This window comes from Proteiniborus sp. (assembly GCF_040308045.1).
GTDB lineage: Bacteria > Bacillota > Clostridia > Tissierellales > Proteiniboraceae > Proteiniborus.
The window spans coordinates 115,344-173,014 of the sequence record NZ_JAWRHZ010000061.1 but is presented as its reverse complement, the minus strand read 5'-3'; the positions used below and the strand labels follow the sequence as shown (position 1 = coordinate 173,014).

Annotated in this window: 49 protein-coding genes, 1 pseudogene and 1 other annotated feature (2 of these 51 cut by a window edge); of the genes and pseudogenes, 34 read left to right on the top strand and 16 right to left on the bottom strand. The window is 33.1% G+C overall.

Annotated elements, in window-relative coordinates; genetic code table 11:
- The 5 genes in view from thiW to thiE are tightly spaced (at most 12 nt apart) and all read left to right on the top strand, a layout consistent with a single transcriptional unit that may run on beyond the window.
- Nucleotides 1–44: the 3' portion of an energy coupling factor transporter S component ThiW gene (gene thiW, locus ABV008_RS13805; RefSeq protein ID WP_352420418.1), read on the top strand. The gene continues 445 nt to the left of window position 1, outside the view; the window shows 44 of its 489 coding nt (coding positions 446–489); its start codon lies off the left edge, out of view; its stop codon occupies nucleotides 42–44.
- 12 nt (nucleotides 45–56) lie between these two features.
- Nucleotides 57–863, top strand: a complete 807-nt coding sequence (thiD, locus tag ABV008_RS13800) for a bifunctional hydroxymethylpyrimidine kinase/phosphomethylpyrimidine kinase (protein WP_352420417.1) — start codon at nucleotides 57–59, stop codon at nucleotides 861–863.
- Nucleotides 856–2,094, top strand: coding sequence for a putative hydroxymethylpyrimidine transporter CytX (gene cytX, locus ABV008_RS13795; RefSeq protein ID WP_352420416.1), 1,239 nt, complete (start codon nucleotides 856–858; stop codon nucleotides 2,092–2,094). The genes thiD and cytX overlap by 8 nt, the downstream gene beginning before the upstream one ends.
- Complete coding sequence (gene thiM, locus ABV008_RS13790; RefSeq protein ID WP_352420415.1) at nucleotides 2,052–2,864, top strand: hydroxyethylthiazole kinase; 813 nt, start codon at nucleotides 2,052–2,054, stop codon at nucleotides 2,862–2,864. Before cytX ends, thiM begins: the two co-directional genes overlap by 43 nt.
- Nucleotides 2,854–3,489, top strand: a complete 636-nt coding sequence (gene thiE, locus ABV008_RS13785; RefSeq protein WP_352420414.1) for a thiamine phosphate synthase — start codon at nucleotides 2,854–2,856, stop codon at nucleotides 3,487–3,489. The genes thiM and thiE overlap by 11 nt, the downstream gene beginning before the upstream one ends.
- 298 nt (nucleotides 3,490–3,787) lie before the next feature.
- On the opposite strand, the gene ABV008_RS13780 is transcribed toward thiE, so the two are convergent.
- Together ABV008_RS13780 and ABV008_RS13775 are read right to left on the bottom strand one after the other, a co-directional pair.
- Nucleotides 3,788–4,966, bottom strand: coding sequence for a cation:proton antiporter (locus tag ABV008_RS13780; RefSeq protein ID WP_352420413.1), 1,179 nt, complete (start codon nucleotides 4,964–4,966; stop codon nucleotides 3,788–3,790).
- A gap of 20 nt (nucleotides 4,967–4,986) precedes the next feature.
- Complete coding sequence (locus ABV008_RS13775; protein ID WP_352420412.1) at nucleotides 4,987–5,325, bottom strand: hypothetical protein; 339 nt, start codon at nucleotides 5,323–5,325, stop codon at nucleotides 4,987–4,989.
- Nucleotides 5,326–5,698: 373 nt separating this feature from the next.
- Here ABV008_RS13775 and ABV008_RS13770 point away from each other — a divergent pair, with 373 nt between their 5' ends.
- Complete coding sequence (locus ABV008_RS13770) at nucleotides 5,699–6,385, top strand: response regulator transcription factor (protein ID WP_352420411.1); 687 nt, start codon at nucleotides 5,699–5,701, stop codon at nucleotides 6,383–6,385.
- Nucleotides 6,360–8,360 (top strand): sensor histidine kinase, encoded by a 2,001-nt coding sequence (locus tag ABV008_RS13765; protein WP_352420410.1) that lies wholly within the window; start codon nucleotides 6,360–6,362, stop codon nucleotides 8,358–8,360. Before ABV008_RS13770 ends, ABV008_RS13765 begins: the two co-directional genes overlap by 26 nt.
- A 6-nt stretch (nucleotides 8,361–8,366) precedes the next feature.
- Here the strand turns inward: ABV008_RS13765 and ABV008_RS13760 are convergent, their stop codons facing one another.
- From ABV008_RS13760 to gcvPA, 6 genes are all read right to left on the bottom strand, one after another.
- Nucleotides 8,367–9,611: a metal-dependent hydrolase family protein gene (locus ABV008_RS13760; RefSeq protein ID WP_352420409.1), complete on the bottom strand. Its 1,245-nt coding sequence runs from the start codon at nucleotides 9,609–9,611 to the stop codon at nucleotides 8,367–8,369.
- Between the two features lie 149 nt (nucleotides 9,612–9,760).
- Nucleotides 9,761–11,188, bottom strand: coding sequence for an APC family permease (locus ABV008_RS13755; RefSeq protein WP_352420408.1), 1,428 nt, complete (start codon nucleotides 11,186–11,188; stop codon nucleotides 9,761–9,763).
- 194 nt (nucleotides 11,189–11,382) lie between these two features.
- Nucleotides 11,383–11,931 (bottom strand): TIGR01440 family protein, encoded by a 549-nt coding sequence (locus tag ABV008_RS13750; protein WP_352420407.1) that lies wholly within the window; start codon nucleotides 11,929–11,931, stop codon nucleotides 11,383–11,385.
- Nucleotides 11,932–12,002: 71 nt separating this feature from the next.
- Nucleotides 12,003–13,118 (bottom strand): ATP-NAD kinase family protein, encoded by a 1,116-nt coding sequence (locus ABV008_RS13745; protein WP_352420406.1) that lies wholly within the window; start codon nucleotides 13,116–13,118, stop codon nucleotides 12,003–12,005.
- 95 nt (nucleotides 13,119–13,213) lie between these two features.
- Nucleotides 13,214–14,770: an aminomethyl-transferring glycine dehydrogenase subunit GcvPB gene (gene gcvPB / locus ABV008_RS13740; RefSeq protein WP_352420405.1), complete on the bottom strand. Its 1,557-nt coding sequence runs from the start codon at nucleotides 14,768–14,770 to the stop codon at nucleotides 13,214–13,216.
- A gap of 45 nt (nucleotides 14,771–14,815) precedes the next feature.
- Nucleotides 14,816–16,204: an aminomethyl-transferring glycine dehydrogenase subunit GcvPA gene (gene gcvPA / locus ABV008_RS13735; RefSeq protein ID WP_352420404.1), complete on the bottom strand. Its 1,389-nt coding sequence runs from the start codon at nucleotides 16,202–16,204 to the stop codon at nucleotides 14,816–14,818.
- A 455-nt stretch (nucleotides 16,205–16,659) separates the two neighbouring features.
- On the opposite strand from gcvPA, the gene ABV008_RS13730 reads away from it, so the two are divergent.
- From ABV008_RS13730 to ABV008_RS13705, 6 genes and pseudogenes are all read left to right on the top strand, one after another.
- A complete protein-coding gene (locus ABV008_RS13730; RefSeq protein WP_352420403.1) occupies nucleotides 16,660–17,637 on the top strand; it encodes a sigma-54 interaction domain-containing protein in 978 nt (325 codons plus the stop codon).
- A gap of 49 nt (nucleotides 17,638–17,686) precedes the next feature.
- Nucleotides 17,687–19,030 (top strand): glutamine synthetase family protein, encoded by a 1,344-nt coding sequence (locus ABV008_RS13725; protein WP_352420402.1) that lies wholly within the window; start codon nucleotides 17,687–17,689, stop codon nucleotides 19,028–19,030.
- A 180-nt stretch (nucleotides 19,031–19,210) separates the two neighbouring features.
- Nucleotides 19,211–19,785: pseudogene (locus ABV008_RS13720) on the top strand (branched-chain amino acid transport system II carrier protein).
- A gap of 210 nt (nucleotides 19,786–19,995) precedes the next feature.
- The gene (gene polC, locus ABV008_RS13715; protein ID WP_352420401.1) at nucleotides 19,996–24,339 is read left to right on the top strand and encodes a DNA polymerase III subunit alpha; all 4,344 of its coding nucleotides are present in this window, start codon (nucleotides 19,996–19,998) and stop codon (nucleotides 24,337–24,339) included.
- Between the two features lie 116 nt (nucleotides 24,340–24,455).
- Entirely contained in the window at nucleotides 24,456–24,737 is a 282-nt protein-coding gene (locus ABV008_RS13710; protein ID WP_352420400.1) for a ribosomal protein L7/L12, read from the top strand.
- A 29-nt stretch (nucleotides 24,738–24,766) separates the two neighbouring features.
- On the top strand, nucleotides 24,767–25,468 hold the full coding sequence (locus tag ABV008_RS13705) for a nickel-dependent hydrogenase large subunit (protein ID WP_352420399.1): 702 nt from the start codon (nucleotides 24,767–24,769) through the stop codon (nucleotides 25,466–25,468).
- Nucleotides 25,469–25,569: 101 nt separating this feature from the next.
- On the opposite strand, the gene ABV008_RS13700 is transcribed toward ABV008_RS13705, so the two are convergent.
- Nucleotides 25,570–26,130: a cupin domain-containing protein gene (locus ABV008_RS13700; RefSeq protein WP_352420398.1), complete on the bottom strand. Its 561-nt coding sequence runs from the start codon at nucleotides 26,128–26,130 to the stop codon at nucleotides 25,570–25,572.
- Nucleotides 26,131–26,310: 180 nt separating this feature from the next.
- On the opposite strand from ABV008_RS13700, the gene ABV008_RS13695 reads away from it, so the two are divergent.
- Entirely contained in the window at nucleotides 26,311–28,329 is a 2,019-nt protein-coding gene (locus ABV008_RS13695) for a thioredoxin domain-containing protein (protein ID WP_352420397.1), read from the top strand.
- 117 nt (nucleotides 28,330–28,446) lie between these two features.
- On the opposite strand, the gene ABV008_RS13690 is transcribed toward ABV008_RS13695, so the two are convergent.
- Nucleotides 28,447–28,803, bottom strand: coding sequence for a hypothetical protein (locus tag ABV008_RS13690; protein WP_352420396.1), 357 nt, complete (start codon nucleotides 28,801–28,803; stop codon nucleotides 28,447–28,449).
- Nucleotides 28,804–28,822: 19 nt separating this feature from the next.
- Nucleotides 28,823–29,290 carry a hypothetical protein gene (locus ABV008_RS13685; RefSeq protein WP_352420395.1) on the bottom strand — a complete coding sequence of 156 codons (468 nt, stop codon included), beginning with the start codon at nucleotides 29,288–29,290 and terminating at the stop codon, nucleotides 28,823–28,825.
- 344 nt (nucleotides 29,291–29,634) lie between these two features.
- Between ABV008_RS13685 and ABV008_RS13680 the strand changes: the two genes are divergently transcribed.
- The 7 genes from ABV008_RS13680 to ABV008_RS13650 all read left to right on the top strand — a co-directional run bounded on the left by ABV008_RS13680 (nucleotide 29,635) and on the right by ABV008_RS13650 (nucleotide 37,270).
- Entirely contained in the window at nucleotides 29,635–30,672 is a 1,038-nt protein-coding gene (locus ABV008_RS13680) for a M42 family metallopeptidase (RefSeq protein WP_352420394.1), read from the top strand.
- A gap of 126 nt (nucleotides 30,673–30,798) precedes the next feature.
- Nucleotides 30,799–32,709 carry an aldehyde ferredoxin oxidoreductase family protein gene (locus ABV008_RS13675; RefSeq protein WP_352420393.1) on the top strand — a complete coding sequence of 637 codons (1,911 nt, stop codon included), beginning with the start codon at nucleotides 30,799–30,801 and terminating at the stop codon, nucleotides 32,707–32,709.
- Nucleotides 32,710–32,870: 161 nt separating this feature from the next.
- Nucleotides 32,871–33,128 (top strand) — a binding site (T-box leader).
- A gap of 81 nt (nucleotides 33,129–33,209) precedes the next feature.
- Nucleotides 33,210–34,028: an amino acid ABC transporter substrate-binding protein gene (locus ABV008_RS13670; RefSeq protein WP_352420392.1), complete on the top strand. Its 819-nt coding sequence runs from the start codon at nucleotides 33,210–33,212 to the stop codon at nucleotides 34,026–34,028.
- A 25-nt stretch (nucleotides 34,029–34,053) separates the two neighbouring features.
- Nucleotides 34,054–34,695, top strand: coding sequence for an amino acid ABC transporter permease (locus tag ABV008_RS13665; protein ID WP_352420391.1), 642 nt, complete (start codon nucleotides 34,054–34,056; stop codon nucleotides 34,693–34,695).
- A 139-nt stretch (nucleotides 34,696–34,834) separates the two neighbouring features.
- Nucleotides 34,835–35,779: an ABC transporter substrate-binding protein gene (locus tag ABV008_RS13660; protein WP_352420390.1), complete on the top strand. Its 945-nt coding sequence runs from the start codon at nucleotides 34,835–34,837 to the stop codon at nucleotides 35,777–35,779.
- On the top strand, nucleotides 35,779–36,507 hold the full coding sequence (locus tag ABV008_RS13655) for an ABC transporter ATP-binding protein (protein WP_352420389.1): 729 nt from the start codon (nucleotides 35,779–35,781) through the stop codon (nucleotides 36,505–36,507). The genes ABV008_RS13660 and ABV008_RS13655 overlap by 1 nt, the downstream gene beginning before the upstream one ends.
- Entirely contained in the window at nucleotides 36,494–37,270 is a 777-nt protein-coding gene (locus tag ABV008_RS13650; protein ID WP_352420388.1) for an ABC transporter permease, read from the top strand. Before ABV008_RS13655 ends, ABV008_RS13650 begins: the two co-directional genes overlap by 14 nt.
- Nucleotides 37,271–37,429: 159 nt before the next feature.
- Here ABV008_RS13650 and ABV008_RS13645 read toward each other — a convergent pair whose 3' ends face one another.
- A complete protein-coding gene (locus ABV008_RS13645; protein WP_352420387.1) occupies nucleotides 37,430–39,364 on the bottom strand; it encodes an OPT family oligopeptide transporter in 1,935 nt (644 codons plus the stop codon).
- 341 nt (nucleotides 39,365–39,705) lie between these two features.
- Between ABV008_RS13645 and recQ the strand changes: the two genes are divergently transcribed.
- The 8 genes from recQ (at nucleotide 39,706) to ABV008_RS13605 (ending at nucleotide 47,047) form a co-directional block, all read left to right on the top strand.
- Nucleotides 39,706–41,907 carry a DNA helicase RecQ gene (recQ, locus tag ABV008_RS13640; RefSeq protein ID WP_352420386.1) on the top strand — a complete coding sequence of 734 codons (2,202 nt, stop codon included), beginning with the start codon at nucleotides 39,706–39,708 and terminating at the stop codon, nucleotides 41,905–41,907.
- A 240-nt stretch (nucleotides 41,908–42,147) separates the two neighbouring features.
- Complete coding sequence (locus tag ABV008_RS13635; RefSeq protein ID WP_352420385.1) at nucleotides 42,148–42,564, top strand: hypothetical protein; 417 nt, start codon at nucleotides 42,148–42,150, stop codon at nucleotides 42,562–42,564.
- A gap of 120 nt (nucleotides 42,565–42,684) precedes the next feature.
- The gene (locus ABV008_RS13630; protein WP_352420384.1) at nucleotides 42,685–42,852 is read left to right on the top strand and encodes a hypothetical protein; all 168 of its coding nucleotides are present in this window, start codon (nucleotides 42,685–42,687) and stop codon (nucleotides 42,850–42,852) included.
- Nucleotides 42,853–42,862: 10 nt separating this feature from the next.
- The gene (locus ABV008_RS13625; RefSeq protein ID WP_352420383.1) at nucleotides 42,863–43,564 is read left to right on the top strand and encodes a Fic/DOC family protein; all 702 of its coding nucleotides are present in this window, start codon (nucleotides 42,863–42,865) and stop codon (nucleotides 43,562–43,564) included.
- Between the two features lie 282 nt (nucleotides 43,565–43,846).
- On the top strand, nucleotides 43,847–44,722 hold the full coding sequence (locus ABV008_RS13620) for an NUDIX domain-containing protein (protein WP_352420382.1): 876 nt from the start codon (nucleotides 43,847–43,849) through the stop codon (nucleotides 44,720–44,722).
- 59 nt (nucleotides 44,723–44,781) lie between these two features.
- Nucleotides 44,782–45,336, top strand: coding sequence for a flavodoxin family protein (locus tag ABV008_RS13615; protein WP_352420381.1), 555 nt, complete (start codon nucleotides 44,782–44,784; stop codon nucleotides 45,334–45,336).
- A 509-nt stretch (nucleotides 45,337–45,845) separates the two neighbouring features.
- Entirely contained in the window at nucleotides 45,846–46,607 is a 762-nt protein-coding gene (locus ABV008_RS13610) for a threonine/serine exporter family protein (RefSeq protein WP_352420380.1), read from the top strand.
- On the top strand, nucleotides 46,604–47,047 hold the full coding sequence (locus ABV008_RS13605) for a threonine/serine exporter family protein (RefSeq protein ID WP_352420379.1): 444 nt from the start codon (nucleotides 46,604–46,606) through the stop codon (nucleotides 47,045–47,047). The genes ABV008_RS13610 and ABV008_RS13605 overlap by 4 nt, the downstream gene beginning before the upstream one ends.
- Nucleotides 47,048–47,275: 228 nt before the next feature.
- Here ABV008_RS13605 and ABV008_RS13600 read toward each other — a convergent pair whose 3' ends face one another.
- Nucleotides 47,276–48,541 carry a M28 family metallopeptidase gene (locus ABV008_RS13600; RefSeq protein WP_352420378.1) on the bottom strand — a complete coding sequence of 422 codons (1,266 nt, stop codon included), beginning with the start codon at nucleotides 48,539–48,541 and terminating at the stop codon, nucleotides 47,276–47,278.
- A gap of 752 nt (nucleotides 48,542–49,293) precedes the next feature.
- Between ABV008_RS13600 and ABV008_RS13595 the strand changes: the two genes are divergently transcribed.
- From ABV008_RS13595 to ABV008_RS13575, 5 genes are all read left to right on the top strand, one after another.
- Nucleotides 49,294–50,649, top strand: coding sequence for a uracil-xanthine permease family protein (locus tag ABV008_RS13595; RefSeq protein WP_352420377.1), 1,356 nt, complete (start codon nucleotides 49,294–49,296; stop codon nucleotides 50,647–50,649).
- A gap of 196 nt (nucleotides 50,650–50,845) precedes the next feature.
- Complete coding sequence (locus tag ABV008_RS13590; RefSeq protein ID WP_352420376.1) at nucleotides 50,846–51,604, top strand: GntR family transcriptional regulator; 759 nt, start codon at nucleotides 50,846–50,848, stop codon at nucleotides 51,602–51,604.
- 42 nt (nucleotides 51,605–51,646) lie between these two features.
- On the top strand, nucleotides 51,647–52,441 hold the full coding sequence (locus ABV008_RS13585) for an FAD binding domain-containing protein (RefSeq protein WP_352420375.1): 795 nt from the start codon (nucleotides 51,647–51,649) through the stop codon (nucleotides 52,439–52,441).
- Nucleotides 52,438–52,887: a (2Fe-2S)-binding protein gene (locus tag ABV008_RS13580; RefSeq protein WP_352420374.1), complete on the top strand. Its 450-nt coding sequence runs from the start codon at nucleotides 52,438–52,440 to the stop codon at nucleotides 52,885–52,887. Before ABV008_RS13585 ends, ABV008_RS13580 begins: the two co-directional genes overlap by 4 nt.
- Nucleotides 52,887–55,211, top strand: coding sequence for a xanthine dehydrogenase family protein molybdopterin-binding subunit (locus ABV008_RS13575; protein WP_352420373.1), 2,325 nt, complete (start codon nucleotides 52,887–52,889; stop codon nucleotides 55,209–55,211). Before ABV008_RS13580 ends, ABV008_RS13575 begins: the two co-directional genes overlap by 1 nt.
- A 24-nt stretch (nucleotides 55,212–55,235) precedes the next feature.
- On the opposite strand, the gene ABV008_RS13570 is transcribed toward ABV008_RS13575, so the two are convergent.
- The 3 genes from ABV008_RS13570 to ABV008_RS13560 all read right to left on the bottom strand — a co-directional run.
- Nucleotides 55,236–57,089 carry a heavy metal translocating P-type ATPase gene (locus ABV008_RS13570; protein WP_352420372.1) on the bottom strand — a complete coding sequence of 618 codons (1,854 nt, stop codon included), beginning with the start codon at nucleotides 57,087–57,089 and terminating at the stop codon, nucleotides 55,236–55,238.
- A 36-nt stretch (nucleotides 57,090–57,125) separates the two neighbouring features.
- Entirely contained in the window at nucleotides 57,126–57,341 is a 216-nt protein-coding gene (locus tag ABV008_RS13565) for a heavy-metal-associated domain-containing protein (protein ID WP_352420371.1), read from the bottom strand.
- A gap of 281 nt (nucleotides 57,342–57,622) precedes the next feature.
- Nucleotides 57,623–57,671, bottom strand: the 3' portion of a protein-coding gene (locus ABV008_RS13560; protein WP_352420370.1) for an ABC-F family ATP-binding cassette domain-containing protein. The gene runs 1,508 nt beyond the window's last position; 49 of the gene's 1,557 nt are visible here — the last part of the coding sequence; its start codon lies beyond the right edge, outside the window — the gene reads right to left on this strand; the stop codon is at nucleotides 57,623–57,625.

The following is a 57,671-nucleotide window of genomic DNA, read 5'->3' as shown; positions in this document are numbered from 1 at the left end:
TAAAAGTATTACTTTCAAGTAAATTATTAAAAAACAATAAATAGGGGTGTTTATATATGAAAAATGTATTAACTATAGCTGGTTCAGATAGTAGTGGTGGAGCTGGAATACAAGCAGATTTAAAAACCTTTTCTGCACATGGGGTTTTTGGAATGAGCGTAATTACTGCCATTACAGCTCAAAACACACAAGGTGTTTTTGGAGTACAGGATATTTCTGTAGATATGATAGAAAAACAGATTGATGCAATATTTGACGATATAAAGGTTCATGCTTTAAAGATAGGTATGGTTTCGCAAATAGAAACTATAAAAGTAATATCAGGTAAATTAAAGCAATATTCTCCTGAAAATATAGTAGTAGATCCTGTTATGATATCAAAAAGTGGATATGATCTGCTTGCACCAGAGGCAAAGGAAACTCTTATAAAAGAGCTTTTACCTTTAGCTACGATAGCTACGCCAAATATTCCTGAAGCTCAGGTTATATCTGGAATGAGCATAAATAGCTTAAAGCAAATGGAAGAGGCAGCAATAAAAATACATTCACTAGGAGCAAAAAATGTTCTTATAAAGGGTGGTCATATGGAAGATGACGCAACTGATGTGTTATATAATGGCGACAAATTTATATATTTCAAATCAGAAAGAATAAACACAAAAAATACCCATGGTACCGGATGCACTTTATCATCGGCAATAGCATCTAATCTTGCTAAGGATTTTACAATTGAAGAATCAGTTGCTAATGCAAAGGATTATATAACTACTGCAATAAAACATTCATTATCCTTAGGAAAAGGCGTTGGACCTACAAATCATTTTTATACATTATATAAAAAGGCTGGTGTAATAAGTGAGTAATTCAGAAAACAATAAATTTTCTCTAATAAGTTTTTTTATGCTTTGGTTTGGTGCATCAATATCTATAGCTGAGATTCTAACTGGAGGATTATTAGCGCCAATTGGATTTAAAAATGGATTAATTGCAATTCTAGCTGGACATCTGATTGGTACGATTATTCTGATGTTAGGCGGAATAATAGGTGCAGAAGAAAAGCTTCCATCTATAATGTCTACTAGAATATCATTTGGATTATATGGTTCATACCTATTTTCTATTCTAAATGTATTGCAGCTTATAGGATGGACTGCAGTAATGATAATATCAGGAGCAAGATCAGTAAACCAGATAACTAAAATACTATGGTCATTTGACAATATGACTGTTTGGAGTCTAGTAATAGGTGGGCTTATATGCTTATGGATAGTAATAGGTAGTAAGGGCTGGAAAAAACTTAATTTTATTGCTGTATCTCTTCTATTTGTATTAACTATAGTATTAAGTACTACGATTTTTAAAAACAACGAATTATTTACTAAAATTCCTGCTGGAGATATGACATTTGGAACTGCAATGGAGCTAAGTGTAATCATGCCTCTTTCCTGGCTACCACTAATTGCCGACTATACAAGACATGCAAAGAAAAAGAAAGATGGGATAATAGGAAGCTTTGCAGGATATTTCATAGGCAGCTACTGGATGTATGCTATAGGTCTTGGAGCTGCAATAGTAGCTGAAAATCCAGATCCAGGTGCTATGATGCTCGCTGCCAATTTAGGAATAGTTGCTCTAGGAATAGTAGTATTGTCTACTGTAACAACAACATTTTTAGATGCTTATTCTGCAGGAGTTACATTTTTAAATATTTTACCGAAGCTTGATGAGAGGAAGATAGCAACTATAATGGGGATTATAGGAACCTTAATTGCAATAGTATTTCCAATTGAGCAATATGAAAACTTTCTATATGCAATAGGCTCCGTATTTGCTCCACTATTTTCTATTCTCCTAACGGATTATTTTATTATAAAGAAGAACAGAAAGCTACAGGAAAATCTTCTTGTCAATTGGGGAGCAACTATTGTATGGATAATTGGAATTATACTATATTATCAATTTATAAAATTTGACTTCATAATGGGAGCCACAGTTCCTGTTATGGTAATAACATCAATAATATACTGTTTAAGCTGGAGGGTGATGCTGGGATGGAAATATTACAAGAAGTCGCAAGACTGCTGCCAAAAATAAGAGGGGTAGAACCGCTAATTCATCACATTACTAATTTTGTCACTATAAATGACTGTGCAAATATAACACTTGCCATAGGTGGCTCGCCTATTATGGCATATGATGAAACAGAGGTAGAGGAGGTTGTATCAATGTCATCCTCTTTGGTATTGAATATAGGTACATTGAGTCTTGATATGGTAAGAACCATGATATTAGCAGGGAAAAAGGCAAATGAACTGAATATACCCGTTATTCTCGATCCTGTAGGGGTTGGAGCAACCAGATTAAGGAGCAAGGCTATAGAAGATATATTATCTAATGTAAAAATTACCGTAATCAAAGGTAATATGTCTGAAATTAAAATTGTTTCTGGATTAGAGGTGGAAATAAGAGGAGTAGACTCTATAGCAGATAATAAAGAAAGTGGAAAAACCGCAAAAGAGTTAGCCTCAAAATTAGGCTGTATAGTTGCTATAACAGGAAAACAGGATGTTTTATCAGATGGAAACAAGGTTTTCTATGTGAACAATGGACATGAAATGTTATCAAAAGTGACTGGAACTGGCTGTATGACATCTTCTTTAATAGCTTCTTATTGTGGTGTTACTAGTGACTATCTGACAGCTGCTTTAGGAGGAGTAGTATCTATGGGCATTGCAGGTGAAATAGCCTTTAATTCATTGAAGGACAATGAAGGGCTAGGAAGCTTTAAAGTAAATTTATTTGATAATATTTATAACTTAAATCCAGATATCATAATGAAAGCAGGTGAGATTAGTGTACAATAAATCAAAGGTTAATTATGCCTTATATCTAGTTACTGATAGGGATGTACTAGGTAATAAAGATTTATGTGAGAGCATAGAACAAGCTATCCTAGGTGGCGTAAGTCTAGTTCAGCTAAGGGAGAAAAATGCTAAAACGAAAGAATTTTATAGCATTGCTTTAAAGGTAAAGGAAGTAACAGACAAATACAGTATTCCACTTATAATCAATGATAGACTAGATATAGCCTTGGCTATAGATGCAGATGGTCTTCATATAGGGGCAGATGACATTCCGGTAAAGATTGCTAGAAATCTACTGGGGCCTGATAAAATATTAGGTGTATCTGCATCAAATATTGATGAAGCCATTGAAGCACAAAGCCAGGATGCTGATTATCTTGGAGTAGGAGCAATGTATCCTACAAAAACAAAAAAAGATACTGAAAGTGTAAGCCTTAAAGAGCTACAGCTAATTAAGTCCTCTGTTCAAATACCAGTAGTAGGTATAGGTGGAATCAATGAATTAAATGCTAAAGAAGTAATGAGTACAGGTGTTGATGGTATTTCTGTTATATCAGCTATATTAGGGAAAGATAATGTCTATGCTGCTGCTAAAAAACTTCACAATATAGTAGAGCAAGGGTAGTCCAAGTGGTTAAGTTACTGTTTCTATGCAATTGTATCAGCAATAGGTTAAATTTATAGATACAGAATTAGTCAAAGCATATTTTATGAACAAAGAAAGCTTTGAAAAATATATTAATGAACAAAATGTTGATGAATACTTGGACTACTTACCCATAAAAAATATTCTGATGAAGAATTAAGAAATATTTTACAAGAAAAAATTAAAGCTAATAAAATAAAAGAAATGCAGATAGAAGAAAGAAATAAAATTATAAGAGCCCTGTATCTTTTCCTTGATATTAAATCAAGCTATGATACTAAACTGTTTTTATTTCTCCTGCTGCAATTAATGCTTTTTTAGTAATTAAAGGACCTAAAAGCTCATATATTACAGTTGCCGCAAGAACGATGGTTCTGATTTCTGCTCCATATGGACTAGGTAAAACATTTTGAGCAACCATAGATAATCCAATTGCAACTCCAGCTTGAGGTATCAGAGTATAACCTAAATACTTTCTTATTGTTTCTGGAGCATCTGATATCCTTGCACCTAAATATGAACCGAAAACTTTTCCCAAAACTCTAAATAACACATAAGCTATGCCGATAATGCCAACATTTCTTAACATAGAAATATCTAACTCGACTCCAGCTATAGTAAAGAATGCAATATATATAGGAGGAGTAAACTTTTCTACTGTAGTAAATACTTTTTTGTTATTTGGAGTTATATTTGTTAAAGTGGCTCCAAACATCATACAAGATAAAAGTGATGAAAGATTAAATCGTATAGAAATAGCTGCTGTAGCAAAAACAATAGCAACAATAACTGATAAAAGCTCATTTTCTCCCCTAATTCTCTTAGAAAAAATAATGAGTAATATCCCCATTAAAAGTCCTAGAGCTAATGCACCGATAATTTCTATTATTGGAAGTAAAATTAGATTAGCTAATGAAACTGACTTTGCATTATCCATTAAAGTTGCTGCTATAGAAGTAGATACACCAAAAGCCATTATACAAACTGCATCATCCATTGCAACAACTGGTAATAGAGTATCTACTAAAGGACCCTTAGCATTATATTGTCTAACTACCATTAAAGTAGCTGCTGGAGCAGTAGCAGAACCTATAGCTCCTATTACAATACTAAAGGAAAATGGTTGTCTAAATAAGAATATCATTGCTAATGTCACAAATAACATTGCCATTAATGATTGTAAAAAAGTTATTAAGACAATTCCTTTACTCATTTTTTTCAGATTTAATAAATTTAACTCACTTCCTATACTATAAGCTATAAAAGCTAAGGCAACTTCCGAAATAATTGGAAATTGACTAACAGTTTCTTTGGGTATTATTCCCAATACAGAGGGCCCAATTATTAAACCCGCTATAAGATATCCAGTTACGTTTGGTAATTTAACCTTATCTAATAATCTTGCCATAATTATTCCTGCAAATAGTATTACGGCTAAATAAAATAGTATGTTCATTTTTAATTACTTCATCCCCTTTATTTAGTTAAACCTTCTACATGATTTACTGGCAATGTAAACATAATCCCTGTACCTTCTTCATTAATGTTACCTACTACTTTTCTTGTACATTCCATTGCAATATGTACTTTTTCATCAGGTAAAACCATGAAGATAGTTTTATTAATTGGTCTATTTTCATTTAATATAGCCTTCAATGAACCAAACAGTGGTATGTCAGAATGTTCATCTGCTAAGGCTCTAACCATACCCATACTATCTATAATAGTTCCACCTCTAATACCATTGTTACTTAACTCCAGTAATAAACTATCTAGTTTTTCAACTTTATTGAGAACTACTACTAATATTTGCAAAATAGCTCACCTCCATTTCTTATACTACTCCAATAGATTAATTTTTTCAACTTTTATTAAAATTTGGTCAAAAATAATAAAGGGAATGTAATAGTTATGTGTCTCGATTTGAAGAGGCAGGCCTAGAAATAGGAGAGAGTATAAAAATACTTACTCCTGAAGGAAAAATGTATATGTGGAAATATTAGGTATTTATGGATATTTATTATTTGATTCATTAATATTGCAGTGGAATATTAACTTTTATTAGAATTAATAAGTTCTTAAGATTTCTGTTAAGTAGATTTTAAGATTTAACTGATAATATAATCCCATGGAAAATCATACAGGGTGTGATATAATTTGAACAGATTAATATATGAGGTGATGTGTTTTGAATATACTAGTTTGTGACGACGATAGGGAAATACTAGAGGCCATAACAATTTATCTGAATAACGAAGGCTATAAAGTGTTTAAGGCATCTAATGGAATAGAAGCTTTGGAAGTAATAGAAGAAAGAGAAATTCATCTTATTATTATGGATATAATGATGCCTAAAATGGACGGACTAAGGGCTACAATGAAAATCAGGGAAGACAAGAATATTCCTGTTATAATGCTCTCTGCTAAGTCTGAGGATACTGACAAAATAATGGGATTGAACATGGGAGCAGATGATTATATAACAAAGCCCTTTAATCCTTTAGAATTAATTGCAAGAGTTAAGTCTCAACTGAGAAGATATACAACTTTAGGCAGTCTCGAAACAAAAACCAATGTATTTAAAACCGGTGGACTTGTAATCGATGATGAAAGCAAACTTGTAACTGTTGATGGGGAAGAAGTAAAACTTACGCCAGTTCAATATAAGATACTAAGACTTTTGACTTCCAATGCAGGAAAGGTATATTCCATAGATGAGATATATGAAAAGGTTTGGGAGGAAATCGCCTTTAATCCAGAAAACACAGTAACAGTTCATATAAGAAGAATTAGAGAAAAAATTGAAATAAATCCAAAAGAGCCAAAATATTTAAAGGTGGTGTGGGGGATTGGATACAAAGTGGAAAAGTTATAGCCACTCTATACTAACAAAAATAATAGTATTTCTAATAGTAATAACATGCTTTACTGGAGCCATATCAGTATTTTTAAATACAGTTAATAGCAATAATTTAGATATAGTTTTTGAAGATAGCTTTTATCATAGTGCAGGATTTGGAGCAGATATACATGATATTACAGAGATACTAACAATGCTTATAGGAACATATAAAGATGAAGAATCTAAAGCAAATGAAACACAATCTAAAGAAGTAGCTATTGATGATGGAAACTTGAAGTTAGAGGAAGAAGAAGGTTTAAAGGAATATAACTCAATTTTACAAAGACTAGAAAAATATAAAGGACTTAAATATTATATAAGCGATGGAAAAAACATACTTACTAATAGTTCTGATACTAAGAAGAATTTCTTTAAAGCCTATCCTTCTTATATAGTAGTAGATAAATCTGAAACAAATATATATCCGAAAGAAATTGCAGAGAACCAGTACCACTATCACTGGTTTATGTCAAACATTAGTAATCTTGAACAGCAGAACACTACTATGTATGTGGCATTTACTGAGGAATTTCTAAATCCTAGAATCGAAGAATGGAATTCAGATAAAGAGCTTGTTACAAATGAGTTATATAAACTAGCGGGTTTCTTGATAGGACTTTTTATATCATTTATATATCTAATAACAATTGTTGGAAGAGAATCCTTTAAGGATAAAGAAGTGCACTTAAATTCATTTGACAGATTATATAACGATTTTAATATAGCAATATGTGCTGCACTTATACTACTATGGTTTGGTTCTATGAATATTATATTTCGTAGAGAGTTTTACCGTCTAATTATTCCAGCTACTTCTTCAATAGCTGTACTAGGATTAATATTTGTCTTGTCTTTAATTAAACACATTAAAAATAAAACGTTAATAAAACATACATTAGTCTATACAGCATTTTATAAGTTCTTTAAATTCATTAAAGATATATTTGATAGCGGAAGTGTAGGGAAGAAGATTATTTTTATAGTAACAGGATATCCAATAGTTGTGGTTCTAGCTATTATTTTCTTTTCTATGATATTAAGAGATGCAATAGTTATCATGGGAGTAACAGCAGCAATAGTAGGGGTTGCAGTATGGTTAGCGCTTAAGAAAGTAAAGGAATTCAATGCAATAAAGGAAGGTGTAAAGCTAGTAAAGGAAGGTCACCTTTATCACACAATAGATATTACAGGGAATGGAGAATTTGGAAAACTTGCTTCTGATATAAACACTATTGCAGATGGATTAAACAAAGCAGTGGATAACGAGCTAAAGAGTGAACGTTTAAAAACTGAGTTAATAACTAATGTTTCTCACGATATAAGAACTCCATTAACTTCAATTATTACTTATGTAGATTTATTAAAGAATGAAAAAGATGAAGAAAAGATAAAAGAATATGTTGAGGTACTAGAACAGAAATCTCATAGACTAAAAACTCTAACCGATGATTTATTTGAAGCGGCTAAAGCTTCTAGTGGAAGCATTTCTGTAAACTATGAGACTATAGATATAGTATCCTTACTAACTCAAGGATTAGGTGAGCTTGATGATAAAATTAAAGAGCAAAAATTAGACTTCATAATAAATCATCCCAAAGACAAAGTATTTATAGAAGCAGATGGGACTCTATTGTGGAGAGTCATAGAAAATCTAATGACTAATATATTTAAATATGCACTAGAGGGGTCAAGGGTATATATAGATATTGAAGAAACAGAGAAAGAAGTAAGTATAATAATGAAAAACATTTCAGCTTATGAGTTGAATATTTCAGCCGATGAATTAATGGAGCGTTTTAAAAGAGGAGATGAATCTAGAAATAGTCCAGGAAGTGGTTTAGGATTATCTATTGCCAAAAGCTTAGTAGAAATTCAAAAAGGAAGCTTTGATATTGAAATTGATGGAGATTTATTTAAGTCAATAATTAAGTTTTATAAAAAAGCTTAGTAAGTACTAAAACTTACTAAGCTTTTTTATAAATTGTCCTTCTTTCATAATTACATCCATATTTTCAACAGATATATTGTGAATATCTAAAAGAGGATTATCTTTAAGAACTATTAAATCAGCAAACTTGCCTTCCTCTAAGGTTCCTGTAATATCATCTATTTTTAACATTTCTGCACCGTTCTTAGTTGCAGCTAATATGACTTCCATTTCTGACAGCCCCGCTTTATTCAATGCGTACATCTCTGTAATGGCATATTTTCCATAGGGAGTCAAGTTGCTACAGAATGAATCTGAGCCTACTGTAATTCGGATACCTTTCTTATTTGCATTTCGTAAATTATCAATTATACGATTTAACTCCTTCTCAGCAGTTGTATTGCCAGGATACTTATCATGAATAGGTCTATAAGGTGGTTCATATACACTAAACCATTCATAGAAAAACTGCAAAGTAGGACAGAAAGTAATATCTTTTTCCTTCATAATATCTAAGCATTCCTCGTTTAATTCTTGCCCATGAATAATGGCAGATACACCAGCTATACATGAGTTTATAGCTCCTTCATATCCTTCAGCATGAGACCATACAGGTAGACCTACCATATTACATTCATCAACTACTGCCTGAATCTCTTCCATAGTATAATGAGCAGCTGCTTTAGTATCATACCGCCAAATTCCTCCTCCTGTAGACCAGATTTTAATAGCATCAGGATTTTCTCGAATTCTTTTTCTAACAGCTTTTCTTAATTCCCAAGGACCATCTACTCTATCTGCCCAAGGATGAGAAGAATTATTTAATTCTAAAGATAAGTTATGAGAGTCTCCATGTCCTGCAGTCCTACAGAAGCCTAGACCAGATGCAATAACTCTAGGGCCAGAAATAATACCTTTTTCAATCATATTCCTAATATGTATACCTGAACGAGAAATTTCTCCAACAGATGTTAATCCATGCTCTAACGCTTCTTTAGCTTGTGCTACGGCAACTATAGTTTTTTGTATATCTGGTTCAAGTACCCAATCTGAATCATCATCACTTAGATTTCCACTAAAATGGAGATGTGCATCTATTAAGCCAGGCATAATTGTTTTGCCAGTTATATCCATCTTTTCTCCGTCAAAATCAGTATCTACAATAGGCCCAGCATACTTAATTTTCTTTCCTTCTACAACAACCATAGAATTTTCTACTACTTCCCCGTTTCCCTTTATCAACAACCCACCAATAAATATGATTTTTTTCATCATATTCCCTCCCTAAACTTTATAATTTCCATATACATTTTAGACCTTTTTCTTCAAATTATCAATGAGTCTTTAATTAGTTTTTAATAACAAAAAGCTTGGTAAGTACTAAAACTTAACAAGCTTTTTTATTTTCTATATTTCTATAATTAAAATTCTTTCTCTCCATCTGGAGTTAACATCCAAACTTTATCCTTAGGCCATTTAAAGAATATCATCCAGATCCAGATTATTGCACCAACGCCTAGATATAATCCTAATCCCTTCCATGCTCCTATGTTTTGACCTAATGTACATAACCAAGCAATTAATAATGCTATAAATAATGCAAACCAACGAAAAGCTTGACCACCTTTTAATTTATAAGGTCTTTCCCACTCAGGATGATACTTAGCCAATCGTATGGAAGAAATCATGGAAATAGCATATGCAACAGCACAGGCAAATGCCATTAATGAGAAGAAATCTTCAAGATAAGACGTAGAACTCATTAATCCAAAAGCAGCTAAACTTAAAACTAATATTAATATATTAGGAAGTATTGGTTGACTATGTTTATTGGTCTTAAAAAATGCCTTAGGCAAGAAGTTTTGTCTTCCCATTGCATACATTAATCTAACTGCAGAAATCCAGAATCCAAGTAAACATGTTCCTATTGGGAATAAAACGCCAACTATACCGAAAAATAATGAATAATAACCCCAACCAAGCTTTTGCATTACCTTAATTGCAACAAATGGTGCGCTTGTGCCTCCTTCAGTAAGAACTTCCCAAGGTCCCATCCCTGCAAGGGCAAAGAAGAAAAACACATATAATGCTCCACAAGTAAGCACAGAACCAAGAATAGCTTTTGACATACTCTTAATTGGGAAGGTACCTTCTTCTACCATCTGAGGTACTGTTTCAAAACCAAAGTATGGTGTTACTAGTAAAGCAGTTCCAATAAGCCATCCTGCCATACCACCTTCTCCAGTTGCACCTCCACCATTCAACGCAGAACGGATAAATGGACTAAAGTTTGAAATACTCCAGTGTCCTGAGAAGAGAAAAAGAAAACCAGTTAGTACTACTCCAATAAGTGATGCAAATAACATAAATGTTTGAATCTTTCCTGCAAGTTCTATTTCCAAAAGGCTAATAATAGTGTATATTACTAGTACTATTATTCCTGTTATAACTATTTGTCCATATGACATGTTTAATTCAAATGCATAGTCAATCCATGAAATAATTCCCATTACAGCTGCAGGTGGAACAGCTATCCATGCAGCCATGATTAACCATGATGACCAAAATCCCGCATGTTTGTTAATCCCAATTGTATTGTATACTAATTCTGCGCCTGTACTTGGCATCATTGCAGAAAGTTCGCAATAGACAAATGCTATTGGCAACACAAACAATGTCATAAGACCAAATGATAAAAATGTAGCTGGTCCTGCGTTTGTAAGAAATACTCCGTCCCAGTATCCAAGAAAAGTTAATATAGCTCCTGTAGCTAGTGCATAAACATAGAGTAAACTTAAACTTCTTTTTAAAACATTTGTATTATCTAATTTTGAATTTGATGATGACATTATTTATTCCCCCTATAAATTAAGTTTTTCATTAAAATACTCATTTACTCCGAGAAATTATTTGCAAAATCTTTCTATTTTGTGTATAATTCATACATAATGCCTCCTGTTATTTAAATACTAGGTTCAGTTGTTTCCTGCAAGAATTACCTGATACCTTTTACTTTAACAGGTGGTATTTCCTTATGTACTATTTATTTTTTATATACAGCTCGCTCTCCACCTATCAATTTTGGCCTTGTGTAAGCACTAGTTAAATGAGCTTCTCCAATTTGTTTGTGAGATAATCTTACAGGTATTGCTACTTCCTTTAAATGCATACCAATAAAAGTATCACCAATATCTAGTCCTGCATGGCCTTTGATTGATTCAACAACTACAGGATTTTTAAATGTAGACATTGCAATTTCACCCATTGATCCTCCAGCTTTAGATTTAGGATAAACTGATACTTTTTCAAGATTATATTGGTTAGCACAGTTTTCTTCTATAACTAATGCCCTATTTAAATGTTCACAGCATTGTATTGCTAAAAATAATTTGTTTTCTTCTATTACAGGTAAAATTCCTTTCATTAAAGCTGTTGCAACCTTAATATTAGAATCTGTGCCGATTCTCTTACCAACAACTTCACTTGTACTGCATCCAATTATAATAATGTTTCCTGGCTTTAGGTGAGCCATATTTATAAGTTCCTTTAGTGATTCGTTGACTGCCCTAGTTATTAAATCATAGTCACCCATAGAATTCTCCTCTCATATATTTGACTAATTGGAGTCTGCAGGCTTGATAAAGCATTGTAATTGATTTGTCACTAAGCTTTTGCTTTATACATGATAAAATCTTCATATCCCACAACAACTCTATAATATCCTTCAAGCATATTGTTTGTCTCATTGTTACCTGTATCAATTAACATGGGACTTCCGAAAATAGTATTTAATTTATTTCTTGATGCAACAACTATGACATTATCTTTCTGAATTTGATTTATCACAGCTGGGCTTAATTGTTGGTTTCCACGGCCGAAGATATATCCTTGTCCCCCAATAATTGTGACAATTATCTTTGCTTTCTTGCCATCTATTATTTTCAATAGTTCTTTTTCTGTTACATCCTTTGCGATGAGTTGCTTTTTATATACTACATCTACACCAAGTAATGTATTATTTAATCCGAGACGCTCCATTATTGAACGAGTGGTAGTACCAGGTCCAATTATGTATATATAGTCATCTAGCATTGTATTTATAATATAATTTGCCATACTAGTTAATGCAGCTTTTTCACCAGCAACCCCACCTGATTTTCTTTTTTGAACAAATTTTTTCTCGAATGGAGCTTTAAGATAGCCATATAATCTTGCTACAACTCTTTCATCACGAAAAGCATCTTCATCAATATCCATGACTTCAACTTCTCTAAGTTCGACTACTTTATCTTGCAGAAAAAGCTTTGCTAACTCACCTGCTCTTTTAGGGTTTTGCCCATAAACAGCAGAATGAATCTTAACACCTGCTGGAATACCAAGTACTGGGATACTCACATTTACTGCATCATAAATATTTCGTGCTGTTCCATCACCGCCTGCAAATAGTATTAAATCTACACCCAATTTCTTCATATCCAGGGCGGCATTTTGAGTATCTTGTGGAGTTGTATTGTTTTGATCTATCAATCCTATAACTGTTGGGTTAAATCCACAATTTCTGGTAACGTTTTCTCCCATCTCACCTGGATAAGTTATTATTTCTATTTGATCTTTTAAAGAAGATAGCTCTTCTAAAGCTTGCTTAGTTCTATTTGATGCTTGTGGTACTGCTCCAAGTTCTCTTGCCTTCATAAGTATTTCTAATCCATCACTTCCTTTAAGACCTACGCTACCTCCCATTCCAGCAACAGGATTTACAATTAATCCTAGTTTTTTCATCGAGAAACTCACCACCTTCTGCAATACTTTTATAATTGTCAGTTGACTTAAATATTTATTTAAGTCAACTGACTTCATATTAGACTATAATTTAATTATCTATGCTTTTTTGTATAAGCTGCCCAAGTAGTTGCCCATTTTTCAGGATCATCTAATGATTCTACATCATTACGTTGGTGTGAGGCTGAATTGTGTGGTGCAGTCTTTATAATTTCAGGATTTGAATAAGCTTCATCTGAAATCCTTTGAAGAACAGCTACATATTCATCTATATCATCTTTAGAATATGTTTCACATGGTTCTAGTGTCATTGGCTCAGGAATTATCCAAGGATGGTGACTTGACCAGAAGCTAGGAACTCCATAATCAACAATTCTTTGGTTAAAATCATCTGAACCAATACCAGTTTCTTCTTGCATTTTCTTAAAGCTGTAACGAATTTGTTCTTGTCTTGTAATGCCATTATTTTGGAATGCACTAGAAATACCACGAATTTGAAGTGCCTTTTTCTCCATGTAATTGTTATTAATTACAGATATATCTGCACATTCACGTAAGCCTTCTGCTCCTAGTGCCATAGTCCAAGCATAAGCTCTTAATATAACACCTGCTACTCCCATGAAATCTCTAACTTTTCCTATTGAATGCTCATCTCCACCGTCTAAATAGTATTTTGAACCATCATATTTTACGAGTGGAACTGGTAAGTATTTAGCTAATTTCTTTGTAGCTCCTAGTGCTCCACAAGCTGGCCCAGAACATCCATGAGGAGCTCCAAATGTCTTATGCACATTAAAATGACACATATCAAATCCTGCTTCTTTTGCTCTTGCTACTCCCAAGAAGGCGTTTGCATTTGCTTGGTCATAGAAGCATAATGCACCTGCTCCGTGAACAAGCTTAACAAATTCATCAACCTTCGGATTAAATATACCAATATCCTCAGGATTAGTCATAAAGATTGCAGCTGTTCTTTCTGATAACGCAGCTTTTAATGCTTCAATATCAGGCATACCATTTTCATCAGGATAAATAGTTATTACTTTAAAACCAGCTGTAGCTGGTGTTGCAGCATCACATGGATGTGAAAATATAGTTGTGATTATTTCATTTCTCTTATCTAATTCACCTTTTTCCTCCCAGTAAGCTCTTACAACAGAAGCTGCTGTAAACACTGCATGGCTTCCACCACCTGGTTGGAATGTAAATTGATCTAGACCTGAAACTTGTTTTACAACGTTTTCAAATTTATAGTATATTTCCAATATTCCCTGTACTGTGTCTTCGCTTTGGCTTGGATGAAGTTCAGCAAAATTTGGTTCAGCTACTAAATCTTCATTAACTCTAGGGTTGTACTTCATAGTACAAGTACCTTCACTAATATCATTGCCTATGTTAGAACCCATAGTTTCTTGTGATAATCTTAAATAATGGGATAGTACATGTTTTTGTGATAGTTCAGGTAATTTAGGTAAATTTTTTCTACGAATACCTGTTGGCAGTTTTCCTGCGACATCACCTACAGATTTAACAATTTCAGAATCTGCTTCTGGAGGAAAAATCCCACGCACATTAGGTGTTGACATTTCAAATATTATAGGTTCATTCCATCTAGCTTGTTGGAATGTTTCTCTTAATCTTACGATACCCATATAAATTCTCCTTTCAAATTATTTATAGTAAACGTCAGTTATGAATTAAGATAATATTTTTTTCAAGGCTGAAATTAATTTATCAATGTCCTCTTTTGTATGGATTTCTGTAATACAATATAAAGCACTTTGTCCTAATTCAGGGAAACTCTTTTCTAGGTTCAAGCCTCCAAATATGCCCATTTCGTTTAATTTTTCATTGATTTCATTTACAGATTTACCTGTTTGATTAAAATCAACGACAAATTCTTTGAAATTAAAACCACTGTGTGCCATTTTTATACCTTTAATCTTTGAAAGCTCTTTCATAGCATAATTTACTCTTTGCATGATGCCTTCTCCAAGCTCTTTCATACCATGAGGTCCCATAAGAGCTAAATAAACTCCTGCTGTAATGCCATATAATGCTGTAGCAGTACCAACAAAGTCTTTAGCTTTTTCTCTTGAAGCATAAGAAGTTCTTTCGTAATATACTTCACCAAAACCATATTCGCCTTCAGTTGTAGTAGTTGTAAGTCCATATAATAGGTTAGGATATTCTGCAACATATTCCTTTTCATCTCTAGATGCAATAAATCCTCCGATTCCGCCACCCCACTGCATATGAATTCCAAGTGGTTGAATTTCTCCACACACAATATCTGCGCCATATTCTGCTGGAGCTTCAAGTACACCTAAAGATGAAGGATCAACACCAACAATAACTTCTGCGTTTACATTATGAACTAGCTTTGATATTTCTGATCCTTGAGTTTCTATAACGCCTAAATAAGTTGGATTTTCGAAATAAACAGCAGCTATTTTATCACTCAATTTTGATTTTAAATCATTTAGATCTATTAAACCTGTTTCTTTGATACTTTTAACCTTTGTAACTTTTACTTCTGGTTTCAAGTAGTTTTTTACAACAGCTAATCTACCCGGACTAATATTTTCCGGTACAATAATTTCTTTTCTCCCAGTTTTTCTAGAAGCCATACGACATGATACTCCTATTGAAGTTGCCCAATCATATGTAGGAGTTCCTGAACAGTCCATGCCCACTAATTCTCCAATCATACTTGCAAATTCAAATAATGCTTGGAATTTACCATGGTCAGAATATGCATCACCTACATATGCTGTTAAAAATTCGTCTCTAGATGCAATAGTGTCGCAAACAGAAGGTACATAATGTTGCCAAGTGCCTCCACCTAGAAAAGATATATTATCCTTGCAATTGCTATTTTTAGCCAATATACCTTCTACATGTTTCCTTAAGGCATATTCAGATTTAATTGGTTTAGGCAAATCCATCTGGCCTTTAAATCGCAGATGATTTGGTATTTCTTTGAAAATATCTTCTACACTAGTCATACCTAATTCGTCTAACATTTGTTTTTTAACATCTGGTTGAGAATTTGCAATATAAGGATGTGAAAATTTGTTACTCATAGTTTACCTCCTCCTTAATTTTCTTGTAATTGTTTTAATAAGACACAAGTCTTTCTAAATGGCTATATTACTACAATCTACCCTCCTTTAGCTATGAATTTTGTATCATATGCCATAATAAATTGCATATATCATGCCTAATTATTCTTAAGGAAAATTATCTTTGATAAATTTCATCTATTTTTCGAAAATATAAAGAAAACGATTTCTTAAAATCCTAGTAAAAGCCAGTTCATATCTATGATAGAAAATTCACAAAAAAAACTTTAAAATATAAATAATAATATTTTTTGCTTAAGTTTTGAAAGTATTGACTAAAATAATATACATATTCATCTGTTTAATGGTTCATTATTTTTCGAATCAGCTATTGTATTTTTATTGCTGTATGCTATAATTCACTTAAACGGTGTATTATATGCAATTTTCATTATTGAATCAGAAGGAGGATATTTATGAACCAATATGGCATATTCTGTAGTTCTGAAATGCAAAAAGTTTATGAACTATCAAAGAAGTTTGCTTCTTTTCCTACAACTGTTTTAATAGAGGGTGAAACAGGAGTTGGTAAAGAAGTCATTGCTAACCTCATTCATAATAGTAGTCCTCGCGCTAATATGCCATTCTTAAAAGTTAATTGTGGCGCAATTCCCGAGTCACTTCTTGATTCTGAGCTTTTTGGCTATGAGCGTGGAGCCTTCACAGGAGCTAATAGTAGAGGCAGTGTAGGCTTATTTGAATCAGCAGATAGAGGCTCTTTGCTACTAGATGAAATTGGTGAACTCTCTCCATTATTACAGGTTAAACTTTTGAGAGTTTTGCAAGAACGTGAAGTAAGGAAGATAGGAAGTAGTTGGTCAAAGCCTATTGATGTAAGAATAATTACATGTACAAACAAAAACTTATGGGATGCTGTCAAATGCGATACTTTTAGGATGGATTTATTCTATAGATTGAGTATAGCAACAGTATCAATTCCCCCATTGCGTCAGAGAAAAGATGATATATTGCCTTTGTTGGAACATTTTTTGCAAGAGTTTAATGAATTATATGGTATGGAAAAATCATTTGATGAAAGTTCATTAAATGTAATTCTCAATCATAAGTTTCCCGGCAACGTTAGAGAACTTAGAAATATTGTGGAAGTATCATATATTACTGCAGAAAAAGATATAATTACTGTTGATGATTTGCCCAAATACCTTGTTGAAGCATTAAATTCATCTTTGAAATTTATTGATTGTGATGTAAGTGAAAATATGCCTTCTTTGCCAAAATTGGTGGAATCATTCGAAAAAGAAATTATATCTAATGCCTTACAGTCAGCTAGCAGCATACGACGTGCTGCTTCTATGCTTGGAATTAGCAATGCGACATTACTACGTAGGATTAAGCTTTATAATCTCGAGGAATTAGCCTACAGTAATAGTTAATGTAATATATTGGTTAATTCTAATATTTTAAATGGAGGGAGGAATTTACATGACCACTAATTATAACAAAGATCAAATATCTCAGTTAATCCATAATAATAATATTAAAACAATTATAGTTTGTGTTAATGATATGTCTAATATTAATCGTTCTAGGTTTGTTTCTATTGAACATTTTATGTCACATGTGATTGATTCTGGTCTAGGTTTATCATCTGCTGCATTTTCTTTTGATACAAAAGGAGAATTAAACGATAAAGTTGGATATGGCTATAGAGGCGGATTTCCAAGTTGGCTTATTAAACCTGATATGTCTACATTCTGTATAATTCCCTATCACCCTAATACAGCAAGGGTTATTGCAGATGTTTATGATCCATCTAGTAAACTTATAGAATTTGCACCACGAAATGTATTAAAAAAGGTAATAGAATTATATGAGAGAGAAGGTATCAAGGTAAAAGGAGCTTTCGAATATGAATTTTTTATATTCAGAAGTAATACAACTGATGGTCTCAATCCGATTTCGAATAGTAAACAATGCTTCTCAGAGGTGCATCAGAAAGAAATTATTGATATTATCGAAGAAATTATGTACAATCTATCTGCCATAGGCGCAGGTCCTGAAATAGCAAATACCGAATATGCTTCAGGACAGTTCGAGATAACAAATTCTCCTTTTTGGGGCGTTGAGATAGCTGATATGGCGTATTATTATAGAACAAGTATAAAAGAAATAGTTCAACAAAAAGATTTAATTGCTTCTTTCATGGCAAAACCAAAGGCTAATCAATGTGGTAGCGGCGCTCACCTACACATATCTCTATATGATAATGAAGGAAACAATCTTTTTGCGGATGATAATGCAGCAGATGGCCTATCAGAAACATGTCACAATTTCATTGGTGGACAAGTCAAGCATGCAAATAGTATGTGTTGCCTAGTTAATCCTACAGTAAATAGTTATAAAAGGTTTGAAGATTATAGATTTGCTCCTACTACAATATCGTGGGGGTATGAACATAGAGGGGCTATGATACGAGTACCTTATAGTAGAAACCAAAATACAAGAATTGAAAATAAACTACCTGGCTCTGATACAGATCCTTATATTACACTAGCTGCAATTTTAGCAGCAGGATTGGATGGTATAAAAAACAAAATAAAGCCTCCTGAACCTTGTAATGGGAATACTACTTATGAAGACATTTATCATAGACTCCCTAACACATTAATAGCTGCATTAAATGAACTAAAAGAAGATACTTTCTTTAAATCTATTTTAGGAGAAGAATTTATTAATAAATATATTCTCCTTAGAGAATGTGAATGGAATAGATACATGAGTCATATTAGTGATTGGGAATTATCTGAATATTTAAATCTAATTTAGTTATAATATACAATTACAATATTTGTTGCACGAAATTCTGCTGATGTGCAACATTTCATTGACTATATTAATCTATTATACAGTGACAAATGTTGTTTTAAAAGGATATTAAGAATGAGATTTGAGAAAAAAGAATAGCAAAAAATTCTGACAAAATTTAAATATTCAAGGAGGATTTTTTTGAACGAAAGACTAAGTTTTCAGCAAAACTTGCTGATAGGCTCATTGTTATTTGGATTATTTTTTGGCGCTGGCAACTTGATTTTTCCAGTACAAATGGGACAAGCAGCTGGAAGTCATATGGTACTAGCCACTATTGGATTTTAATTACAGGTGTAGGATTGCCTATATTGGGAATTGTCGCTTCAGCACTCTCAGAGAGTGAAAACTTACTTGATATGGGAAGGCCAGTTAGTTCAGGATATGCAATTCTATTTACTTGTTTATTATATTTAACGATTGGTCCATTATTTGCTATTCCGCGTACTGCAACGGTTGCATTTGAAGTAGGAATGCGTTCTTTTATTAAAGAAGAACATTTAAAATTGGGATTGTTTATTTTTTCATTCATCTTTTTTGCTTTAACTCTTTATTTTTCACTGCGACCAGGACGGATCTTAGACTTGGTAGGTAAATATCTTACTCCTGTTTTCTTAGTACTTTTATCTATTTTATTAATTGCAACAGATGATAATATGTTAGTCAATCGGAGAAGTATCCTGTTGTTTTATAAATTCGTGACATGCTTTGAGTAATATCTAATAAAAGATATATAAAATAAATATAAGGGAGGTATAAAGGTGCTGTTTATAAAGAAGTACTTTTATACCTCTTTTTCATACATGACAAAACATAAGCCTATCTTATATAATAGTATAAATAACGAACTCTAAAAGCAAATAAATTAATGTCGTTATCCATGAAGATAGTTAACTTAAAGTTTTTGTAAGAAGGGTAAGAGTAAAATGAAAAGAATAAATGAAATTTTTAGTGATTATGAAGCAAGGGGTAACATAAATACGGCCATTGTAGAAGCGGTAGTCTTAAGAAAAAAAACTAAAACCATGGAAATGAAAATCAGCTCTGATAAATATATTGAAATAAGAGAATTTGAACGTTTTAATAAATTTATAAGAGAAAGATTTGCCTTAGAAGATTCTATTGTCACTGTAAAATATGCTAAGGGAACGGATAAAAAGCCTGTAGAGAAGGAACTCAAAAATATAATATTTTCCTTGACAGATAAATATCCTGCCTTAAAAGCAGTGCTGAATAATAGTGAATATGAAGTAGTTGAAGGTACCATAAATTTCAACTTTAAAATTCCGGTATCAGGTTTATTAAAAACCATGAATTATGATAAAAAAATTCATGAGGTTATAAAAAAAATGTACGGAACATCATATAAAATAAATTTCGTAGATAAATTAAGCAGTGAAGAATTAATAAAGCTGCGAGAAGAAACACTTGCATATGAAATGCTGTTTACCCAAGAGGGAGATATTGGAACACCAAGCAATAATGTCCCCAAATTGCCGAAGGAAGCTGGAGAAAATAAACAGGCAATAAAAGCAGAAACCAATGAAAAAAAAGGTGATCCATTCTTAATATTAGGTAGAAGCTCCAAGATTAAGGAACCTATAATAAAAATTACTGATATTATAACGAATGAGGGGAAAATAGCTATAGAGGGTAAAATATCCAATATAGAAGCAAAGGAATTAAGAAGCGGGAAAACATTAATTTCCTTTGATTTATATGATGGCTCAAGCTCTATGACTTGTAAGTCATTCATCAAGCCCGGTGAAGGAGATGAGGTATTATCCAGGCTTAAAAAGGCTAAGGGTATCAGGCTTTCTGGAAATGCAGGCTATAGCAAATTTTCCAGGGAAGTTGAGATTATTGCCAATACTATAGTAGAAACAGAAGGAATGAAGAAGGCTAAGAGACAGGATAAGGCAAAGGTTAAGAGGGTAGAGCTGCACATGCATACACAAATGAGTCAGATGGATGCTATGACCAGTGCTACTGATTTGATTAAAAGAGCCATGAGCTGGGGTATGAAATCCATTGCCATAACGGATCATGGAGTAGTACAAGCCTTTCCTGAGGCCCATAAGCTTTTAGGAAGAGATAATCCTAATATGAAGGTTATATATGGAGTAGAGGCCTATTTGGCACCAGACAAAAAGCCCTCTGTAACAAACCCCAAGGGGCAAAGTATTGATACCACCTATTGTGTACTGGATTTGGAAACTACAGGTTTTTCACCAGTTACTGAAAAAATAACTGAAATAGGAATCATGAAACTTAAAGATGGAAAGGTAATAGATGAATTCAGCTGCTTTGTAAATCCTGAAAAACCTATTCCACCAAGAGTTGTGGAGGTTACCAATATAACCGATGATATGGTAAGGGATGCAGAAACCATAGAGAGGATATTTCCTAAAATGCTGGATTTTATAAAGGGAAGTGTTTTAGTTGCACACAATGCTGAATTTGACATAGGATTTTTAAAACATAATGCAAGGGCACTAGGCTATGATTTCGATTTTACATACCTAGACACCTTGTCCTTAGCACAAGAATTATTTTTTAATTTTAAAACCTATAAATTAGGAAGAATTGCTAAAAACCTTGGCATTAAGGTTGAGGTTGCTCATAGAGCCTTAGATGACGTGGGTACAACTGTTAAGGTGTTTAATATAATGCTTGAAAAGCTAAAGGAAAGAGGAGCGGAATCTCTTGAGGATATAGATAAATATGGTTCTGATGAGGAGGCTAAGAAGGAGGAATATAAAAAGCTTAAAACCTATCATGCAATAATATTTGCAAAGGATTATGTAGGTTTAAAGAATTTATATAAACTAGTATCTTATTCTCATTTAGACTATTTTTATAAAAAACCCCGTATATTAAAGAGTATGTATAAAAAATATTCCGAGGGCTTAATTCTTGGAAGTGCCTGCAGTGAAGGCGAGCTATATCAGGCAATACTCCTAGGAAAATCCGATGAGGAAATTGAATCAATTGCAGAGGAGTACGATTATTTAGAAATACAGCCTCTAGCAAATAATGATTATTTAGTAAGGACAGAGCAGGTACCTAATAGAGAATATCTAAAGGAAATCAATAGAATAATTGTAGCCCTGGGAGAAAAATTAAATAAGCCTGTAGTAGCCACGGGAGATGTTCACTTTATGGATCCTGAGGATGAGATATACAGGCGTATCTTGGAAGCAGGGCAGGGTTTTAAGGATGCAGATAATCAAGCACCTTTATATTTAAGAACCACCGAGGAGATGCTTGAGGAATTCTCTTATTTAGGAGAGGAAAAGGCCTATGAGGTGGTGGTTACAAATACCAATAAGATATCAGATATGTGTCAGCAGATTAGTCCTATTTCACCAGAAAAATGTCCACCCCACATAGATGGCTGTGAGCAGACAATTAAGGATATTGCTTATGGGAAGGCACATGAGCTATACGGAGATCCATTGCCAGAAATTGTTCAGTTAAGACTTGATAAGGAACTGGATTCTATAATAAAAAATGGCTTCTCCGTAATGTACATTATCGCTCAAAAGCTGGTATGGAAATCAAATGAGGATGGCTATCTGGTAGGCTCTAGAGGCTCAGTAGGCTCCTCCTTTGTTGCAAATATGACCGGTATAACAGAAGTTAATTCTCTGCCACCTCATTACAGGTGTCCTAAGTGCAAGTATTCGGACTTTGGGGATTATGGCGTTAAAAACGGCTTTGATTTACCAGATAAGCTGTGTCCGGTTTGTGGGGAAAAGTTGGCTAAGGATGGTATAGACATACCCTTTGAAACTTTTTTAGGATTCAATGGTGATAAGGAGCCGGATATAGATTTAAACTTTTCAGGAGAATATCAGGCGAAGGCCCATAGATATACAGAGGTTATCTTTGGAAAGGGCACAACCTTTAAGGCTGGAACTATAGGTACTATAGCAGAAAAAACAGCCTTCGGCTATGTGAAAAAGTATTTTGAGGAAAAAAATCTTATAGTAAACAAGGCAGAAATCACTAGAATTTCAGCAGGCTGTACAGGTATAAAAAGAACTACAGGGCAGCATCCAGGAGGAATTATAGTAGTGCCAAAGGGCAGGGAAATCTTTGAATTTTGCCCCGTACAGCACCCTGCTGATGATTCAAATTCAGACATTATAACAACACATTTTGACTATCACTCCATTGACCAGAATTTGTTGAAGTTGGATATACTGGGCCACGATGACCCGACAGTCATAAGGATGCTGCAGGATATAACTGGAGTGGATCCTCAAAAGATACCTATGGATGACAAGGAGACCATGTCCATATTTTCATCCACGGAAGCCCTTGGAGTAAAACCTGAACAGATTAATTCCAAGGTAGGAACCTTTGGCATTCCTGAGTTTGGCACTAAGTTTGTAAGAGGAATGCTTTTGGATACAATGCCCACATCCTTCGCAGATTTAATATGTATTTCAGGACTTTCCCATGGTACCGATGTGTGGCTGGGAAATGCTAAGGACTTAATAGATGCGGGAACAGTTACATTAAGTGAGGCAGTATGTACCAGAGATGATATAATGATTTATCTTATTAAAAAGGGTCTGCCTCCAAATACTGCGTTTAAAATCATGGAATTGGTACGTAAAGGAAAGGCTCTAAAGGATCCTGAAAAATGGGGGGAATATGAGGCTTTAATGAGGAAACATGAGGTGCCTGAGTGGTACATAGATTCTTGTAGAAAGATAAAATACATGTTCCCTAAAGCCCATGCTGCAGCCTACGTAATGATGGCCTTCAGAATAGCTTGGTTTAAGGTTCATATACCTAAGGCCTATTACGCAGCATATTTTACTATTAGAGCAAAGGCCTTTGACAGCGAGTTTATGATATTTGGAAAAGAAAAGGTTAAAGAAAAGATGAATGAAATTCAAATGATGGGCAATCAAGTTACCCCTAAGGATAATGATATGTACAATGACTTGGAATTGGTTCTGGAAATGTACGAGAGGGGAATTAAATTCCTGCCTATTGATTTATATAAGTCTCATGCTACCAAATTCCTAGTAGAGGAGGGTGGCTTAAGGCCACCTATAAATAGTATATCCGGCATGGGAACCATTGCAGCAGAAGGTATATTTAGTGCAGCCCAAGAAAAACCCTTCAGCTCCATAGAGGATGTAAGGAAACGTGCCAAGATCGGAAATTCCGGCATAGATTTACTTAAGAAGTTTGGCTGCTTAAAAGGTCTTCCAGAAAGTAATCAAATAAGTTTTTTTGATGCAATCTAATGAGATTTCTATAGGACAAGGGGACGTTTCGAGACCACTGAAAAAATGGTTTCAAAAACTCCCTTTTCCTTACCCTTGTCCTTTTAATTTATTTATCTAGTGATGGAGGTTGAAATATGGAATATATACCTATGGTTTTAATAATTATTATGTTCACTATTTTTAATGTGAATATTAATGTATTACAACGCAATCAAAAACGGATAGAATCAAAATTAAATATAATTATAGAGCATTTTGGACTATCTGAACTATCTGAAGAACATATAAGCGATGAATTAAAAGATGAATTAATAAGACTTGTTGAGGAAAACCAAAAAATCAAGGCAATAAAAAAGTTGAGAGAGGCTACAGGAATGGGGCTAAAAGAAGCAAAGGATTATGTTGATAGTCTATAATAGACACAAGGCGATTTTTAAAAGTCGCCTTGTGTAAGAACCTGGGAACCCTATACGTAAATCCACTTGTATATACTGGTGGCATAACAAATGTATTCAATCTAGATAATATCACTGAAGAAATTGACTATGCCTGGTATAAAGACAGACAAAACTCAGATAAACCTTATGAAGCTAATTCAGAAGCAGATATGAGCAAGCCCGGGGCTTATTCATGGGTCAAGGCTCCAAGATACAATAATCTGCCTTTTGAAACAGGCCCATTGGCAAGGCAGTGGCTTTCTGGTGAATATAGAAATGGAATATCAACCATGGACAGGACCATTGCCAGAGTTTTAGAAGCTAGGAAGATAGCATTAGTTATGAATACACTACTTGAGAATCTTATTCCCGGTGTATCAGTACAAAAGGAGTATTCTATTCCAGAAACAGCTATTGGAAAAGGTTTGATTGATACTACGAGAGGTGCTCTAGGACACTGGTTGAAAATTAAGAATCAGGTTATTTCCTTTTACCAGATCATCACTCCATCTGCTTGGAACCTTTCAACTCGAAGCAGTAATGATATGAAAGGAACTGCTGAGCAAGCACTTATCGGCACACCTGTAAAAGATATTAATAATCCTGTAGAACTAGGCAGAGTCATTCGGTCTTTTGACCCTTGTATCTCTTGTGCAACCCACGTCTACGTTGAAGGAAAGCATATTAATACTATACAGGTGGTGCCGTGAAAAAGAGGGCGTTTTTTTCCACTATTAAAACCAGCTTTTATGATGATTTGATGTTGCCATGGGAAGCTGGCTTTTTCAAGCCTTATTATAGTTTTTTGATATTAGTGTTCGTGGTGTTCTTCAGCATCTTTTTTTGTTTTATGAATCGTACCAAATGGATGCTGAGGTGGTGCATAGATAGAGTATAATTTAAGCGGTTTATTACCTGTATTGATTAAGTTGTGCCATTTACCAGCAGGTATGATGAATGCATAGTCATCATATACTTTTCTTTGAAAGTCAAGCCTATCTTTTCTATCACCCATTTTAACAAGCCCTTGGCCTTTTTCAATACGTACAAATTGATCAAGGTTTGGATGGACTTCCAGACCTATGTCTTCGCCAACATTGATGCTCATTAAGGTAAGCTGTAGATGAGATCCTGTCCATAAAGCAATACGAAAATTATTGTTTTGCTTAGCAGCCTCTTCAATGTTAACTACAAATGGATTTGGTCCATAATCCTTTAATATAATTGGGGTTCCAGTATGGGGCTGACAAGTATAGGGAACATATTGTTTAGGAATCATACTCCATAAACCTGAGTTATACATTAGCATATTGGTATAGTAAGGGCATTGATACATTTTATTATAGTAATACATATTGTTAGCGTTATACATTTTGCTCCTTCCTTTCATAGTTTTATAGTATTATCGTATGTTTATTTTAAGAAGATGTGATTTAATTTACTAGAATAGGTAAATATATGGTCATTTATGATTTTCTTTTTTTATCCTAATATCTTTCATTATTATTGGGTATTATATCCAATAATAATAATAGACAAGGATAGTGATATTATGAATAGATTAGCTAACGAAAAATCTCCATACTTATTGCAACATAAAAACAATCCTGTAAATTGGTATCCATGGGGAGATGAAGCTTTTGAAAAAGCAAAAGCGGAAGACAAACCTATATTTTTATCCATAGGATATTCGACTTGCCATTGGTGCCACGTTATGGAGCGTGAATCTTTTGAAGACAAAGAAGTTGCAGAGGTATTAAATCAAAATTATATAGCTATAAAGGTTGATAGAGAAGAAAGACCAGATATTGACAGCATCTATATGACTTTTTGTCAGGCCCTAACTGGACAGGGAGGATGGCCTTTGACCATATTTATGACTCCAGATAAAAAACCATTTTATGCAGGTACATATTTTCCTAAGAAAAGCAAATATGGCAGACCTGGCTTAATAGAGATGCTTGAAAGAATATCTAAGGCATGGAAAAATAACAGGGAGGAATTTATTAAGTCTAGTGAAGATATCCAAGAAGCAGTAGAAAAATCCTATCTTACACATTCAAAAGATATATTAGATAAAAAAATAACAGATAAAGCATTTAAGAATTTTTCCTATTTATTTGATTCAATATACGGTGGATTTAGAGATGCGCCTAAATTCCCTACACCTCATAATCTATTATTTTTACTGCGATACTGGAAGTCTACAGGAAATGATGATGCTTTATATATAGTAGAGAAGACATTAGAATCAATGTATAAAGGTGGAATATTTGATCATATAGGATTTGGATTTGCTAGGTATTCAGTAGACGAAAAATGGCTTGTTCCTCATTTCGAAAAGATGCTATATGATAATGCCTTATTAGCCATTGCATATACAGAGGCTTATCAAGCTACAGGCAAAGAAATTTACAAAGAAATATCTGAGAAAATCTTTACCTATGTATTAAGGGATATGACTTCAAATGAGGGAGGCTTTTATTCTGCTGAAGATGCAGATTCAGAGGGAGAAGAAGGAAAGTTCTATATCTGGGAAGTAAAAGAAATCGAAAAGATACTAGGAGAAAATGATAGTAGGATTTTCTGTGACAACTATAATATTGTTCCAATAGGGAATTTTGAAGGTAAAAATATTCCGAATTTAATAGGCAAGGATTTACTAGAAATTGAAAATAACATGGACTTGAAAAATGAACTAGACAAAATGAGAATGAAGCTTTTTAAATATAGGGAAGAAAGAGTTCACCCACACAAAGATGACAAGATATTAACATCATGGAACGGACTGATGATTGCAGCATTATCTTATGCTGGTAGAGTGTTTGGCAATATAGGGTATATAGATGCAGCTAAAAAGAGCGTGAGCTTCATTTTTGATAAGCTAATAACTCAAGAAGAGAGACTATTAGCAAGATACCGTGATGGTGAGTCAGCTTATCCAGCATATTTAGATGATTATGCCTTTTTAGTATGGGGGCTTATAGAACTATATCAGGCTACATTTGAAGTTCAATATTTAAAGAAAGCCATAGACTTAAATAGTGATATGATAAGTTTATTTTGGGACGAAAACAATGGTGGCTTGTATCTATATGGAAAGGATAGTGAAAAGCTGATTGTTAGACCTAAAGAAGTATACGATGGAGCCATACCTTCAGGTAATTCAGTAGCAGCATTAAATATGCTCAGACTTTCAAAGATAACTGGAAATGAAGAATTAGAGAATAGGGCAAATCAAATTTTCAATACCTTTGGCGGTAATGTAAGGGAAAATCCAAATTCCTATTCATTTTTAATGATGGCATTTTTGTATGCTAATACAGCTACAAAAGAAATAGTGATTTCAGGTAGAAAAGAAGATGAAGGAACTCAGTCCATGCTATCTAAATATAACAAACACTTTTTACCTTTTTCATCTATTGTACTTAATGAAGGAAATGAAGAATTATTTAAGATAGCTCCATTTATACAAAACCAGCAAATGATAGGCAATAAGGCGACTGCATATATATGTGAGAACTTTGCTTGTCATGAGCCTACTAATGATATAGAAAAAATTTTAGGATGATAATGTGATGTAGTTCTTTGTACCCTCCGAAGATATTATAAACAGTTAGATTTCTGAGAACGAATATATAAAAACCTAAACAGAGGTTTTAAAACCTTTGTTTAGGTTTACAACTAATTAATATTCTTCACAACCGCAGTCATCATCGTCCTTTTTACAGCTTGGTGGCATAGGCATATGCTCTGGATGGAAGAAGAATACTTTTATAACAAAATCCTTACAAGAATCTACTCCAAATAAAAACTGTCCACATTCATCAGTAAATGCAAATGTTATAGGTTTTAATTTACACTTGCTCTCTCTTTCAAATAGTTTGACTACTGCACCTTTTACTGGGCAGCCATCAGGAAACTTTACAACTCCATGTATTGCTGCTCTTTTTTCTTCTTCTAAAAAGATAACAATATCCCTTTCCTCATTTGGCTTTAATTTTCCTTTTCCCGCCAATTCAATTCTTTTTAATTTCCAACCCATGAAAACACCTCCTTATAGTTTATGTATTAGTATAGTCAACAATAATGTCTAATTCATAAAAATCATCATTTAATGGACTAATCGCTTCATTTGGTTTGATTTGAGATACATTTCCTTTGAAATCTGTTAAAGTAATATTAAAAATACTTGCTTCTATTTCAGATTTAGTTCTTGATTTACCTATGTTTTCTGTAAGTGAATCATTCTCTGTTGGATAAGAAAATTTAACAGGCTTAGTGATTTTATATTTTGATATACCTTTTTGCTTTAAATACTCCTCTATAAGATGTAAAAATTCGGCATTACGAGAAACATAGTATTCTATGATGGCTTTTGCTATACTTTCATCGCAGTATTTAAACATCTTATGGACTCTTATTACTGGAATATTGTCTTTTGTTCCATTTGATAAAACTGTATATTTATTGTTAGTATAAACAAGCTTAATATTAAGGCTGGAACATAAAAATTTTAAATAATCCTTCAAGTTATTCTTACCCCCTTATCTCTGATAATATAACATACAAATAAGTTAATTGTGTGACACAAAGTATTAACAAATGTAGATGTGCAAGAACTTGTTTGTTATGATTTTATAAACAATAGTGAAAAGTTGTCAGAAATGTTGTACAATTAATGTAATATATAAGTATTTTTAATTATGAATTTGGCGACATAATCTATCAAATAGGAGTTTGTGTTATAACGTAGTATATGTCGCTACATTAGGAAAAAAGATGATATAAAATTACAAACCATGTTTTTCATGTATTATAAGAGGTATGTACTAGAAAGCTTTTTTATTAATATCATAATTTAGGGGGACAAAAGATGAATATTGACATGAAGTATGTAATAGACACTATGATTAAGTACTTAAATATACCAAGCCCATCAGGCAAGACAACTGAAGCTTTAGATGAAGTAAGAAGACAGTTTGAGGATATGGGCATAAAAACATTTAGAACAAATAAAGGAGCAGTAATAGCAACTATTGAAGGAGAAAATACTAAAGAGCATAAGACCATATCAGCCCATATAGATACTATTGGAGTAATGATAAAGGGAATAAAACCTAATGGAAGATTAAAAATTGTTAGAGTTGCAGGAGGTACATGGACAACCCTAGAAGGTGCAAATGTTTTTGTAGAAACAAGACATGGAAATAAGTACAGAGGAACCATATTACCGGTCTACGCATCAACGCATATATACCCAACTGCCGCAAGAGAGACATTAAGAAACGAAGAAAATATGGAAATTAGACTAGATGAGAGAGTAAAGACTAAAGAAGATGTTATGAAATTAGGAATAAATCCAGGCGATTATGCACATGTAGATCCTTTAACAGAAATAACTGACAATGGTTTTATAAAGTCAAGATACATAGATGATAAATTAGCTGTAGGGATGATTTTTGGAATCTGCAAATACCTAAAGGATAATAATATAAAGCCAAAATACACAATAAACTTTTTTATAAGTAACTATGAAGAAGTTGGCCATGGAGTCTCAGCAGTACCAGAAAGCACAACTGAATTTGTAGCCATAGATATAGGCCCTGTAGGAGGCGAACAAGAATCAGACGAATTCAGTGTGACTATTGCAGCCAAGGATAAGTCAACACCATATGACTATGACCTTAGAAGTAAACTTGTTGAAATATCAGAAAGAAACAATATAGATTATAAAGTTGATGTATATATTAGCTATGGTTCAGATGCCAGCCAAGCTATCAGACAGGGATTTGATTTTAAATTTGCATGTATAGGACCAGGAGTTGATGCTACTCATCACTATGAAAGAACACATATAAAAGCTGTGGAAAACACAATGAAGCTTTTAATTAACTACACTTTAGCAGAATAATCCACATAGAGAATGTACTAACAGAACCACTTAAATATATTGACAAGTGGTTCTTTTTTGTGGAAGATATAATCTTAAGTATAATTAATGTTAGTAGAGGTTATTGCTAATATGAGGAGTGAGTAAATGAGTACTAAATACGGCGGATATATGGGAAAGGTATTAAAGATAGATTTGTCTAACAGAGAAACTAGCCAGTATCCATGGTCAGACAAGGATAGGGAGTTGTTCTTAGGTGGCAAAATCATGGCTGCAAAAATCATATATGACAATGTAAAAAAAGGCACAGAAAGCTTCTCTAAGGACAATTACCTAGTCGTATCAACAGGCCCTTTAACAGGTACGGGTGCACCTGCTTCAAGCAGATTTAATATATCTACCTTATCACCTTTAACAGGACTTTTGACATCTTCTAATTGTGGAGGAGGCTTTGGACTATATTTAAAAAAAGCTGGATATGATGCACTTGTAATTACAGGAAAGTCCGAGACACCCATATGGATTGAAATAACGGAAGAAGAAGTTAAATTCCATGATGCTGCTGACCTATGGGGTAAAACTATATCAGAGGCCCAAGAACTCTTAGGTAAAAACAGAGGCAAGATAGTCATTGGACCAGCTGGAGAAAATCTTGTAAGATATGCTGGAATATTTAGTGAAGAAAGAGCAGCAGGCAGGGGCGGAACAGGGGCAGTAATGGGAAGCAAAAACCTTAAGGCAATAGTAGCATATGGGAATAAAAGACCAGTAATAAATGCTCCAGAAAAGACAAAAGAAATATATAAAAGCTGGGTAAGCATGCTAAGAAACCATCCTTTGACTGGAGAGCAATTGCCTAAATTAGGGACTGCTGGGTTAATTAGCTTAATGCATAATAGAAAGATTTTAGCTACAAGAAATTTTAAACATGGTCAATATAAAGACTTTGAAATGATATCGGGAGAAGTATTAGCTGAAAAGCATTTAGTGAAAAATAAGGGATGCATTACCTGCCCTATACAATGTGGCAGACAGGTAGAAATAGAAGGGAAAAAGATAAAAGGACCAGAACTTGAGACCTTAGTACTGCTGGGTTCTAATATTGAAAATAATGATTTAGAAAAGATTTTGAAATGGAATTATGAGCTTGACGAATTAGGAATGGATACTATTAGCACCGCAGGAACAATAGCCTTTGCAATGGAGCTCAATGAAAAAGGCCTTTGGGACAATGGACTGGAGTTTGGGAAGATAGAAGGACTTTCAAAAATATTCGAAGATATTGCCTATAGAAGAGGTATTGGGGATTTACTTGCTCAGGGCTCCAGATATTTATCAGAGAAATTTGGCGGGTCAGAGTTTGCTATTCATGTAAAAGGAATGGAACTGGCAGCATATGAGCCTAGATCAGCAGTAGGACAAGGCCTTGGATATGCTGTTGCCAATAGAGGTGGGTGCCATCTTAATGCAGGGTATATGGTTTTATTCGAAGGATTGGGACTGTCTATAGATCCATACTCAGAAAAAGGAAAGGCAGAGCTATCCATACTGTCACAAAATATTATGGAAGCAGTTTCAGCAGGAGGAAATTGCTTATTTACTCTGTACTCAATGTTTCCAGAGTTTTTATTAAAGCGTCCAAACAGCAGAATAGCTAGAACAGCTAACAAAGCTTTAACTACGTCAATAACTGGAGGATTAGTTAATTCTATAAATAATGCAAATGAAAAGCTTCTTCCTTTTAATCTATCACTTATTCCTCATACAAAAGCATTGTCTAGTGTTACAGGTATGAATATAAGCTTAGGCAGACTTAAGACAATAGGAGAAAGAGGCTATAACTTAGAAAGAATATTTAACATAAGAATGGGATTAAATTCAAGTCAAGATAGCCTGCCAAAACGTTTAACAGATGAGCCCCAGTCTCAAAATAATAATAAATCCGTTGTGCCTTTAGAAAAATTAAAAACAAAGTACTATAAATCCAGAGGTTGGAGTGAAGATGGCATACCAACAAAGTCAACTCTAAAAAAACTTGGCTTAGAAGGAGAGAGTTAATGGAGAGAATATAGTGAGCAAAAAATTGTTTAAAACAAAACTTAATGACAATGATGAGATACATATTTTATCAGCAGCAGCTGGAGGTTAGATAAAAATAAAAAAACTGTTGACAAAAATACTTTAATGCTTTATCATGATAAAGTATAAGATTAAAAATTATAAAGGCTACGACGAGAAATAGTAGAAATATTTTTTTTTCAGAGAGTCTCCGGTTGGTGAAAGGAGATATTAAAGATATTTTGAACACATCTCTGAGCTATGCATCGAACCCTTAAAGGTAGTAGAATGTTATCGGAGCCCCTGCACCCGTTATAGTGCTAGAGTATAACGAAAGTTTGTTGTACTTGAAGAGGTTGGTATTGTGAGATATCAATGAATTGAGGTGGAACCACGTGAGTAAAACTCTCGTCCTCTAGTATTTACTAGATGACGGGAGTTTTTATTTTTAGCAATGTATAAACTATTTAAAAATCAAAAAAACTAAGGAGATGGATATTATGAAAAAAATTTTTACAAAATTAGTGGTATTGTTTAGTTTATTAATCATTGGAGTTCTTACTGCATCAGGTTGTTCTACTAATGCGTCAAATAGCGATCTAAAAAATGAAGATAGTTTTTCAAAGATTAAAGAAAGAGGTTATATAATTATGGGGCTAGATGATACTTTTGCACCTATGGGCTTCAAAGACGAAAAAGGAGAAATTGTAGGCTTTGATGTAGATTTAGCTAAAGAAGTGTTTAAGAGAGTGGGAATTGAGGTTAAGTTTCAGCCTATAGATTGGACTATGAAGGAGTCTGAGCTTGGAGCAGGTAATATTGATTTAATATGGAATGGATATTCAATAAATGATGAAAGAAAAGAGAAAGTAGCATTTTCTAAGCCTTATTTAGAAAATAAACAGATTATTATAACATTATCAGGCTCAGATATACTTAGTAAAGAGAAGCTTAAAGATAAAAATGTTGCAGCTCAAAATGGCTCAAGTGCTATAGAAGCAATGAACAAAGAACCTGATATAGTTAGCTTATTTAAAGGAGGAGAGCCAGTAGTATTCGATACTAACAACGAGGCTTTAATGGATCTAGAAGCAGGCAGAGTAGATGCATTTGTTGGAGATGAAGTATTGGCTAGGTACTATATTAAGCAAAGAGGAGCTAATAAGTATAATGTTCTTGAAGATAATTTTGGAAAAGAAGAATATGGAATAGGCATGAGAAAACAAGACAAAGAATTGGTTAAACAGGTGGATAAAGCATTGGATGATATGAGACAAGACGGAACCTATGAAAGAATATACGGTAAATGGTTTGAGTAAATCTTAGTTAAAGGAGAAGGTCGAAATGCAACATATTATTACCCTTATATATTCAATGCTTCAAGGTACTGCAGTTACTTTAGAAGTATTTTCAATAACTTTAGTATTTTCTATTATACTAGGAATTATTGTTGCCCTATGCAGATTATCAAAGATAAAATCTTTAAGTAAGGTAACTGGGCTTTACATTTGGATTATGAGAGGAACACCTTTACTCTTACAATTAATATTTGTCTTTTTCGGTCTTCCCTTAATAGGTATAGTACTTGACAGATTTCCTGCTGCAATAATAGCTTTTATACTGAACTATGGAGCATATTTCGGGGAAATATTCAGAGGTGGAATCAAGTCTATAGACATAGGACAATCTGAGGCAGCACAAGCACTAGGTTTTACCCCTAGCCAGGCATTTGTCTGGATAACTTTTCCACAAGCTATAAAAAGAACCTTAGCACCTGTTGCAAATGAAGTAATTACTTTAGTAAAGGATACATCGTTAGTCTATGTAGTAGGCTTAGGTGAACTTTTAAGAGCAGGGAAAATAGCTTCAAACAGAGATGCATCTTTAGTACCTTTAATTGTAGTAGGTATATTTTACTTAATACTAACAGGCATATTATCAAAATTATTCAAGGTTTTTGAAGAGCGATTATCATACTATCAGTAAAGAGAAGATTCTAGTTCATTATGAGAATAATATTTCATTAATTATTTACTTTATAACCAAAACTATCTATGACATTGATTTAACAAACTTTTAGGAATAAAATTATTATGAACTATAAAAACAGAACGGAGGAATACAAATGAATAAATTAAAGAATTTAGTTGTATTTGCTGTTATTGTATCAATGTTGTGGATGGTAGGATGCACTTCAAAAGAAGTTGTAAATGAAGAACCAAAAGGAGAAGAAATCAATACAGAGGAAAACCTAAACTTAAAGGTTGGAGTAATGCCAGCAGTAGACTCAGCTCCTATTTTTGTCGCAGAGAAAAATGGTTATTTCAAAGAACTAGGCTTAGACGTTGAAGTCCAAATATACATGAATGCAATGAACAGGCAGAGTGCTCTTCAAAGTGGAGAGTTAGATGGAGCTATGACAGATGTCATTGCACTAGTTAATAATGTGCAAAATGGATTTGATATAAAAGTTACAACAAGTACTGATGGTAGTTTTCCAATAATAGTTAGTAGAGATTTTGAGGAGAAAAAAGATATTAAAGTGGGAATTATGGAAGTAAGTGTAGTGAACTATCTTTCTGATGAATTTCTTGGTGAAAAATATAACTTGGAAAAGATTTTTATAAACGAGATACCTGCAAGACTAGAAATGATAAATCAAGGGCAAATAGATATGGCAGTACTACCAGAGCCTGTTGCATCTAAAGGTGAACTTATGGGTCTTGAGAAAAGAATTTATGAAAGTAAAGACGAGTTTTCTCCTGAAATCATGGTATTTACAGGAGACTCCATTAAGAATAAAGAAAAGGCTATTCAGTTATTCCATGAAGCATATAATAAAGCTGTAAAGGCTATTCAAACAGATGAAAATATAGCTAGAGATGTACTAGTTGAGAAGCTAGAGCTTAATCCAGAAGTTAAGGATAAGATTGTGTTGCCTAAATATAATATGGCAAGAATTCCAAGTAAAGAGTATATTGAAAAGATAATGAATTGGAATGAAAAAGTGCTAAATAAAAAAACAGATTTAAAATATGAGGACCTTGTCGAAGGGAAGTTTGTAAAATAATGATTGAAATAAAGGATTTACATATAAGCTACGGAGAGGAAGTAGCTCTTCAAAATGTAAATCTTCATATAGAGAAAAACACAACCTGTGCAATTATAGGGCCTTCCGGCTGTGGCAAAACAACTTTATTGTATGCTATGGCAGGCCTTATAAAGTCCAATAAAGGTGAGATATTTATAAATAATCAGAAATTAATTAATGTCCGAAAAAATACAGGAGTTATATTACAAGATTATGGCTTACTTCCTTGGAAAACAGTTTGGGACAATGTTTCATTTACGTTGTTGGCAAGAGATATTAGTAAACATAATGCAAGAAATAAAGTAGAAAATATTCTTAAAGACTTAGGAATTTACGAATATAAGAATAAATATCCAGGCGAATTAAGTGGAGGACAAAAGCAAAGAGTTGCCATTGCAAGAACTTTGGCTCTTGAGCCCGATTTACTACTTATGGATGAGCCTTCATCTGCCCTTGACGCTATGACGAAGGAGCATATACAAAATATAATTTTAAACATCTATCAACAAAAGCCTACTACATTAATTACTATAACTCATAACATAGAAGAGGCAGTTTTCTTAGGACAAAAGATTGTTATTATGGGAAAAGCTGAAATAATTCATATAATGGACAATCCTTACTTTGGTAAAGAAAATCTTCGAGAAAATATTGATTTCTATAGGTTTTGTCTAGAAGTTAGGAAGTGGATAAGTGAAGATATATAACAATTATTGGGAAAAATATTTTAAAACCATTTACGCTAGTTTTATAGTATTAATTATGTGGTATGCCTTACATGTTGCTCTGAATTCTCCAGTTATACCTTCACCTATTGAAACTATTAAGAACTTTATAATTATATTTCCCAAGATACTTGCACCACACTTACTAGTAAGCTTATGGCGTATTACAATAGCAGTATTAGTTTCTTTAATATTAGGTATCATTATTGGCGTATGGATAGGTATGAGTAAAAAGGTTGATGATTTTGCTAGTCCCATTATTTATATACTGTATCCTTTACCCAAAATAGCTTTTTTGCCAGTATTGATGATACTTTTAGGCTTAGGAGATTTACCAAAGATTATTTTAATTATAATCATTATTATATTTCAAATAATTCTTGCAGCTAGAGATGGAGTAAGAGAAATATCTAAGGAGCTATTTTTATCTGTTAAATCCTTAGATTTAACTAAGGCACAAGTATATAGACATTTAATCCTACCTGCTATATTACCCAAGATTTTTACAGCTTTAAGAATTAGCATAGGTGTTAGTATAGCTGTTCTCTTTTTTGCTGAAAATTTCGCTACCACTTATGGCATAGGATACTTTATTATGAATAGTTGGAGCATGGTTAATTATCTTGAAATGTTTAGTGGAATATTATCATTAGGTTTATTAGGTTTTTTACTGTTTAAAATCATAGATATAGGTGAAGATAAGCTTTGCAAGTGGGTCAAGGCAGGAAAGAACGATATGGCATAGTTAAAAAAGGCCACTACTATATTTTTAAAAGAAATATCAAAAAAGGAAGAATAGAAAATATCATTTTGATGATTTAGCTATATTATGTCATTCTGGACGCAGTGAAGAATCTTAGCTTTGGATTCTTCACTTACTCCTAGAATGACATAAGTTTTCCAGCTAATCAGCCTTTTTCCAGAATGAATACCTCATAAGTGAAACTGCAAGAAAAGCAAATAAAACTACAGAGCCATATTTACCTAATATATTGTTGCCAAAAGCCAGCATATCTCCTACAGTTCCTGTGCCCGCGGGAATTACTGCTAATACAGCTAGAGTTATTCCTATAAGACCTTCTCCAGCTATAAGACCTGATGAATATAAAATCCCTCCGTCTACTTTGTCCTTTAACGCTGTTTCATCTTTAGTAGTCCTTTCTAGAAGCCCCCTTAAAATTCCACCAATCATTATTGGCGTACTTAAATGAATAGGAAGATATAATCCTACTGCAAAAGGCAGTATTTGTATACGCAATAGCTCGACTACGAGCCCTATTCCTATACCGATAAATACTAGAACCCAAGGTAAGTTTCCACTCATAACTCCTTCTATAACTAACTTCATCAAGGTTGCTTGAGGAGCGGGTAACTCAGAAGAACCAAAGCCCCATGCATTATTTAATAGTATTAATACAAAACCTATGACTAAACCAGATGATACTACTCCTATTAACTCTCCATATTGTTGTTTTCTAGGAGTTGCTCCAACTATGAATCCTGTTTTTAAGTCCTGAGACATATCTCCTGCCATAGCACTGATGACACATATTACGGCGCCAACAGACAAAGTTCCAATCATTCCTTCAGCTCCTGTAAAACCAGTGGCTTTAAATGCAATACTGGTAATTAATAGAGTGGCTATAGTCATACCCGAAACAGGATTATTAGTACTACCGACTAAACCAACTAATCTAGCTGAAACTGTTGCAAAGAAGAATCCAAATACAGCAATCAAAATGCCTCCTAAAGGACCAACAGGAATTATTGGAGTAAGTCCTATTATTAGAACAATAATTATTACCCCAATAAAAGCAAGTTTTATAGACATATCTTCATCAGTTCTCATGATTCCTTGGTTTTCCAGACCTACCCTAAATCCACTTAAAGCACCTTTAAAGGCACTAAATATTAGAGGAAGGGATTTAATCAAACTAAGTATTCCACCAAAGGCTACTGCACCAGCTCCAATATATCTAATATAATTATCCCAAATATCCCAATAATCTAGCTGCCCTAATGGAACAGTTGATGGATAAATTGGTACTGTTATAAACTGTCCTAAGTGAGTTATCAATGGAATAATAACTAGCCATCCTAATACTGCACCAGCAAGCATATATGCTGCAATTTGAGGCCCCACTATAAATCCTACTCCAAGTAAGGCTGGAAGAGTATCTATACCAATAGCAGCCCCTCTATATCCTCTTATTTCCCATTCAATTTCACTAGGGAAAAGTCTTATTCCATCAGCTAAAAACTTAAACAGAGAGCCAATTCCTAGACCTGCAAATACTGTTTTAGCTTTAGCACCACCTGATTCTCCTGCAATAAGAACTTCTGCACAAGCTGTCCCTTCTGGATAAGGAAGAGTTCCATGCTCTTTTACTATTAATGCTTTTCTTAATGGAATCATTAAGAAGGCTCCTAGTATTCCTCCTAATAGAGCTATAGCTATGATTCTAAGCAAACTTGGCTGAGCCAATCCTAACTCTTGAGACCATATAAATAGTGCAGGCAAAGTAAATATTGCTCCTGCTGCAAGAGATTCTCCTGCTGAACCAATGGTTTGAACCATGTTATTTTCTAGAATAGAATCTCGCTTCATTATACCTCTTATGATACCCATGGAAATTACTGCTGCAGGTATTGAAGCACTTATGGTCATTCCGACCCTTAGTCCAATATAAGCATTGGCAGCTCCAAAAATTATTGACATGAGTATACCAATAATTATAGACGTGGAAGTAAGTTCTGGTATAACCTTATCTGCAGGAATATAAGGTTTAAAATCTCCTTGTGTAGTATTATTTATATTGTTTTTTATCTCTTTACTCATTGTTTACCTCCCTTTAAAGAATAGTAAGAGTACGACTTTTAATAATATCTTGCCCAATTTTGATAGAAATTACTTTGTGAGAAGAATTCGCTATAAATTATGAGAAGAACAGCTCTTAATGTAAGTAGGTCTATGTTATCAGGCATAATCTCAAGTAAGCTGATGGGTGAAATAGATATGGAGACATACAAGAGCAAGTTAGATACAGAAAAATAGCAAAAAGGATTAACTAAAATGATTAACTAAAAGGGCAGAAAGCCTAGACTTTCTGCCCTTTTATTGTTAGGATATATATAAATAGTCAATTGCCAGAAAGCCTTAGATTCTAAGGGGGAAAACAGATGGATATTTATAAAATATTAAAAATGTATTTTGGATATGAAGAGTTCAAAAAAGGCCAAGAAAAGCTGGTTAAGGGGATAATAGATGGTAAGGATGCTCTAGGAATAATGCCTACTGGTGGTGGAAAATCTCTTTGCTATCAATTACCTGCTATTATACTAGATGGAATAACTATAGTTATTTCACCCCTAATATCTCTTATGAAGGATCAGGTAGATTCATTAAATGAAATGGGTATAGCAGGAACTTATATTAACAGTACCCTTGAGCAAAGCGAGCTTATTGTACGATTTAGGAAAATAAGAGAAAATAAATATAAAATAGTGTATGTTGCTCCAGAACGCTTAAATACTGATCTATTTAAGGACTTAATAAAAGATATAAAGATTTCTTTAGTTGCCATTGACGAGGCTCATTGCATAAGCCAGTGGGGACATGATTTTAGACCTAGCTATTTAGAAATACCTACATTTATAGATTCACTAGAAGAAAGACCAGTAGTTGCTGCATTTACAGCAACAGCTACGAAAGAAATAATAGAAGAAATAAAGTATCTAATTAGGCTAAGTAATCCATTAGAATCTATAATTGGATTTGATAGGCCTAATCTATTTTATCAAGTTATAAAGGTAAGTAATAAATTCTCATATTTACTTGACTACCTTAAAAATAATTTCCAGCAGGAATCAGGAATAATATATTGTGCTACGAGGAAAACAGTTGAATCTTTAGCAAAAAAACTTAACCTAGAAGGTATTTCTGCTATAGGATATCATGGCGGAATGGGAGCAGAAGAGCGACAGAATAATCAGGATGATTTTATATTTAACAGATCCAGAATAATTGTAGCAACTAATGCTTTTGGAATGGGAATAGACAAGCCAGATGTTAGATTTGTTATTCATTACAATATGCCTAAAAACATGGAAGCATATTATCAGGAAGCAGGCAGAGCAGGAAGAGACGGAGAAAAAAGTCATTGTATTTTACTATACTCACCATCAGACGTTGTAAAGCAAAAACTCATAATCCAAAATGAGGTTCTGTCACATGAACGTGAAGCAACATTATATAAAAATCTGCAGTATTTAGTTGACTACTGTCATACTAATGACTGTCTAAGAAATTTTATACTAACTTATTTTGGAGAAGAGACAGAAAACAATAATTGTAACAACTGTGGTAACTGTTTAGATAAGTCAGAGATGATGGATGTTACAATAGAAGCACAGAAAATATTATCCTGCATATATAGAACTAATGAAAGATATGGATTGAGTACTGTAATACAAGTGTTGAGAGGTTCAAAAAGTAAAAAAATACTAGATTTTAATCTTGATAAGGTTTCTACGTACGGAATAATGACAGACTATAGTAATAATGCAGTTAGAGAAATTGCAATGACATTAGCATCTAAAGGATATATTCATATAACTGCAGATAAGTTTCCAATTTTAAAGTTAACCTCAAAATCCGGAGAAGTATTAAAAGGGAAAGTAAAGGTTCATCATAAGAGACATCTAATAGAGAGAAAAGACTCAACAAATGAAAAAGAAGGACAAAGAAAAAAAGATGGTAATCAAAATTATGATAATGAGTTATTTGAAAAGCTCAGAGAACTAAGGTATGAGATATCTAAGGAAAAGAAAATTGCCCCGTTTATGATTTTCCATGATTCTACACTAAAAGCAATGGCATCATACTATCCAAGAAATAAAGAAGAATTCCTAACAATAAGTGGTGTAGGTCTAAAAAAACATGAGAGCTATGGAGAAAGCTTTATATCCTTGGTAAATGATTATTGCATTGAAAAGGATTTAAATGTTGATGAGGTTAGAAGTAGAGAAAAGATTCAATTAAGCCCAGGAGAAGCTAGTGTAGACAAAACAAAAAAAGACAAAGCATCAGACAAATACAAAACCACATATAAATATTACCTTGAAGGTTTGTCATTAGCAGAAATAGCTGAGAAAAGAAACCTAGCCATAAACACAATAATCGAGCATCTTAAAAAGTGTGATGAAAACAGAAAATTAATTGATTGGTCTATATTCATTGATGACTCTTCAAAAGAAGAAAAAATATTAAATGCAATAAAAGAAATAGGTCTAGAAAGACTAAAACCAATTAAAGAAGCATTGCCAGAAGAGATAAGCTATGAGGATATTAAGATAGTTATTGCAAAACATGGGTTGGGGTAAAAGAAGGGAAGGCTTTCTTTTTAGTATGATGTGCGTGAACCATACCATAAGTAGGACAAGCTATTTAGGATAAATATTGATGGATAAGGGGTTATCATAGCTATAGCTAAATGATATAATGCATATAAGTAAAATATTGTGAAACAAGAATATATACAAAACATGTGTATAAATTTTATGGGGGTAATAAGGTTTATGGTTAAAAAATAATTTTGTACGATTTTAGTGATAATACTATCTATGTCGATTGTTAGTTGCAACGAAGAAACTGTTAGTACGGATAAAGAAATTTTTGATGTTATTACAAAAGAATTAGATACAGATATTTATGTAGAAATAATTGATACTATTCATCTAGAAGACAAATTGCTGGTTTTTTATATGACTGGTAATGAATATCAAGCACATGAATATGGCTATGCCGAATTTGATGAGAAAAATGATGGATATAAGTTTTTGAGGACTTATGATATGTATGAGCGTGGCATGGACTTAAGAAGTGCACCATATAAAAACGCATATTTGTTTGTTGTTAACAATAAACAATGTAAAAATATTCAAATTTTGCAAAATAAAAGTAAATCTATGGTAGAAGTAGAAGATATTCCATTTGTATATTTCTGGGGGAATGCAATAACATTGAGTATAATTTTTTGAATTCAAGTGGTGAACATCTAAACCCATAACTTTTTAGATAGTGCACAATCTTTATCTTATATGTAGTAAATAATATGATATAATATATTGTATAGAATAATTTCAAAAAAGGTGATATCTATGAAGGATATAGAACAAATAATTAAGGAAGTAAGTGGAACTATGGCTATGGAAGGAATGCATTTGAAAGAAGAAGATAAAGAGAGAATTAGAAAATGCTTATCCGATGAAGTAAGTTTTGAGGAAATGAAGAAAAGAATTATTGAAAAACATACTGTAAGGATATAGGCATGGCATTATGGGTAAGAATTATGATTATAGTTATGAATGGGATATAAAGTATTGTTATCCAAATTCTTTTACATTAAGAAACAAATTTAATATTACGAATAGTGAAGAACTTAGTATAGCAGAAATGGAATATACATCCTTAACCATAACAGAAATAAAGGAGAATCCAATTAAAGGAGATTTCAATTTAAAACATTTACAGGACATACACAGACATATTTTTAGAGATATTTATGATTGGGCTGGGGAATTAAGGACTGTAAATATATCCAAGGGAAATCCATTTTGCAATTGTATATATATTGAGGTAGAGGCAGAAAGAATATTTTCGGAGCTAAGAAAAGAAAATTATTTAATAGGAGTACCTAAATTAAATATATGCGATAAACTTACTTATTATTTAGGGGAAATAAATGCACTACACCCTTTTAGAGAAGGTAATGGTAGAGCTCAAAGAGTGATGATTGAATATTTGGCAAGGGTTGCAGGTTATACTATTGATTTTTCAAATATATCTAATGTGGAAATGATAGAAGCAAGCATTGATGCTTTTAATTGTGATTATGATAAAATGACAAGGATATTTGAGAAGATTACCAAGCCTATTACAAAAGAAGAACGGGAAGATTTTATTGAGAAAATAGCAAATAAAAATAGCTCAGTTATAAAAGCATATAATTCAATAACAGAAAACAAACCACTTGATTAATCCAAGTGGTTTTATAAATTAATAAAGGTTATTTTTAAATTTTAATTAGATATATCTATTGTCAGGTATACCCTATTTATTTTGCTAGTAGAACCGATACGGAACCCTATCATAAGTAGTGGACAAGTTGTCTTGGTTTTATGGTAGAATAGTAGGAAATAACCTTTGTGTTGTTTTAGATGATGTTGAATTGAAGGAAGAAATCGGAAACAAATCATTTTTGAGGTAAGGAAGTTGAAATATATTGAAAACAAGTTCATATTAGGGACAGTTACCTAGGATTTGCTTGAAAAGGTTTTAAATATTTACGAGACAAATGAAGAGTATTTTAAAATTTCAATGAATGGAAAGCCTTCAATAGAATCTGCTATTGAAGATAAAAATGATATACCGCCAGGCTCAAATTTCCAGGACAAATACTATAAAATAATATCTATAAATGGTCAAGATATTGGAATTATAGATTATATAATGAATTATCTAGATGAAGATGCAATATACATAGGATTATTTATGATTAATGGAGATTTTCATAGACAAGGATATGGGAAGGCATTTATTGAGGAGTTCACAGCAAATATGAGGGAAAAAGGGTTAGGTACTAAGTTAATGGATGAAACTATAAATATATTGAAAAATGAAGGATGTAAGCAGGCTTCATTATGGGTTTATGAAACAAATATAGTGTGTGAGAGAGGTACAGCAATGACTCGAAGTGAACAAGCTATTTTTACTAATATGTGTATGATATACAATGAAGATTATATTTTAGTACAGGATAGACAAAATTTAGATTGGCCAGGAGTTACATTTCCTGGAGGACATGTTGAATATGGAGAATCTTTCGTTGAATCTGTTAAGCGAGAAGTTTTTGAAGAAACGGGCCTTATTATTGAAAATCCAATTTTATGCGGGGTAAAGCAATTTCAAACAAAGCAAAATCAGAGATATGTAGTTTTATTTTTTAAGACTAATCAATTTGAAGGAAATTTAAAATCCTCAAAAGAAGGTGATGTGTTTTGGATAGAAAAAGAGAATTTATGTGAGTATAAGCTAGCTCCTGATTTTTTAGATATGTTTAACATTTTTGAGTCTGATAATCTGAGTGAATTCTATTATTATAAGGAACATGGTAAATGGCAGAAGAAATTATTATAAATAAAAACTTTTAGTCATCTAATATATTATTTACATTAACCTTAAGGGGAGGATTATTGGTGAGAAAGGTTAGTTTAGTATCTTTCAGTGCTCGAAAGACAGGAAATTGCTCCTTAATGGCAGATTATATTATTAGTAAATCTTTAAATTATGAAGTGAAGTATATTTCTATAAATGATTTAGATATCCATGAATGTAAGAATTGTAATTATGAGTGTATGAGTGAAAGGTGCATATACCACAATGACGATGCTTATTTGTACTTTCAATCAACAAAAGAAGTTAATAGAATTATTTGGATCGTTCCAATGTATTGTGGAAATCCATCTTCACTTTATTTTAAATTGAATGAACGAAGCCAAGATTTTTGGATGAAAAATGAATCTTATTACAATGAATTTCTAAACAAATTATTTATTATTGGGATTGGTAATATAGATAAAGGTAATCCATTTAGGCAAATTTTTGAATCAATGTATAGTGGTTCTACAGTTTCTAGCCATAGTCATATACTTATTTTAGAAACACATAAGTATGGTCTAAATTCAATAAAAGATTCTCTTATTGCCAACCAAGCAGTAAAGAAACAAATTAATAAATTTCTAAGTTTATAAAATATAAAATCAGCAGGTTTATTATGATATAAATCTGCTGGTTTTATTTACCTGCTTAGTTAGTTTGTTGTTTTATTAGATACATCAACCAACAAATAAGTTTTGCTAGTAGAGTCGATACGGTGAACCGTATCATAAGTAAAGGACAAACTATGCCCTTTATAAAGATATTAAGGGTTATAAAAACTATTATAAATTGTTATTTGTTAGTATAATGTTTATATATATTAATATGTCATATATGTAGAGTTATATTAAGCAACAATAAATTTATATTATATTGAGAAGGCGATAAATATGATAACAATAGAAACTTATAAGAGGAATCCATGTAAGTTATCTGCATTACCTTGTATTTCAGACTTAAACATGACTTTTTAAATATTGAAGAAGTGGTATTGCCATCAGAAATCTCTATCCACTTTTTAATATAGATATGTTCGCTAATATTAGTTATAATATTATTTAGTTTTAATTTATCGAATTTTTAATCGAAGGAGATATTAGTAATGTTAACTGAGGAATTGCTATGCTGTGTATTGGATATTGGAGAGCAAATGTTAATTAGTGGAGCTGAAATAAACAGAGTTGAAGATTCTATCAGACGTATCTGTAAAGCCTATAATGCAAAGCGGATAGATGTCTTCACTATTACATCAAGTATTGTTGTAACCTTACAAAGGGAAGATGGAGGTACTTTTACCCAAACCAGAAGAATTTATAAATACTCTACTAATCTAGATAAAGTGGACAAGCTTAATAGTCTCTCACGGTATATATGTAGTTATACACCTGAAGCTAATTATATAGCTAAGGAATTAGCGGAAATAAAAAAAGGGAAAACTTATGACCTTTCTGTTGAATATATTGTTTATGCAATGATTGCTGGTGTTTTCACTATTTTTTTCGGAGGGAGTCTAAGTGATGCAGTGGTTTCCTCATTAATTGCCATATTTTTAAAGTTATCAATTACTTTAACTCAAAATGTAGACAAAAACATACTGTTTGTTAATATAATCTGTTCTTTTGTGGTTGGTTTATTAGCGATTTTAGCAGTTAGTATAGGAGTTGGCGAAAGCATAGACAAGATTATCATAGGGAACATCATGCTAATGATCCCAGGTATTGCTCTTACGAACTCCATTAGGGATATAATCAAAGGAGATACTATAGCAGGACTATTTAGACTTTGTGAGGCAATTGTTATAGCATTATCAATTGCTATAGGGTTTGGTATTGCATCAATTTTTTTTGGAGGTATGCTTGGATGATTTATACCACTCAAATTATTATGGCTTTATTAGGATCATTGGGGTTCTCAATTCTCTTTAATATAAGAGGGAAGAAATTATGGTATGCTGCTATAGGCGGTATGCTATCATGGGTAATTTATCTGTTTCTTCACCTTTGGCTTAATAATGAGATGTCACGGTTTTTCATATCCTCATTAATAGTGACAATATATTCGGAAGCAATAGCCCGTATAGAGAAAACACCAACTACTACTTTTTTAACCTCTGCCGTTGTACCTTTGATTCCTGGACGCTCACTGTATTATACAATGAGTTATGCTATTAATGGTATGCTTGATAAGTTTGTTAGTAGTGGTATACAGACAGTAGGTCTTTCAGCATCAATAGCAGCTGGTATCATGGCTGGATCTTCCGTGTTCAGAGTGTTTATGGTAATGCAGCGGAAGTTGAAAAGGTAGCAATTTAGAACCAGGGTGGAAATATAAAAAAAAGACCAAAACAAACAACTTATCGAAGAAAATAAATTTAAGGCTATGAAAAGTTTGTTGAGAAGTGACAACATGTTAACTATGTCTTGCCAGGTGTCATTTAAAACAAATAAATTATGTTCATAATTAAAAGCTAAATAAAAATGTTGTAAAGGCTTTCATCAAGGGATGTAAGCCTTTACTGTTTTTTCTGTTCAACTAATCTTCTTTTTTAGATTCTTTATCAAAGTACTTGTCTAATTCCTTTCGCATGTTATCTGGAATTTTTCTTTCAACTGGAAAGACTACTGAGTTTACAATTGATTCGCTGAATTCTTTAGTTATTGTAGTAGTTATTTCTAGAGCTTCAGCACTTAAAAAATCGATAATATCATTACGAGTATGAATGAATGCTCCACCTTGAGGAGCAAAACGGCAGAAGGTAACAGAAGGAATTCCTGTATCAGCAAAGGCTGTGGAATCACTTGAGTATATACTCTGTTCTACCTTAAGTGGGAAACCTTTAATTTTAGCCATGTGATCAATATAATCGACTAAGCTTTGTTCAGCAGTGACTAGGACCTTCTCTCTTCCAAGAATAGAACCTGCAACATCTACATTAATCATTAAAAGATGTTTTTTTAGTTCTTCCTCATGAGTTTGTAAATAGGCTTTGCTACCAAGAAGTCCAACTTCTTCCGAGCCATACCAAACAAATTTTACGGTTCTGATTGGTGGGTTTTCTTTAAAGTGTCTAAGTAGTTCCATTATAATAACTGAACCAGCACCATTGTCATATACACCTGTACTGAAAGGAACACTGTCATAATGAGCACCGAAGGATATTATTTCATCAGGGTACTTAGAACCTTCGATGGTTACAACGACATTATGAGAAGTGAGTTCTATGTCTTCAGCAATTATTTCTACTTTAACCTTAGCAGCTTTGTTTTTAACCATATGGAAGCAGTCCTTCATGCGCATATTTATTGCAGGTATTTTTCCATGTTGAGTATTCTTTTCACGCATTCTAGCTACAGCAATATCAGTTTTATCTTCTTCATCCATGGCAGTACCACACATAGTTATATAACCTGCTATACCAGCTTCTATAAGCTTTTTATATAGCTTGGGATCTGGACGTAAATTTATAAGTACAAATTTACCTTTAAGATCAACTAAATTTGCATCAAGTCCATCTTCTATATATACGAAATCTGTGGTTATTCCACCTTCAGGTATACCAATTGAGCAGTTATATGGTGTAATCTCATATTCTTTTTCATAAGGCTCAACCACCTTTAATGTAGCTTTTTTTATTTTAGAAGTAGGAACTTTAAAATCTTCTAAGTGTCCCGTGCATCCTATTGAAGAAATTTCTTCTACTAGGATGTTTGCAGCCCTTAACTCTTCTTCTGAGCCACTGGTTCGTATAAAACCAATTTTCTTTAAAAGCTCGAATTCTCTTTGACTATTGATTGACATAATGCTAGCCCCCTTAATTATTTACTAATATATAGTATACTAAATTAAAGTAAAATTTGAAATAATAATGCAGACATATTAACTTCCTGCACTCCAGTAATGCTTCACTCCGATTTTATTTCTATTTTGTGTAAAATATATAACTGTTAATATTATACAATAAATTTCTATCTAACAATTTGATTGCTATAAATCTATTGTATAAATGTGCTAATAATTTATGCCTATTAAAGCTATATTTTTAAAAATAAATGTTCCTAGACTAATAGTAAAGAAAAACAATGAGAAAAATTGTTAATCATTAACAAAAGGATATTTAGTAATTATGTAGAAATACTTATTAGCTTATCAGATATGTTGACAACTATCTATGTAAATCATGATGAATCACAACATGAAATTCGTGTAATTTGTTGATAACTTAAAAAACCCTTTAAACCCTTATAAAAGACTAAGCCTCTATTCAGGGAGGTGTTTAACTCTCTCTGAATACAGCGTTTAGTAAATATCCTCTTAATGCGTGCACTAAAGGTTACATCAAACCTAAAATTTATTGTTATTAGGTAAACACAAGTTTATCAAATAACAAACAATATAAAAAGAAGATTGGAGGGAGTGGTATATATTAAAAAATAGACTTACTAAAGAAGAGAAGTTTTATAGCTTATAAAAACGTTTTCGGGATAAGTGTTTTGTCTTAAATAGGTATTATAACTTTAGTTTCAGAAAAAGTCTATTTTGGGAGGGGTAGTATGTTAAAAGCATTTTCTTCAAAAGGAAAGGAAGTAAGTAGATCCAAATACGATTTAGATGGAGTACCACCACTAAGTGAATCTATACCACTAGGACTACAGCACATTTTTGCAATGTTTGCTAGCAACATTGCTGTGCCTATGATTGTTGCAGGGATAGCAGGGATACAGGGAGCAGATTTAACAATTATGGTACAGTGTGCTATGTTTATTGCAGGTATAGCTACTCTTAATCAATGTTATCCTATAGGAAGAGTAGGAGGAAGACTACCTGTAGTTATGGGTACAAGTTTTGGCTTTCTTCCAACCAATATTGCTATAGCTAAAGGATATGGAATTTCAGGACTACTAGGTGCTACATTTGTTGGCGGATTATTTGGTACAGTACTAGGATTTTTCTTAAAGCCTCTGAGAAGATTTTTTCCATCACTAGTAACTGGTACTGTTGTACTTACTATTGGTTTATCTTTACTTCCAACTGGTATTACATCAATGGCAGGTGGCAATGGTTCTCCAACTTTTGGCTCACCTAAGAACTGGATAGTTGGGTTAATTGTTTTATTTATAGTTTTAGCATTAAATCAATTCACTAAAGGATTTACTAAAACATCATCAATTTTAATTGGAATTATTGTTGGATATATAATAGCTATACCACTAGGCATGGTAGACCTTTCACCAGTAAAGGCAGCAAGCTGGTTTGCTTTACCTAAACCATTGCACTTCCCAATGGTGTTTAAATGGGGAGCAATTGCACCTATGATGATAATGTTTATAGTAACTACAGTTGAAACTGTAGGAGACGTATCAGCAATAACAATGGGTGGTGCTGGTAGAGAAGCAACAGACAGGGAATTATCAGGTTCAATTATAAACAATGGATTAAGTAGTACCTTTGCAGCAGTGTTTAACGGACTGCCAACTACTTCTTTTAGTCAAAATGTTGGAATGATAGCTTTCACAAAGATAATGAGTAGATTTGTAGTAGCTATAGGAGCTATTTTCCTTATTATTGCAGGTTTAATCCCTAAACTTGGAGCACTAGTATCTACTATACCAGCAAGTGTTATCGGAGGTGCTTCACTTGTAATATTCTCCCAAATAACTCTTACAGGTATAGGAATGCTAACTTCAAAACCATTAACAGATAGAGATAAAGTAATTATAGGGTTATCACTTGCATTTGGGATAGGATTAACTCAAGTTCCAGGAGCAATGGAAAACTTCCCAGAATTTCTTAAGCTAATCTTTGGTGGTTCTGGTATAGTAATAGCTTGTTTAGTTGCTATGATTTTAAACATAGCGATTCCTCAAAAGGAAGATAATGAAGAAGTAGCTACTTCTGAAGCAAAATAGCCTATGTATTTTGGGGAATGGATATTTATATTCATTCCCAAATCAATTTTATTTCAATGTTTTTGAACCTAAGAAAGTTTAGATATAATTAATAAAATTTGTTTGATATTATATAAATGATACAAAAGAAAGTACTGATAATTTTATAAAAATATTTGATTAATAATTTAGCAATTTATAATATGAGGTGTATAAAATGAGCAAAATTAATATTCCAAAGGTTCAGAAGCAAACGGCTGTTCAACAAGCCATAGAGTATTTAAGAAATTATATTTTGACTAACAAAAATTACGAAATTACAAAGCTGCCATCTGAAGCTCAGCTTGCTAGTGAAATGGGAATAAGTAGACTAACTATAAGAGAAGCCTTGACAGTGTTAGAAAGCGAGGGGCTTATCACTAGAAGTCAGGGAAGCAGCACGATAATCACTACCTTTGCAAGAAAACTATCAGAGGGAATAGATTACGCAGGAGAGCTTGGAAGATTCATTGAAGAGAGTGGATACAAATCTGCAGTAGATATTATTTCATATTCATGGGAAAACTGCAGCAATGAATATTCTAAAAAGCTGAATATAGAACCAGAGGATAAGATTCTAACAGTAAAGAAGAGATTTTTAGCTAGTGGTGACCCAGCAGCATACTGTATAAACAGAGTACCAAAAAAATATTTACCTAATAACAACATAAATGAGGAAGACTTAGGAAAATCCATGTTTGACTTTGTTGAAGATAGTTGCAACTGTCAATTTAGTCATGACTTTATGGAAATAATACCTTGTTTAGTTACTAAGGAGATTGCTAGTGTTTTGAATCTTGAAGAAAATTCTCCTATTTTACGAGTTGATGTAACTAAATATTCAATTGAAGGCTATCCTGTAATGTACAATACTGAATATTATGTAGATAAGCTTATTAGATTTACTGCATGTAGGACTATGCCTTATATTAAATAGTAAAAGTATAGATTTTGATAAATAGATGGGAGAGTGGTGTGTTTGATAACTTTTGGAGAATATATTAAACCCAAAAGCATAGAAGAAGCATACGAAAGCTTTAAACTTAAGAAAAACGCCACCATAATAGGCGGAGGCTGTTATATTAGATTAGGAAATAGAAGGATTGGGCTGGCTATTGATTTATGTGATGCTGGCCTTAATTATATAAATGAAACTGATGACACTATAGAAATAGGTGCAATGACTACTTTTAGAGAACTAGAAACTAATAATCTATTAGCAAGCCATTTTGGCACTATGATATCTGACTCTGTGAAACATATTATAGGAGTTCAGTTAAGAAATATCATTACCATCGGAGCTACAGTTTTTTCAAAGTATGGGTTTTCTGATCCAGTTACAGCTTTTTTAGCTCTTGATGCAGAACTAGTTCTTTATAATGGTGGCGAGATATCCTTAGAAGAGTATCTTAAGGAAGAAGATAGAAGAAAGGACATTCTTGAAAAGATAGTTCTTAGCAAAAATATAGATAAAGCTGTTTTTCAATCAATGAGAAACTCTCAAGTGGATTATGCCATACTTAATGCAGCAGTGTCAAAAAAGGATAATAAAATTAGAATAGCCGTAGGAGCAAGACCTAGAACTGCTACCTTAGCATATGAAGCGATGAAATATATAAATTCTAATGAAATAAATGAGGAAAGTGCATATAGAGCTGGAGAAATTGCAGCACAAGAATTAACATTTGGAAGTAATACAAGAGGCTCTGCAGAATACAGAAAAGAATTATGTAAGGTTCTTGTAAAACGGGCAATCATGGAGGTGTCAAAATGATAATAAAAGTTAACGTTAACGGAGCAAATAAAACTTTTGACATAGAACCTCATGAATATTTGTTAGATGTATTAAGAAAAAATGGATATTTAAGTGTTAAAAGAGGCTGTGATACAGGTGCCTGTGGAGTATGTACAGTACTAGTAGATGGAGCACCAACATTATCCTGTTCTTTTTTAGCTGCGAAAGCTGAAGGCAAAAATATTCTCACAATTGAAGGAGTACAAGAACAAGCAAAAGAAGTAGGTGGATTTCTTATAGCTGAAGGTGTAGATCAATGTGGATATTGTAGTCCTGGACTCATATTAACAGTCATTGCAATGAAGACTCAGTTAAAAAATCCTACTGAAGATTCAATAAAGCATTACTTATCAGGTAATCTTTGCAGATGTACTGGCTATGTAGGTCAGCTAAGGGCAATAAAGAAATACATGGGGGTGAAATAATGAAGTTTAGTCATTCTATAGGCAAGTCTATTCCAAAAGTAGATGGTGCACAGCTTGTAACAGGAAAGCCTGCATATACAGACGACTTAGCACCTAAAGAAGCATTAATTATAAAAGTACTAAGAAGCCCCTATGCCTTTGCAAGAATTAAAAGCATAAATAAAGATAAGGCAGAGAAAATTCCCGGAGTAGAATGTATATTGACACATGAGGATTTGCCTAAAATATTGTTTACAAGGGCAGGTCAATCTTATCCTGAACCATCTACCTATGACAAATATATATTAGATGAATATGTAAGATATATTGGAGATGAAGTTGCCATAATAGCAGCAATAAGTGAAGATGTTGCATTAAAAGCAATGAAACTAATAAAGGTTGAGTATGAAGTATTTGATTCAGTATTAGATATAGAACAGGCTGAAGCTCATCCTTCTAAAATTCATTTTAGAGATAGATGCCATTCAAATATGGATATCGGCTTTGATCCCGAGAGAAATATTGCCGCAGTATATAATTTTGGTATGGGTAATGTAGAAGAGGTACTTAAAAAATGTGAGGTAGTAGTTAAGGAAACATATTGTCCTCAGGCTCAAGCTCATGCTATGATGGAAACTTATAGAGCCTACTCATATATAGATCAGTATGGGAAACTAGTTATTGTTTCTTCAACACAGATACCATTCCATGTAAGAAGAATGGTAGCAAGAGCACTAGGTTTACCTATAAGTAAGGTTAGGATAATTAAGCCACGTATAGGTGGAGGCTTTGGAGGCAAACAGACTGCTCAGGTAGAATTTTATACTGCTGCAGTTACATTGAAAACAGGAAAACCTTCAAAAATTATTTACACTAGAAAAGAAACCTTTGAATCAACTACAACACGACAAGCCATGAAAATTGATGTAACCATAGGTGCAGACAAAAGTGGAATGATTAGGGCAATAGATATGAAGGCTCTTTCTGATACAGGAGCATATGGTGAGCATGCTTACACAGTACTTGGTGCAGTAGGCTATAAATCACTGCCATTATATAACAAAGCAGAGGCCGCAAGATTTTCAGGCAAGGCAGTATATACTAATCGTACACCAGGAGGAGCCTTAAGAGGCTATGGTGTAACTCAAGGTATTTTTGCTTTGGAATCTGCTGTAAATGAACTAGCTTATAAGCTCAATATGGATCCTACTGAATTAAGAAATAAGAATATGCTTAAAAAAGGGGAAACTTCTCAAATATTTAATATGACCACTGTTGGAGCAGGAGAAGACCCAATAATAATGAACAGCTGTGAGCTAGAATACTGTGTTAAAAGAGGAAAAGAACTAATAGAATGGAATAGCAAATATCCAAGACAACAAGTATCTTCAAATAAAGTTCGTGGAGTAGGTATGGCTATTGCTATGCAAGGCTCAGGAATACCTGGCATAGATACTGCTACTGCAACTATTAAGCTGGAAGATAACGGCTACTTTACACTACTTTTAGGTGCTACAGATATAGGCACAGGAAGCGATACTATTTTGAGACAGATAGCAGCAGAAGCTCTTGGCGTTGAAAATGACATTATTAGCGTTTACTCTTCTGATACTGATTTGACTCCATTTGATGTTGGAGCATATGCATCAGGTACTACTTATTTTTCAGGAAATGCTGTAAAAAAAGCTGCTATAAAAATGAAAGCATCAATTGAAGAAGAAGGAGCCAAATATTTAAACTTAGATATAGAGGATGTAATATTTGATGGTAAAGAAATAAGAGAAAAAGATGGGGATAAAAAAGTTACTTTAGCAGATTTGAGCAATAGGCTAATTTACAAAAATCCTACTAATCAAATAACTTCAACAGCGTCTTTCGGAACAAGTGATTTAGCTCCACCTTTTATAGCAGGCTTTGCTGAGGTAGAAGTAGATACTGAAACCGGAAAGATAGACCTAATAAACTATGCAACAGTAGCAGATATTGGAACAGTTATAAATCCAAATCTTGCAAGGATACAAGCAGAGGGAGGAGTAGTGCAAGGTATTGGAATGGCTTTGTTTGAAGAGGTAAGAGAAGATAGTAGAGGTAGATTAATAACAAACAATTTAATGGAATATAAGATTCCTTCAAGGGTTGATATCAACAATATAATTGTAGACTTTGCAGAAAGCTATGAACCAACTGGACCATTTGGAGCAAAATCAATTGGAGAGGTAGTAACTAATACACCTTGTCCTGCAATTGCAGACGCAGTTTTCAACGCAGTAGGAGTTAGAATTAGAGATTTACCTATAACACCTGAGAAGGTGAAGATGCTCTTAATGAGCAAAAACAAAGGCTAGAAGCGCTTGTGCTTCTAGCCTTTACTATGAGCTTTTATGAACACCCTTATATCCAGTTAATCTAACTGCATTAATTATAACTAATAGTACACTTATTTCATGGACAAGCATTCCAATTGCCATGAACACATTTCTTGTTAACACTCCTATTAATAAAGCAAACACTACAGCCACTGCAAAATATATATTTTGTTTCATATTCCTCATAGTAGCACGGCTAAGTCCAAAAGCATATGAAAGCCTATTTAAGCTATCTGACATCAATACAATATCTGCCGTTTCCATAGCCACATCTGTTCCAGAGCCACCCATGGCTACTCCTAAATCAGCTAATGCTAATGCTGGTGCATCATTGATGCCGTCTCCAACCATGGCAACAGTGTTGTTTTTCATTAATTCTTTTAATTTATTAACCTTATCTTCAGGTAATAGTTCAGCATAATATTCATCAATACCTAAGCTTTGAGACACTGCATTAGCTATTCTTCTATTATCTCCAGTTAGCATAACTACCTTCTTAACTCCAGCCTTTTTCAAATCTTGTGCTATATCATGAGCATCGTCTCTAATCTTATCCGCAATAGAGATAATACCTAAAACACTGGAGCTATTTGCCACTATTACTGCAGTTTGTCCGTTATTTTCTTCATTCAGCAAATGTTCCTCTACTTCAACTGGTATATCAATGTTATTATCATTCATTAGTTTACGAGTACCGATATAGATTTTTTCTCCATCAACTAAGGCCTTCACTCCACCGCCTGGGTATACCTCAAAATCTGTGGCAGGTTCTATTTTTGTAGATAATCTGGACTTTGCCTCTCCTATTATTGCTTTTGCTAAATGGTGTTCAGATGTTATCTCCACCCTTGATGCTAAATGAATTAGCTCATCATCAGTCATACTATATGCATGAATACCAGTTACTGTAGGCTTTCCAATTGTAAGGGTACCAGTTTTATCAAAAGCTACTATATCAACTTTCCCTGCCTTTTCTAGATACTCTCCTCCCTTAATCAATATTCCTTTTTTAGCACCATTTCCTATGCCAGCAACAATAGATACAGGAGCTGATATTACCATGGCACCAGGACAAGAAATAACTAATAGAGTAAGAGTAAGTTCCAGATCTCTAGTAATTAGATAAACTATTACAGATAATACCATGATTCCTGGTGTATAATATTTTGAAAAACGCTCTATGAATTTTTGAGTTGGAGCCTTTGATTCCTGTGCTTCCTCAACCATTTCCAATATACGAGCAAAGGTTGTATCGTCTCCTACTCTTTCTGCTTCTAGCTCAAGATATCCTGTTTCTATAACAGTGCCACTAAATACATTATCACCTTGTTTTTTGTCTACAGGAACAGATTCGCCTGTAATAGCAGCTTGATTTACAGAAGCTTTTCCCTTTAATACTATGCCATCAACTGGGACCTTTTCTCCAGGACGAACTAATACTGTTTCGCCTTCTTCAACATCTTCAGGTGATACTTTAACCTCATGTCCATCTCTAATAACTGACGCAGTATTTGGTGACAGTTCAAGTAAAGCCTTTAAGGATGAACGTGTTTTTTCTAAGGTTCTAGCTTCCAGATAAGCACCAAAGATAAATAAGAAGGTAACTGCTGCAGCCTCCCAATATTCACCTATAAAAATGGCTCCAACTACTGCTACTGTTACTAGAGCTTCAATGCCTAAGGTTTTGTATCTTAATGCACCGATTGCATTTTTAGCTATAGGATATCCAGATACTATTGATGCAGCTATCATAAAGCTATTGTATACAACTGTATTAAACCCAAAATACCTTAAGACAAAGGATATTATTATTAGAGCTCCTGATATTAAAACTATTTGGCCTCTTTTTTTCATCATAACCTTAACCTCCAATAGGAGCTATCACAGCTCCCACTATTTCTTGCTTAATACATCAAAGCCTAAATTTGATACAACTTTTTCAATTGTGTCTGCATTTATTTCATTTTCATCATAGTTTACTTTAACCTTACTTGAATTAAATAATATTTTAACCTCTTCAACTCCAAACTGAGTAGTTAAAGCATTTTCAATTTTTTTTACGCAGCTAGGACAAGTCAATTCTTCTAGTTGTAAAGTGACTTTTTTCATTAATAACTCCTCCTTATATTTTTTTTGTTGGTAACTCCATTATAGATTAGTCTTCCATTTTTGAAATTGATTACAATCAAATTTAGAAAATATTTTAACGAAATTCAAAAAATAAAAAATCCCACTAAATATAGAGTCACTAAAAAATCTGTTTTTGTCATCCTAAGTTCTAGTGAAAGATCTCTAAAAGCATTAAAAACAAGAGATTCTTCGGCTTTGCCTCAGAAAGACAAAAAAACTTGCTTTTTCAATGGTCTCCCTAATACAGTGGGAAATTAAAATTAAAATATTTTAGTTGTCCAGGATTCACAGTTCCATATATCTGTAGTA

Coding starts and splice junctions, on each gene's coding strand:
- ABV008_RS13630 (WP_352420384.1), top strand. CDS start 42,685: ATGAAGGATATAGAACAAATAATTAAGGAAGTAAGTGGAACTATGGCT.
- ABV008_RS13660 (WP_352420390.1), top strand. CDS start 34,835: ATGAATAAATTAAAGAATTTAGTTGTATTTGCTGTTATTGTATCAATG.
- thiD (WP_352420417.1), top strand. CDS start 57: ATGAAAAATGTATTAACTATAGCTGGTTCAGATAGTAGTGGTGGAGCT.
- ABV008_RS13655 (WP_352420389.1), top strand. CDS start 35,779: ATGATTGAAATAAAGGATTTACATATAAGCTACGGAGAGGAAGTAGCT.
- thiM (WP_352420415.1), top strand. CDS start 2,052: ATGGAAATATTACAAGAAGTCGCAAGACTGCTGCCAAAAATAAGAGGG.
- ABV008_RS13570 (WP_352420372.1), bottom strand. CDS start 57,089: ATGATGAAAAAAAGAGGCCAAATAGTTTTAATATCAGGAGCTCTAATA.
- ABV008_RS13645 (WP_352420387.1), bottom strand. CDS start 39,364: ATGAGTAAAGAGATAAAAAACAATATAAATAATACTACACAAGGAGAT.
- ABV008_RS13595 (WP_352420377.1), top strand. CDS start 49,294: ATGTTAAAAGCATTTTCTTCAAAAGGAAAGGAAGTAAGTAGATCCAAA.
- ABV008_RS13750 (WP_352420407.1), bottom strand. CDS start 11,931: ATGGGTGACTATGATTTAATAACTAGGGCAGTCAACGAATCACTAAAG.
- ABV008_RS13780 (WP_352420413.1), bottom strand. CDS start 4,966: ATGAACATACTATTTTATTTAGCCGTAATACTATTTGCAGGAATAATT.
- ABV008_RS13725 (WP_352420402.1), top strand. CDS start 17,687: ATGACCACTAATTATAACAAAGATCAAATATCTCAGTTAATCCATAAT.
- ABV008_RS13755 (WP_352420408.1), bottom strand. CDS start 11,188: ATGTCATCATCAAATTCAAAATTAGATAATACAAATGTTTTAAAAAGA.
- ABV008_RS13670 (WP_352420392.1), top strand. CDS start 33,210: ATGAAAAAAATTTTTACAAAATTAGTGGTATTGTTTAGTTTATTAATC.
- ABV008_RS13565 (WP_352420371.1), bottom strand. CDS start 57,341: ATGAAAAAAGTCACTTTACAACTAGAAGAATTGACTTGTCCTAGCTGC.
- ABV008_RS13580 (WP_352420374.1), top strand. CDS start 52,438: ATGATAATAAAAGTTAACGTTAACGGAGCAAATAAAACTTTTGACATA.
- ABV008_RS13610 (WP_352420380.1), top strand. CDS start 45,846: ATGTTAACTGAGGAATTGCTATGCTGTGTATTGGATATTGGAGAGCAA.
- ABV008_RS13680 (WP_352420394.1), top strand. CDS start 29,635: ATGAATATTGACATGAAGTATGTAATAGACACTATGATTAAGTACTTA.
- ABV008_RS13675 (WP_352420393.1), top strand. CDS start 30,799: ATGAGTACTAAATACGGCGGATATATGGGAAAGGTATTAAAGATAGAT.
- ABV008_RS13665 (WP_352420391.1), top strand. CDS start 34,054: ATGCAACATATTATTACCCTTATATATTCAATGCTTCAAGGTACTGCA.
- gcvPB (WP_352420405.1), bottom strand. CDS start 14,770: ATGGGTATCGTAAGATTAAGAGAAACATTCCAACAAGCTAGATGGAAT.
- ABV008_RS13710 (WP_352420400.1), top strand. CDS start 24,456: ATGGAATATATACCTATGGTTTTAATAATTATTATGTTCACTATTTTT.
- ABV008_RS13690 (WP_352420396.1), bottom strand. CDS start 28,803: ATGGGTTGGAAATTAAAAAGAATTGAATTGGCGGGAAAAGGAAAATTA.
- ABV008_RS13695 (WP_352420397.1), top strand. CDS start 26,311: ATGAATAGATTAGCTAACGAAAAATCTCCATACTTATTGCAACATAAA.
- recQ (WP_352420386.1), top strand. CDS start 39,706: ATGGATATTTATAAAATATTAAAAATGTATTTTGGATATGAAGAGTTC.
- ABV008_RS13700 (WP_352420398.1), bottom strand. CDS start 26,130: ATGTATAACGCTAACAATATGTATTACTATAATAAAATGTATCAATGC.
- ABV008_RS13745 (WP_352420406.1), bottom strand. CDS start 13,118: ATGAAAAAACTAGGATTAATTGTAAATCCTGTTGCTGGAATGGGAGGT.
- ABV008_RS13605 (WP_352420379.1), top strand. CDS start 46,604: ATGATTTATACCACTCAAATTATTATGGCTTTATTAGGATCATTGGGG.
- ABV008_RS13625 (WP_352420383.1), top strand. CDS start 42,863: ATGGGTAAGAATTATGATTATAGTTATGAATGGGATATAAAGTATTGT.
- ABV008_RS13590 (WP_352420376.1), top strand. CDS start 50,846: ATGAGCAAAATTAATATTCCAAAGGTTCAGAAGCAAACGGCTGTTCAA.
- gcvPA (WP_352420404.1), bottom strand. CDS start 16,204: ATGAGTAACAAATTTTCACATCCTTATATTGCAAATTCTCAACCAGAT.
- ABV008_RS13600 (WP_352420378.1), bottom strand. CDS start 48,541: ATGTCAATCAATAGTCAAAGAGAATTCGAGCTTTTAAAGAAAATTGGT.
- ABV008_RS13635 (WP_352420385.1), top strand. CDS start 42,148: ATGTCGATTGTTAGTTGCAACGAAGAAACTGTTAGTACGGATAAAGAA.
- ABV008_RS13730 (WP_352420403.1), top strand. CDS start 16,660: ATGAACCAATATGGCATATTCTGTAGTTCTGAAATGCAAAAAGTTTAT.
- ABV008_RS13575 (WP_352420373.1), top strand. CDS start 52,887: ATGAAGTTTAGTCATTCTATAGGCAAGTCTATTCCAAAAGTAGATGGT.
- ABV008_RS13760 (WP_352420409.1), bottom strand. CDS start 9,611: ATGAAAAAAATCATATTTATTGGTGGGTTGTTGATAAAGGGAAACGGG.
- polC (WP_352420401.1), top strand. CDS start 19,996: ATGAAAAGAATAAATGAAATTTTTAGTGATTATGAAGCAAGGGGTAAC.